This window comes from Pseudomonas sp. Q1-7 (assembly GCF_028010285.1).
Lineage (GTDB): Bacteria > Pseudomonadota > Gammaproteobacteria > Pseudomonadales > Pseudomonadaceae > Metapseudomonas.
The window spans coordinates 1,384,146-1,440,980 of sequence record NZ_CP116304.1; the positions used below are offsets into that span (position 1 = coordinate 1,384,146).

Consider the following 56,835-nt stretch of genomic DNA (forward strand, 5'->3'; position numbering starts at 1 on the left):
CCGAGCAACGCCGGATGGAACTGGGCGGCGGCCTGCCGATCATCGCGAGCGGCCACCTGACCACCGTGGGCGCCAGCGCCAGCGAATCGGTGCGGGAAATCTACGTTGGCGCCCTGGAGGCTTTTCCCACCACGGCCTTCCCGGCGGCGGACTACATCGCCCTCGGACATATCCACAGGCCGCAGAAGGTCGGCGGCCTGGAGCACATCCGCTACAGCGGCTCGCCCATCCCGCTGTCCTTCGACGAGGCGCGGCAACAGAAGGAAGTGCTGCTGGTGGAGCTGGACAGCATCGGCCTGCACAAGGTCGAGGCCCTGCCGGTGCCACGCTTCCAGCCCTTGCATTCGCTGCGCGGCAGCCTGGCGGAACTGCCGGGACTGCTGGCCGAGGTGGCGCGCGACGGCACCCCGGAGCAACCGGTGTGGGTGGAAGTGCAGATCAGTACGGACGATTACCTCAGCGACCTGCAGGCACGTCTGGCGAGCCTCTGCGAAGGGCTGCCGGTGGAGGTGTTGCGCATCCGTCGCGAGCGCGGCACGACCCAGGCCGGCCTGCAGCGCGAAGCACGGGAAACCCTCGATGAGCTGAACCCGGAGGAGGTCTTCGACAAACGCCTGGAGAGCGAGGAACTGGACGACCCGCTACGCGCCCATCTGCTGGGGCTGCACCGCGAGGTGCTGGCCGAACTGCGGGAGGAGTCGGCATGAAGATCCTCAGCCTGCGTCTGAAGAACCTCAACTCGCTGAAGGGCGAGTGGAAGATCGATTTCACCGGCGAGCCCTTCGCCGGCAACGGCCTGTTCGCCATCACCGGCCCCACCGGCGCCGGCAAGACCACCCTGCTGGACGCCATCTGCCTGGCGCTCTACCACCGCACCCCGCGCATGGGCACGGTGTCGGCCGGCGTCAACGAGCTGATGACCCGGCACACGGCGGACTGCCTGGCGGAGGTGGAGTTCGAAGTGAAAGGCGTGGCCTACCGCGCCTTCTGGAGCCAGCGCCGTGCCCGTGACAAGGCCGACGGCGGCCTGCAGCCGCCGAAGGTGGAGCTGGCGCGGGCGGCGGATGGGGAAATCCTCAGCGACAAGATCAACGACAAGCTCAAACTCACCGAAGGCCTGACCGGTCTGGATTTCGAACGCTTCACCAAGTCCATGCTGCTGGCCCAGGGCGGTTTCGCCGCCTTTCTCGAAGCCAGCGCCAACCAGCGCGCGGAGCTTTTGGAAGAACTGACCGGCACTGAGATTTACGGGCGCATTTCCCAGCGGGTGTTCGAGCGTACCCGCGAGGTGAAAGCCGGGCTGGACCAGTTGCGGGCCCGTGCCGAGGGGGTGGAGCTGCTCGGCGATGAGGCCCGCGCCGCCTTGCAGCAGGAGGCTGCAACCCTGGCCGGCGAAGCGCAGCAATTGCAGGTGCACCAGGCGGACCTGCAGCGCCAGCGGCAATGGCGCGACGAACTGGACAAGGCCCTGGCCCGCCAGCAGGCCGCCGAGACGCAAGGCCGGGCAGCGCGCGATGCGTTGCAACAGGCACGGCCACAACTGGCGCGCCTGTCTGCCGGCGAACCAGCAGGCGCACTGCTGCCCCTGCACCGCGATTGGCAGCGGGCGCAGCAGGTGTTGAGCCAGAGCGAAAGCGAACTGCGGGTGACCCGCCATGACATGCAGGCCCTGGCCGAGCGCATCCTCGACCAGCTCTGGCAGGGCGCCCAGCTCGGCGAGCAGTGGCTGCGGACCCGGCAGAGCGTCCTCGACAGCCTGCAGAACGAGCGGGAAGCCCTGCGCCAGCGCATGGCCGAGCAACCCCAGCGGGAGCACCTGGGTGAGCACCTGGGGGCCTGGCGGGCGGAGTTCGCCGCCCTGGCCCGGGGTCAGGCGGAACTCACCGAACTGCAAGGTGCCCAGGCCGGACTGAAGCGCCATGGCGAGGAACTGGACAGGCGTTCCGCTGCGGCGCGTGTCGCCCTGGAACAGGCCAAGGCCGGACAGCACGACGCTCAGCAGGCCGAGACCGAGGCGCAGGCCCGGCTCGACGAGCTGCTGGATGGGCAGGACGATGCGGCCCTGCGCCTGCAATGGCAGCAGTCGCTGGAACGCGGTCGCCAACTGGAACGCCTGGAACAGCTGTCCCAGCAGCGTCGACAACTGGCGGAACGGCAGGCGCACGCGCAGGCGCAGTTGCAACCGCTGCGGGACGAGCAGGGCGCCCTTGTCCAGCAGCGCGATGGCCTGCGCCGTCGCTTCGCCGAGCTCAAGCAACAGATCGCCGACAAGGAAAAGCTCCTCGAACAGGAACAACGTATCCAGCAACTGGAGGCCTACCGAGCCGCCCTGCAGCCGGGCGAAGCCTGCCCGTTGTGCGGCTCCCATGAGCATCCGGCCATCGCCGAATACCAGGCCCTCAATCTCTCCGCGACCCAGCAGGGACTGCAGGACTGCAAGGCGGCCCAGGACGAGGTGCGCCAGCAAGGTGAAACCCTGAGCAACCGCCTGGCCGCCCTGGAGACGCAAATCGCCCAGCTCGAAGAGACCTTGCGCGGTGCCGAGGCGGAGCAGCGCGACTATGTGGAGCGCTGGCGCGAACTGTGTCAGGCCCTGGCGCTGCAGTTGCCGGACCTGGCGGCCCTGCAGGCCGAGCAGCACGAGCATGCCCGGCAACTGGAGGCGTTGCAGTCGCGCCTGGCGCGGCTGGACCAGCTCAAGGCCGTCCTCGCGGCGGCGCGCGACGTGCGCCTGCAGCGCGACAAGGTCCTGCACGACTGCGGCAGCCAGCTCGCCTTGCTGGAAAAGGATCAGCTCGGTCTGCGCCAGCAGGAACAGGCCAACGGCCAGCGGCTGGAGCACCTGCAGCGCCAGCAGCAGGCGGCTCGCGAGCAACTGGCTGCCAGCCTGGCGCGCCTGGGCCACGGCCTGCCGGAGCGGGGCGATGCCTGGCTGGCCGAGCGCGAGGCCGAATGGCAGCAGTGGCAACAGGACCAGAGCGCCAGCCAGCAACTGGAGAGCCGTCTACGCGACCAGCAGCACGCGCTGGAGTCCGCCCGCGAACAGGCTCGCCTGTGGCAGGGCCGCTGGCAGGCGTCCGCGCAGGCCGAGCAGACGCCCCTGGCGCCGGTGGACGATCCCCAGGCCGCACTGGCGGCGGTGCAGAGCGAGCTGGACGTTGCGCAGCAGCGGCTCAATCAGCTCAAGGGCAGTGAACGCAGCCAGGACCAGCGCGTGCAGGAAGCCCGGCACCAGTTGCTGCTGCACGCGGACGCCTGGCACCAGGGGCTGGCGGCCAGCCCCTTCGCGGACGAGGCCGCCTTCCTCGCGGCCCTGCTGGGCGACGACGAACGCAACGCCTTGCAGGAATTGCAGCAGCGGCTGACGCGCGAGCTGGGCGATGCCGAGGCACTGGCGGCCGACGCCCGCGGCCAGGTCGGGCGCCTCCAGGCCGAGCCCGGGAGCGAACTGGACCCCGAGCGGCTGGAGGCCGAATGGCAGGCGTTGGGCGAACGCATGCGCGAGCTGAGCCAGCGCCAGGGTGAAGTGCGCGCCCAGCTCAGCGGCGACGAGCAGCGTCGGCAGGGGCAACAGGCGCTGTTCGCCGAAATCGCCCGTCAGGAAGCCGCCTACGACCTCTGGCAGCGCTTCAACGGCCTCGTGGGGTCGGCCGATGGCGCCAAATACCGCAAGTTCGCCCAGGGGCTGACCCTGGATCACCTGGTGTACCTGGCCAACCTGCAACTGCAGCGGCTCCACGGGCGTTATCAACTGGCCCGGCGCCAGGGCGGCGAGCTGGAACTGGAAGTCGTGGATACCTGGCAGGCCGACGTGGTCCGCGATTGCAAGACCCTGTCCGGCGGCGAGAGCTTCCTGGTCAGCCTGGCATTGGCCCTGGCGCTGTCCGACCTGGTCAGCCACAAGACCAGCATCGATTCGCTGTTCCTCGACGAGGGCTTCGGCACCCTCGACGGCGAAACCCTGGAAGTGGCCCTGGATGCCCTGGATGCGCTGAATGCCAGCGGCAAGATGATCGGCGTGATCAGCCATGTGGAAGCGCTGAAGGAGCGCATCCCGGTGCAGCTCAAGGTGCACAAGGGCGTGGGCATGGGTTACAGCCGGCTGGATGCCTGCTTCGCGGTGGGGACCTAGGCGAAGATCACTGTGGGAGCGAATTCATTGGCGATTGAATTCGCGCCTACAGGGGCTGTCATGTCCAGTGGGACTGCCGCCAGGCGTCGCGCTGCGCCGCGTCGAGGAAGGTCCAGGCGACGAAGCGGCTCTGCTTCTGGCCCTGGGCCATTTCCACGATCTGCATGTCCACCGCGCCGCTGCGCCGCAGGCGCGCCTCCATGCCGGGCAGGTTGCCGCCCTTGGACACCAGGCTGCTGAACCAGAGCACCTGCTCCCGGAACTGCTGGCTCTCGTCCACCAGGCGTTGCAGGAAGCCTGCCTCGCCGCCCTCGCACCAGAGCTCGGCGCCCTGGCCGCCGAAGTTCAGCACCGGCAGCTTGCGCCTGGGGTCGAGCTTGCCGAGGTTCTTCCACTTGCGCTGGCTGCCACGGGTGGCTTCCTCCAGCGAGCTGTGGAAGGGCGGGTTGCACAGGGTAAGGTCGAAGTGTTCGCCGGGGGCGATCAGGCCCTTGAAGATGTGCTTCGGTTCGGTCTGCCGGCGCAACTCGATGGCGCTGTCGAGCCGGTTGGACTGGACGATGGCGCGGGCCGAACCCAGCGCTGTGGCGTCGATGTCGGCACCGGTGAAGTGCCAGCCGTATTCGCTGTGGCCGATCAGCGGGTAGATGCAGTTGGCGCCGACGCCGATGTCCAGGGCCTGAATGCCCTTGCCCCGGGGTATCTGCCCGTTGTTGCCCGCCGCCAGCAGGTCGGCCAGGCCATGCAGGTAATCGGCGCGGCCGGGGATGGGCGGGCAGAGATAACCGGCGGGAATGTCCCAGTGGCGGATGCCGTAGAACTGCCGCAGCAGGGCGCGGTTGAACACCTTCACGGCCTCCGGGTCGGCGAAGTCGATGCTTTCCTTGCCGTAGGGGTTGGTGATGACGAAGCGCGCCAGTTCCGGGCTGCCCTGGATCAGCTTGGGAAAGTCGTAGCGCCCCTGGTGACGGTTGCGCGGGTGCAACTGGCCCTTGGCGGGGGTGGTGGGCAGCTGGGCGGAAGGGGAGCGGGGGCGCTTGGGCGGTTGCGGCATGGCGTCGGCGTCGGCAGGGAAAACGCGGCATTTTCCCACAGCCGACGCCATCGGTGCGCGCCGATCAGAGCGGGAACACCAGCGGCACCAGGCACACGCTGACGATCATCACCAGGACGGTGAAGGGCACGCCCACCTTCACGAAGTCGCCGAAACTGTACTGGCCCGGCCCCAGCACCAGGGTATTCACCGGCGAGGAAATGGGGGTCATGAAGGCGGCCGAGGCAGCCAGGGCGACGATCATTGCGAAAGGGTAGGGCGACATACCCAGTTGCTGTGCCGTGGCGATGGCCACCGGGGCCATGAGCACGGCGGTCGCGGTGTTGGAAATGAACAGGCCGATCAGCGCGGTGACGATGAACAGGCTGGCGAGCATGGCATAGGGGCCGGCATTGCCCAGCAGCGCCACCAGCCCCTTCACCGCCAGGTCGATGCCGCCAGTCTGTTGCAGGGCCTGGGCGAAAGGCAGCATGCCGACGATGAGGATCAGCGTGGGCCAGTGGATGGCGCGGTAGGCGCTGTCCAGGTCGATGCAGCGGAAGGCGCCCATCAGCAGGCAGCCGATCAGCGCGGCCATCACGTTCGGCACCAGGCCGCTGACCATCAGCACGATCATCACCGCCAGGCTGAGCAGGGCGTAGGGCGCCTTGCGTGCGGTGGGCGCCACTTCGTCTACTTCGGCGGGCAGGCTCAGCACCAGGAAATCGCGGCTCTGGCCCTGCAACTGGTGGATGCACTTCCATTCCCCGGCCACCAGCAGGGTGTCGGAGGCCCGGAGTCTTTCGTCCACCAGCACCCCTTCCAGGGCCTGGCCGTGGCGGCGCAGCCCCACGACGTTGAGCTTGTGCCGGGAGCGGAAGCCCAGTTCCTGGATGGTCTTGCCGGGTAGCTTGGATTCCGGGGGCAGAGCCACCTCGGCCAGGCCCAACTGATGGGCGTGCAGGCTGTAGTAGGACGCCTGCAGCGGCAGGGGTTCCAGGCCCAGCGTCTGGTAGGCGCCGAGCAGGCCGATGGCCGGGCTGGCCAGGTCCACCAGCAGCACGTCGCCGGGTTCCAGCAGGGTGTTGCCGGTGGCCATCAGCAACAGGGTGCGGAAGCGCCGCTGGCGCTCCACGGCGATCACGTTGATGCCGTACTGGCTGCGCAGCTCCAGTTCGTTGAGGGCCTGGCGCGCCAGGGGCGAGTCCTCGCGCACCTTCAGGCGTCGTTCCCGCGCGTCGAGCGCATAGGCATTCGCCAGGTCGGCCAGGGTCAGGCGCGGAATGCTGGCGGCTTCGTCCGTGCCGCGGGGCGTCAGCCAGTGGCGGGTGAGCAGCATGTAGACGATGCCCAGGGCGAGTACGGCTAGGCCCACCGGGGTCAGGCTGAAAAAGCCGAAACCCTCCAGGCCGGCGCGGCGCAGTTCGCTGTGCACCACCAGGTTGGGCGCGGTGGCCACCAGGGTGAGCATGCCGCTGATGAGTCCGGCGAAGGCCAGCGGCATCATCAGTCGCGCCGGGGCGATCTTCAGCCGCGCGGCCACCCCCAGGGCCACCGGGATGAAGATGGCGACCACCCCCGTGGAACTCATCACCGAGCCAAGGCCGGCGGCGGCCAGCATCAGCAGCACCAGCAGGCGGGTCTCGCTGCTGCCGGCGCGGGCCACCAGCCAGTCGCCCAGGCGATAAGCGATGCCGGTACGCACCAGGCCGTCGCCGATGACGAAGAGGGCGGCGATCAGCACCACGCTGGGGTCGCTGAATCCCGCCAGGGTGTGCTGGATGTCGAGGACACCGGTCAGCGGCAGCGCGACCACCACCAGCAGGGCGACCACATCCATCCGTGGCTTGCTGAGGACGAACAGGGTGATGGCGGCCATGAGCAGGCCCAGCACCATCAGCAGATCGAAGTTCAAACGCGACTCCCGAGGGTTCCTGACGGGGGCGGCAGTCTGTCAGGGATAACCCAATACGGCCTTGATCTGCTGCAGGTTAGCGGCGATCCAGCGCTTGTCGATGGCGCCCCAGTCGCGGATCAGGTAGTGACCGGCATTGTTACGCTCGCCGGCGCTCTGTTCGAACTGGCAGTCGATATCCAGTTCGCCCAGCGCCAGCAGCGTGTCCTGGGCGGTACGCCGGGGCATGCCGGTGGCCTCCATGATGGCCGGCACGCTGGTGGCGGCGCCGCTGTCGATCAGCCAGGCGACGTAGAGGCGCCGGTAGAAGCTGGTTTTGGTCTTGCTGGTTTCCATGGCAGGCCCTGGCGCTGGATAACACAAGGCCCGCATCGGCGGGCCTTGTCTGGGGGTTACAGGCTGGCGATGCGCCCGCGCTGTTCGGTCAGGTTGGCCAGGGCCTGTTCGGCCTCGGCCAGCTTGGCGCGCTCCTTCTCGATCACCTCCGCCGGGGCCTTGGCAACGAAACCTTCGTTGGCGAGCTTGCCGCCGACGCGCTTCACTTCGCCGTCCAGACGCTGGATTTCCTTGTCCAGGCGGGCCAGTTCGGCGTCCTTGTCGATCAGGCCGGCCATGGGCACCAGCACCTGCAGGTCGCCCACCAGGGCGGTGGCGGACATGGGCGCTTCTTCGCCGGCAGCCAGCACGCGGATGGATTCCAGCTTGGCCAGCTTCTTCAGCAGCGGTTCGTTGTCGGCCAGGCGGCGGCGGTCTTCGTCGTTGGCGTTGGCCAGCAGCAGGTCGATGCGCTTGGCCATGGAAATGTTCATCTCGCCGCGGATCTGCCGTACGCCGAGCATCAGCGCCTTGACCCACTCGATGTCGCCTTCGGCGGCGGCGTCGATGCGCGCTTCATTGGCCACCGGCCAGGGTTGCAGCATCAGGGTGTCGCCGTTCTTGCCGGCCTGGCCCTTGATGCGCTGCCAGATTTCTTCGGTGATGAAGGGCATGAAGGGATGCGCCAGGCGCAGGGCCACTTCCAGCACGCGGATCAGGGTGCGGCGGGTGCCGCGTTGGCGCTCGATGGGGGCGTTCTCGTCCCACAGCACCGGCTTGACCAGCTCCAGGTACCAGGCGCAGTACTGGTCCCAGATGAACTCGTAGAGGGTCTGGGCGGCCAGGTCGAAGCGGAAGGCGTCCAGGTGGCGGGCGACCTCGGCTTCGGTGCGCTGCAGGGCGGAGATGATCCAACGGTCCACGGAGGACAGTTCCACGGGCTCGTCGTTGATGCCGGTGTCCTGGCCATCGGTGTTCTCGATGACGAAGTTGGCGGCGTTCCACAGCTTGTTGCAGAAGTTGCGGTAGCCCTCGACGCGGCCCATGTCGAACTTCACGTCGCGGCCGGTGGAGGCCAGCGAGAGGAAGGTGAAGCGCAGGGCGTCGGTGCCGTAGCTGTTGATGCCCTCGGGGAATTCCGCCTTGGTCTGCTTGGCGATCTTCTCCGCCAGCTTGGGCTGCATCATGCCGCTGGTGCGTTTTTCCAGCAGGGTGTCGAGGTCGATGCCGTCGACGATGTCCAGCGGGTCCAGGACGTTGCCCTTGGACTTGGACATCTTGTGGCCCTGGGAGTCGCGCACCAGACCGTGGACGTAGACGGTCTTGAACGGAACCTGAGGGGTGCCGTCTTCATTCTTCACCAGGTGCATGGTCAGCATGATCATGCGGGCGACCCAGAAGAAGATGATGTCGAAACCGGTGACCAGCACGTCGGTGGGATGGAAGGTCTTGAGGAAGTCGGTCTGTTCCGGCCAGCCCAGTGTGGAGAAGGTCCACAGGCCCGAGCTGAACCAGGTGTCCAGCACGTCCTCGTCCTGGGTCAGCGGCAGGTCGCCCAGGTTGTGCCTGGCACGCACTTCGGCTTCATTGCGGCCGACATAGACGTTGCCTTCTTCGTCGTACCAGGCCGGAATGCGGTGGCCCCACCAGAGCTGGCGGCTGATGCACCAGTCCTGGATATCGCGCATCCAGGAGAAGTACATGTTCTCGTACTGTTTGGGCACGAACTGGATGCGGCCATCTTCCACGGCGGCAATGGCCGGCTCAGCCAGGGGCTTGGTGGAGACGTACCACTGGTCGGTCAGCCAGGGCTCGATGACGGTGCCGGAGCGGTCGCCCTTGGGCACTTTCAGCGCGTGGTCTTCGATTTTCTCCAGCAGGCCGAGCTGTTCGAAGGCGGCGACGATCTGCTTGCGTGCCTCGAAGCGGTCGAGGCCGGCGAACTGGGCCGGCAGGCTGCCGTCGAGTTCGTGGTTGACGTTGCCGTCCAGGTTGAAGACCTGGGCGTGGGCCAGCACGGCGGCGTTCTTGTCGAAGATGTTGATCAGCGGCAGGTTGTGGCGCTTGCCGACTTCGTAGTCGTTGAAGTCGTGGGCCGGGGTGATTTTCACGCAGCCGGTGCCGAACTCGGGGTCGCAGTAGTCGTCGGCGACGATGGGAATGCGGCGGCCCACCAGGGGCAGCTCGACGAAAGTGCCGATCAGGGCCTTGTAGCGCTCGTCCTCCGGATGCACGGCGACGGCGCTGTCACCCAGCATGGTTTCGGGGCGGGTGGTGGCGACGATCAGGTAGTCCTTGCCGTCTGCGGTCTTGTGGCCGTCGGCCAAGGGGTAGCGCAGGTTCCACAGGCTGCCTTTCTCGTCATGGTTTTCCACTTCGAGGTCGGAGATGGCGGTGTGGAACTTGGTGTCCCAGTTGACCAGGCGTTTGCCACGGTAGATCAGGCCGTCTTCATGCAGGCGCACGAAGGCTTCCTTGACGGCCTCGGACAGCCCTTCGTCCATGGTGAAGCGCTCGCGCGACCAGTCCACGGAGGAACCGAGGCGGCGGATCTGGCGGGTGATGGTACCGCCGGACTGTTCCTTCCATTCCCAGACCTTGTCGAGGAACTTCTCGCGGCCGAGGTCGTGGCGGCTGACCCCCTGGGCGGCCAGCTGGCGCTCAACCACCATCTGGGTGGCGATGCCGGCGTGGTCAGTGCCCGGTTGCCACAGGGTATTGCGGCCCTGCATGCGGCGGAAGCGGATCAGGGCGTCCATGATGGCGTTGTTGAAGCCATGACCCATGTGCAGGCTGCCGGTCACGTTCGGCGGCGGGATCATGATGGTGTAGGGCTCGCCGGAACCTTGCGGGGCGAAGTAGTGGTTCTTCTCCCAGGTCTGGTACCAGGAAGTTTCGATGGCGTGGGGCTGGTAGGTCTTGTCCATGGTTCGGCGGGGACCCTAGAGGCAACTGAACGGGAAAACGGGAGAGTATAGCGGCAACGGGGCGGCGAAAGAATTGGCGCGCGTTGCGCCGGGTGCCCGGACGGGCACCCGCGATCATTGCCGGCGTGGCGGTAGCAAAGGGGTCAGGCGGGCTTCGAGGCGCCGCTTGAGTTCGGCCTCTATCTGCGGCACGAAATCGTCGATCACGTCCTGCAGGATCAACTGCGCGGCGGCACGCAGTTCAGCGTCAAGCCGCGCCAGCTCCGGGTTTCCGGCGGGCGTCATGCGCTGGCGGATGGCGTCGGCCAGGGACGCCGGGGCTGGAATCGGCGTGGGATCGGCGCTGGCCACTGGCGCCGGTGTGCCGGGCGCAGCCTGGAACAGGGGTAGCGGCGCGGGGGCGGGCGCGACGATCTCCGATAGCAGTGGAATGCCGTCGACCGCCAGGGTGTCGGTGAGCAGGGGCGGCTCGGCGCTGCCAGCTTCTTCTTCGAGCAGGGCGCGAATGGATTCGAGGTCATCCAGCAGATGCGCCGGTTTGGGGGGGAGCTTGGGGGTGTCCATGGGGCAGTGCCGTGGGGCTAGAGTTCGACTCGTTTCGGATCATAGCCCCGCTGCCGGTAGGCGCGGAAATTCTCCCGGCAGGCGGCGAGCAGGTCGGGTTCCTGGTTGACGATCTCGATGACTCGACTGAAACGGTCGACGTGGGGGGAAATGGTCGAGGCGAGATTGATCAGCAGGCCTTGCTGGGTGCCCGGCTCTTCATCCAGGGCGAGCACCACCGGGGCGCTTGCATCGTCGCCGACGAGGTCGTGGGGGATGAAGCTTTCTCCACGGAAGCGCCAGAGCAACTGATCCAGCTCGTCGCGCTGGGCGGCATCGGCGCAACGCAGCAGGACCGGCAGCCCATGCCGCCAGCCCTTGGCGGCCAACTGGCAGGCCGCGCGCAGGCGGTCCGCCGGGTTGGCCGAGGAGAGCACGTAGAACTCTACCCTCACTTGACGCGATCCAGCAGGAACTGGGTGAGCAGCGGCACCGGGCGGCCAGTGGCGCCTTTGTCCTTGCCGCCGCTGACCCAGGCGGTGCCGGCGATATCCAGGTGCGCCCAGTGGAACTTCTTGGCGAACCGCGACAGGAAGCAGCCGGCGGTGATGGTGCCGGCCTTCGGGCCGCCGATGTTGGCGATGTCGGCGAAGGGGCTGTCCAGTTGCTCCTGGTACTCGTCGAACAGCGGCAGTTGCCAGGCGCGGTCGTCAGCATATTCACCGGCCTTGAGGATCTGCTTCACCAGCGCGTCGTTGTTGCCCATCAGGCCCGAGGTGTTGCTGCCAAGGGCCACGATGCAGGCGCCGGTGAGGGTGGCGATGTCGATCACCGCCTGGGGCTTGAAGCGCTCGGCGTAGGTGAGGGTATCGCACAGCACCAGGCGGCCTTCGGCGTCGGTGTTGAGGATTTCCACGGTCTGGCCGCTCATGGTCGTGACGATATCGCCCGGACGGGTGGCGCGGCCACTGGGCATGTTCTCGGCGCAGGCCAGCAGACCCACCAGGTTGATCGGCAGCTGCAGCTCCAGCACGGCGCGGAAGGTACCGAGCACGCTGGCGGCGCCGCACATGTCGTACTTCATTTCGTCCATGCCGGCAGCGGGTTTGATGCTGATGCCGCCGGTGTCGAAGGTGATGCCCTTGCCCACCAGTGCGAAGGGTTTGTCTTCCTTCTTGCCGCCCTGGTAGTTGAGCACGATCATCCGCGGCGGCTGCTCGCTGCCCTGGGCCACGGCGAGGAAGGCGCCAGCACCCAGTTCCTTGAGCTTCTTCTCGTCCAGCACTTCGACCTTGAGGTTCTTGTGTGCCTTGGCCAGGGACTTGGCTTCCTCGGCGAGAAAGCTCGGATGGCAGAGGTTCGGCGGCAGGTTGCCGAGGTCGCGGGTGAAGGCCATGCCGCTGGCGATGGCCTGGGCGTGCAGGCTGCCGCGCTCGGCCTCGGCCTGATCGCTCTTGTCGACCAGCAGGGTGAGCTTCTTCAGGGACTGGGGGGCGGCCTTCTGGCTCTTGAAACGGTCGAAGACGTACGCGCCGTCGGCGAGGGTTTCCACCAGCAGGCGGCTCTTGCCGTAGGCGTCGCGGCCTTTCACCGCCAGCTCGCCGAGGGCGAGGATGGCGTCGGTGCCGCCGAGGCCTTTCAGCACGCCGTTCACGGCGGCGATCATTTTGCGGAACTGGCGGTCAGAGAGCTCGCGCTCCTTGCCACTGCCCACCAGCAGTACGCGCTCGGCCTTGAGGTTGGGCAGGCTGTGCAGGAGCAGGGTCTGGCCGACTTTGCCGGCCAGGTCGCCGCGCTTGAGCAGGGCGCTGATGGCACCGCCGGCTGCGGTATCGAGGGTCTTGGCGGCTTCGCCGAGCTTGCGTCCTTCGCCGACAGCGACGACCAGGGTGGCGGTTTTCAGGGTTTCCAGACGGGCGCTTTTGACGAGGAATTCCATGGTGTGTCCCCAAGACAAAGAGCCGGTATTAACGGATAATGCCGGCTATTTTTTCAGTGGCCCGTCAGATCGGCGGGCTGGCCATAAAGCGGCTAGTTTGAGCGTAGCCGCCTGAGCCTGACAACCCTGGAGTGTCTGGTTTGATTGTCTTCCGTTATCTCTCCCGCGAGGTCCTGGTCACCCTGAGCGCGGTCAGCGCCGTGCTGCTGGTGATCATCATGAGCGGCCGTTTCATCAAATACCTGGCACAGGCCGCGCAAGGCGCCCTCGACCCGGGCGTGTTGTTCTTGATCATGGGTTTCCGGATTCCCGGTTTCCTCCAGCTTATCCTGCCCTTGGGGCTGTTCCTCGGTTTCCTGCTGGCCTATGGCCGGCTCTACCTCGAAAGCGAAATGGCCGTGCTCAGCGCCACCGGCATGAGCCAGCAGCGCCTGATGGCCTACAGCCTGGCGCCGGCGCTGCTGGTGGCGCTGGTCGTGGCCTGGCTGAGCCTGGGCCTGGCGCCCCAGGGCGTGAGCCAGGTGGCGCGCATCCTCAACGAGCAGGACGCCCTGACCGAGCTTGATACCCTGGTGCCCGGACGCTTCCAGGCGCTCAAGGGCGGCGGCCGGGTGACCTACACCGAGACCCTGTCCGCTGACCGGGGCGAGCTGGGCAGTGTATTCATCTCCGAGAAGCGTGTTTCGCGTCAGGATGGCAAGGATCGGGGTATCGGTGTGCTGGTGGCGGAGAAGGGCCATCAGGAAATCCAGCCGGACGGTAGCCGCTACCTGATCCTGAAGAATGGCTACCGCTACGACGGCAACCCCGGCAAGGCCGACTACCGCATCATCCAGTACGAAACCTACGGCGTGCTGCTGCCCAAGCCGGAAATCAGCGCCGAAATCGGCGAGCGCGAGGCGGTACCCACCGCCGAACTGATCGGTAGCGACAATCCGCGCTACCAGGCCGAGTTGCAGTGGCGCCTTTCCATCCCGCTGCTGGTATTCGTGGTCACGTTGCTGGCGGTGCCGCTGTCGAAGGTCAATCCGCGCCAGGGCCGTTTCCTCAAACTGCTCCCGGCGATCCTGCTGTATATGGCGTACCTGTCCCTGCTGATTGCCGCACGTGGCCAACTGGACAAGGGGCGTATTCCTATGGCCCTCGGCCTCTGGTGGGTGCATGGGCTGTTCATCGCGATCGGCCTGCTGTTGTTGTACTGGGAGCCTCTGCGCCTGAAGTGGGCGGCTCGTCGTGATGCCCGTGAGGTGGCCCATGGTTAGGTTGGATCGTTATATCGGCACCAGTGTGTTCTTCGGGATCGTCGCGGTGCTGGGGGTTATCGTCAGCCTTGCGGCGCTGTTCGCCTTCATCGACGAACTGGGTGACGTGGGCGGCGACTACGGTGTGCTCGCCGCGGCCTGGTACGTCTTCCTCACGCTGCCGCGACGGGTCTACGACATGCTGCCGATGGCGGCGCTGATCGGCAGTCTGATCGGCCTTGGCGCCCTGGCCAGCAGCAGCGAGCTGACGGTGATGCGCGCGGCCGGCGTGTCCATCGGCCGGATCGTCTGGGCGGTGATGAAGCCCATGCTGGTGCTGATGCTGGCGGGTGTGTTGATCGGCGAATACGTGGCGCCCTGGAGCGAGAACCTGGCCCAGGCCAATCGCTCCCTGGCCCAGGGTGGTGGCGAGGCGCAGAGTTCCAAGCGCGGCCTCTGGCATCGCCAGGGCGAAGAGTTCGTGCACATCAACGCCGTGCAGCCCAATGGTGTGCTCTACGGTGTTACCCGCTATCGCTTCGATGGTGAGCGGCACATGCAGTCGGCGAGTTTCGCCAGGCGTGCGCTGTACCAGGGTGACTACTGGCAACTGGAAGATGTGTCCACCACCCATTTCCGTGGCGACCACACCGAAGTGGTGAACAGCGTTACCGAACGCTGGGACGTCGAGCTCAAGCCAGAGTTGCTCGGCACCGTGGTGATGGAGCCTGAGGCGCTGTCCATCACCGGCCTGTGGCGCTACACCCATTACTTGGCCGAGCAGGGCTTGAATAACGGTCGCTACTGGCTGGCGTTCTGGATCAAGGTGCTGCAGCCGCTGGTTACCGCAGCCCTGGTGCTGATGGCGATTTCCTTCATCTTTGGTCCGCTGCGCTCGGTGACCCTGGGGCAGCGGGTATTCACCGGCGTGGTGATCGGTTTCGTGGTGCGCATCAGCCAGGATCTGCTCGGACCGTCGAGTCTGGTGTTCGGCTTCTCGCCGCTGTTCGCGGTGCTGGTGCCGGCGGGTGTTTGTGCCCTGGCCGGCCTGTTGCTGCTACGGCGCGCGGGCTGATCCAGCTTCGCAGCATGAAAAAGCCGGCATTCGCCGGCTTTTTCATGGGTCATTTCTTGTGCGCGCCCTTCGGCAGGCGGACCACCTGGGTTTCGGAATAGATATCGTGCCAGGTGCGCTTGTCCTTGTCCCAGAGGCTCCAGAGGAAGCCCAGTCCCAGCGCCAGCCAGGATCCGGTGGCGATCACGAAGCGCAGCAGTGCCTGCCACAGGCTGATGGCCGAACCGTCCCGGTTCTGCACGCGGATGCCCCAGACCTGCATGCCGAGGGTCTGGCCTGCGTGGGTCCAGAACTTGGCGAAGAAGCCAAACAGGGCGAATACCAGCAGGGTGGAGAGCAGTGGATCGCCGGCCAGCAGGCCCTGGTCCGCCAACTGGCGCAGGCGCTCGCCGCCATATATCAGGCGCAGCACGACTTGCTGGTAGATCAGCGTGACCACCATCAGCAGGGCGACGCAGAGCAGGAAGTCGTAGAAGATCGCGGCGAAGCGGCGAACCAGCCCGGCGGCGGGGAAATCGCCCTGGGGGCGCAGCTGATGTTTCGGCATTGCGGGCTCTTGGCGTATTGAGGGCGCGCCATTCTAGCAGCCGATCGGCGGGCACAAAAAAGCCCCTGATGTTTCCATCAGGGGCTTTCGGCGAAGCTCGGGGAGTTAGTTAACTACCTGAACCTTGTCTGCCTGCATGCCTTTCTGGCCTTGTACGGCTTCGAAGGTGACCTTCTGGCCTTCTTTCAGGCTGCGGAAGCCGGAGCCTTCGATAGCGCGGAAGTGAACGAACAGATCCGGGCCGCTTTCCGGGGTGATGAAACCAAAACCTTTCTCGTCGTTGAACCACTTGACGGTGCCGGTTTGACGATTCGACATATCTTTTTCCTTGAAACTGAAGTTGATGACAGCCTGCTGTTCACTCACGCGCCAGAAGGGCTGGAAACTGGTTGCAAAGAGGTAAGAGAAGTCGAGCGGGATGTAGCGGATCTGGTGATCTACCGCATCAGGTCACGATTCAACAGCGACCCATGCAAACACAGTTGGCCAACTCTACGCTAAGTTTTGCGCAAATGCCAAGCCCTGAACGGCCAATCTTTACAGCGTAGTCAGAGGGCTCTGACGGGCGGACCGGGAGGGGGGAAAGAATATCGTGGTGCCCCGGGAGAGACTCGAACTCTCACTCTGTCGCCAGAAACGGATTTTGAATCCGCCGCGTCTACCATTCCGCCACCGAGGCACGATGGCGGCGGAGTATAGGGAGACGCTCTGAGGCGGTCAATCCGTCTCCGTGGTCAGAAACAGGCATTTCCTGTACTATCTGCGCCCCTGCGACACGACCCCCCACCATGCGCGTAGCCGACTTCCATTTCGAGCTCCCCGAAGCTCTGATCGCCCGTCATCCCCTGGCCCAGCGCCGTGCAAGCCGCCTCCTCGTACTGGAGGGCGAAACCGGTGCCCTGAGCCATCGCCACTTTGTCGACCTGCTGGAATACCTGCGTCCCGGCGATCTGATGGTGTTCAACAACACCCGCGTGATTCCCGCACGCCTGTTCGGCCAGAAGGCCTCGGGCGGCAAGCTGGAAATCCTCGTCGAGCGCGTGCTCGACAGCCATCGCGTATTGGCCCATGTGCGCTCCAGCAAATCGCCCAAGCCGGGGGCGACGCTGCTCATCGAGGGTGGCGGCGAAGCCGAGATGGTTGCCCGCCACGATGCATTGTTCGAGCTGCGCTTCGCCGAGGAAGTCCTGCCGCTGCTGGATCGCGTCGGCCACATGCCGCTGCCCCCCTATATCGACCGCCCGGACGAGGATGCCGACCGCGAGCGTTACCAGACCGTCTACGCCCGCCATGCCGGCGCCGTCGCCGCGCCCACCGCCGGGCTGCATTTCGACCAGGCGTTGCTGGAGGCGATCGCCGCCAAGGGCGTGGACAGCGCATTCGTCACGCTGCATGTGGGTGCCGGCACCTTCCAGCCGGTGCGAGTGGAGCGTATCGAAGACCATCACATGCACCACGAGTGGCTCGAAGTCGGCCAGGACCTGGTGGACGCCGTGGCCGCCTGCCGCGCTCGTGGCGGCAGGGTGATCGCCGTCGGCACTACCAGCGTGCGTTCCCTGGAAAGCGCGGCGCGGGACGGCCAACTGAAAGCCTTCAGCGGCGATACCGACATCTTTCTGTATCCGGGCCGGCCCTTTCATGTGGTCGATGCCCTGGTCACCAACTTCCACCTGCCCGAATCCACCCTGCTGATGCTGGTATCGGCCTTCGCCGGCTATCCGGAAACCATGGCCGCCTACGCCGCCGCGGTGGAGCAGGGCTACCGCTTCTTCAGTTACGGTGATGCCATGTTCATCACCCGCAATCCCGCTCCGCGCGGGCCCGAGGACCAAGCATGACGCGCACCTGCCGGATGAACTTCGAGTTGCTGGCCACCGACGGCAAGGCCCGTCGCGGCCGCCTGACCTTCCCCCGGGGCGTGGTTGAGACACCGGCCTTCATGCCTGTAGGAACTTACGGCACGGTAAAGGGGATGTTGCCGCGCGACATCGAAGGCATTGGTGCTCAGATCATCCTCGGCAATACCTTCCACCTGTGGCTGCGGCCGGGCATGGAGGTGATCAAGCGCCACGGCGACCTGCATGATTTCATGCAGTGGCAGGGGCCGATCCTCACCGATTCCGGCGGCTTCCAGGTATTCAGTCTGGGGGCCATGCGCAAGATCAAGGAGGAAGGCGTGACCTTCGCCTCGCCGGTGGACGGCGCCAAGGTGTTCATGGGGCCCGAGGAGTCCATGCAGGTCCAGCGCGACCTGGGTTCCGACATCGTGATGATCTTCGACGAGTGCACGCCCTATCCGGCGGACTTCGACACGGCCAAGCGCTCCATGGAGCTGTCCCTGCGCTGGGCCAAGCGTTCCAAGGTGGCCCATGGCGAGAGCAGCGCCGCGCTGTTCGGTATCGTCCAGGGCGGCATGCACGAGGAGCTGCGCCAGCGCTCCCTCGAGGGCCTGAGCGAGATAGGTTTCGACGGCCTGGCCATCGGCGGCCTGTCGGTGGGCGAGCCGAAGGACGAAATGATCCGTGTGCTGGACTACCTTCCCGGGCAGATGCCGGTGGACAAGCCGCGCTACCTGATGGGTGTCGGCAAGCCGGAGGATCTGGTGGAGGGCGTGCGTCGTGGCGTCGACATGTTCGACTGCGTGATGCCGACCCGCAATGCGCGAAACGGTCACCTGTTCATCGACACCGGCGTGCTGAAAATCCGCAACTCGGTGCACAAGCATGACGAGTCGCCACTGGACCCGAGCTGCGATTGTTACACCTGCAAACACTTCTCCCGCGCCTATCTGCACCATCTGGACAAATGCGGCGAAATGCTCGGCAGCATGTTGAATACAATCCACAACTTGCGGCATTACCAGCGTCTGATGGCTGGTTTGCGCGAGGCAATTCAACAGGGTAAATTGGCCGCTTTCGTCGATGCCTTCTATGCCAAGCGCGGACTACCGACTCCGCCCCTGGACTGATAAAGCCGCATATTTCCAGAGCCAATACTTTTCAAATTTCCTTAACAGGAGTGCTAAATGAGCTTTCTGATTCCCGCCGCCTATGCCGACGCTGCTGCCCCGGCCGCCGCAGGCCCCGCCGGTACCGGTTTCGAGTGGGTTTTCCTGATCGGTTTTCTGGTCATCTTCTACCTGATGATCTGGCGTCCCCAGGCCAAGCGCGCGAAGGAGCACAAGAGCCTGCTCGCCGGCCTGCAGAAGGGCGACGAAGTGGTCACCTCCGGCGGCATCGCCGGCAAGGTCACCAAGGTGAGCGATGACTTCGTGGTTATCGAAGTGTCTGACAGCGTCGAGCTGAAATTCCAGAAGGCGGCTATCGCGGCGACCCTGCCGAAGGGCACCCTGAAAGCCATCTGAGGATCCATGGATCAACACCGACGGGGCGCCAACTGGCGCCCCGCGTCATAACGGGCGGAGTCATGCTCAACAAGTACCCTCTGTGGAAATATCTGCTGATCCTAGCGGTGCTGGCGATCGGTCTGGTGTATTCCGCACCCAATCTCTATCCGGATGATCCGGCAATCCAGATCAGCGGCACCAGCACTGCGCTGAAGATCCAGCAGAGCGATCTGGACAAGGCGAGCGACGCCCTGAAGCAAGCCGGTATCGAACTCAAGTCCGCCAGTGTCGGTGAGCGTGGCGGTCTGCTGCGGCTGACCTCGCTGGGTGACCAACTGCCGGCCAAGGACATCGTGCGCAAGGCGCTTGGCGACGACTATGTGGTTGCGCTGAACCTGGCCCCGACCACTCCCGACTGGTTGCGCAACCTCGGTGCGGCGCCGATGAAGCTCGGCCTGGACCTTTCCGGTGGTGTGCACTTCCTGCTGGAAGTGGATATGGAGAAGGCGGTCGATGCGCGCCTGAAAATCTACGAAGGGGAGGTCCGCACCCTGCTGCGCAAGGAGCGTATTCGCTACCGCAGCCTGCCGGCGCAGGAAAACGGCTTCCAGCTCGGCTTCGCCGACAGCGAGTCCCTGGGCAAGGCCCAGGCACTGATCCGCAAGAGTTTCACCGACTTCGATATGGTCGCCACCGAACGTGGCGATCAGCAGGTGCTGCAGCTGGCGCTGACCCAGGCCAAGCTGGCGGAGATTCGCGAATACTCCATCAAGCAGAACCTGACCACCGTCCGCAACCGTGTGAACGAGCTGGGCGTTGCCGAACCGATCGTCCAGCGCCAGGGCGCCAACCGTATCGTGGTCGAGCTGCCGGGCGTGCAGGACACTGCCGAGGCCAAGCGTATCCTCGGCAAGACCGCCAACCTCGAGTTCCGCCTGGCAGCAGAGCCGACCGCGAGCAAGGCCTCCACCGAATCCTTCGAGTTCCGTGAGCCCGGTCGTCCGCCGGTGCCGCTGGAGCGCGGCCTGATCATCACGGGTGACCAGGTGACCGACGCCCAGGCCAGCTACGACGAAAACGGCCGTCCGCAGGTGAACATTCGCCTCGATGGCCACGGCGGCGAACTGATGAATCGCGCCACCCGCAACAACGTCGGTCGCAGCATGGCGGTGATCTTCATCGAGCAGCGTCCGGTGACCCGCTACGTGATCCAGGATGTCGACGGCGTTCAGAAGGAAGTCGCCGTACAGAGCTTCAAGGAAGAGAAGAAGATCATCAGTCTGGCGACCATCCAGTCTCCGCTGGGCAGTCAGTTCCGCATCACCGGTTTGACCGGCCAGGGCGAGTCCTCCGAGCTGGCCCTGCTGCTGCGTGCCGGCGGCCTCGCCGCACCGATGTACTTCGCCGAGGAGCGCACCATCGGTCCGAGCCTGGGCGCCGAGAACATCGTCAAGGGTATCGAGTCCACCGAATGGGCGATGATCTTCGTGTCGTTGTTCATCATCGCCATCTACCGCTTCTTTGGCTTCCTGGCCACCATCGCACTGGCATTCAACCTGGTGCTGCTGGTGGGCCTGATGTCGGTCATCGGTGCCACCCTGACCCTGCCGGGTATCGCGGGAATCGTGCTGACCCTGGGCATGGCCGTGGATGCCAACGTGCTGATTTACTCGCGTATTCGCGAGGAGCTGGGCAACGGGTTGTCGGTGCAGCGCGCCATTCATGAAGGCTTCGACCGTGCCTACACCGCAATCGTCGACAGTAACCTCACCACCCTGTTGGTGGGCGGCATCCTGTTCGCCCTCGGGACCGGTCCGATCAAGGGCTTCGCCGTGACCATGTCGCTGGGCATCATGACTTCGATGTTCACCGCCATCATGTTCACCCGCGGCCTGGTCAACCTGATCTTCGGTGGCCGCAACTTCAAGAAACTGTGGATTTGAGGCCTGTCATGATCAAGTCAACCATCCGTTTCATGGCGATACGCAACGTTGCGTTCGCCATTACCGTGATCATCAGCCTGATCGGTATCGGCAGCCTGTTCGCCAAGGGGCTGAACTTCGGCCTGGATTTCACTGGCGGTACCCTGATCGAGCTGACCTACGAGAAGCCGGCCGATCTGGAGAAGATCAAGCGCGAGCTGGCTCAGGTGGGGTACGAGGATGCCGTGGTGCAGAGCTTCGGCGCCTCCACCGATGTCCTGGTTCGTATGGCTGGCGAGGACCCGCAGCTCGGCAACCAGGTCGCCGATGCCCTGCGCAAGGTCGATGCCGAGAGCAGGTTCGAGCTCAAGCGCGTGGAGTTCGTGGGTCCTCAGGTCGGTGAAGAGCTGCGCGACCAGGGCGGCCTGGCCATGCTGCTGGCCCTGGGCGGGATCCTGCTGTACCTGGCCTTCCGCTTCCAGTGGAAGTTCGGTGTCGGCGCGGTGGCTTCCCTGGTTCACGACGTGGTGGTCACCCTGGGCATCCTGGCGTTCTTCCAGGTTCCCTTCGACCTCACCGTGCTCGCCGCGGTACTGGCGATGATCGGCTACTCGCTGAACGACACCATCATCATCTTCGACCGTATCCGCGAGAACTTCCGCGTGCTGCGCCGTGCGGACCTGATCGAAAACATCGACGTGTCCTGCACCCAGACCTTGCTGCGGACCATCGCCACTTCGATGTCCACCGCCCTGGCCCTCATCGCCCTGTTGGTCTTCGGTGGCGACAGTCTGCATGGCTTCGCCCTGTCGCTGCTGGTCGGCGTGGTAGTGGGTACCTACTCCTCCATCTACATCAGTGCCCCGGTGCTGATCTGGCTGAAACTATCCTCCGAAGATCTGATTCCACCGGCGAACACCGCCGAGGCGGATGACCGTCCCTGAGGTGTCAGGTGTTACGCACGAGGCCCGGCAAATGCCGGGCCTCGTTGTTTCTGATGTATGAGACATCCATCCCATTTGTCGGGTTCTTCCGATGCGATTGGGAACTTGGTCTTTGCCCCTCTATCCAACCGGTGGAATGAGGCATGAACGCCCATGAAAGGAAGAGTCAGGAGGTTCAAGTGAACAAGTCGATGCTCGTCGGTACTGTTTTGGGTGCGGTTGGCGTGACTGCCGGCGGCGCTGTGGCCACCTACAGCCTGGTAGGTAATAACGGCCCGGAGTATGCCGAAGTGCTCGCTGTCCAACCGATCAATGAAACCGTGAAGACGCCGCGTGAAGTCTGCAATGACGTGGCGGTGACTCGTCAGAAGCCTGTGAAGGACCAGCATCAGATCGCCGGCACCGTAATTGGCGCGGTGGCGGGCGGCCTGCTGGGCAACCAGGTCGGTGGTGGTACCGGCAAGAAGATCGCCACGGTTGCCGGAGCCGTGGGGGGTGGTTACGCGGGCAACAAGGTGCAGGAGCATATGCAGGCCAATGACACCTACACGACCACTGAAACCCGCTGCAAGACCGTCACCGACACCAGCGAGCGGCTGGTGGGCTATGACGTGAAATACCAGTTGGACGGCAAGGTCGGTCAGGTCCGCATGGATCACGACCCGGGCCGGCAGATCCCCGTCACCAAGGACGGCCAATTGATCCTCAGCCAGCAGGGGGTTGGTAACACCCTGTCCCAGGGCGGTGGTGCGGGCGTCCAGCAATAAGCGGATCGATTCCAACAAAAAACCCGGCCTAGGCCGGGTTTTTCGTGTCCGAGACGCGCGATCAGCGCTTCATCGACGGTGGCAGGTGCGGCTGGATGGCAGTCAGCACGGCCTTGAAGCACTTGGTATTGCCCGCGACCACGTGGCCCTTCTCAAGGAAGTCATGGCCGCCGGTGAAATCGCTCACCAGGCCGCCGGCTTCCTGCACCAGCAGGGCGCCCGCCGCCATGTCCCACTCGGACAGGCCGAACTCCCAGAAGGCATCGAAGCGGCCGGCTGCGACGTAGGCCAGGTCCAGGCTGGCGGAGCCGGCGCGGCGGATGCCGGCGGTCTGGCCCACCAGGCTGCGGAACATGCCCAGATAGCTGTCCATGTTATCCAACTGGTTTTCGCGGAAGGGGAAACCGGTGCCGAGCAGTGCGCCTTCCAGGCTCTTGCGCGGGCTGACGCGCAGACGGCGGCCATTGAGGGCGGCACCGCGGCCGCGGCTGGCGGTGAACTCTTCCTGGCGGACCGGGTCCAGGACCACGGCATGTTCCAGGCGACCCTTGTACTTGCAGGCGATGCTGACGGCGAAGTGCGGAACACCGCGGATAAAGTTGGTGGTGCCGTCCAGCGGATCGATGATCCACAGGTAGTCGGCGCCTTCACCCTTGCCCTCCAGTAGGCCGCCTTCCTCGCCGAGGATGCCGTGGTTCGGGTAGGCCTTGCGCAGGGCCTGCACGATGGACAGTTCGGCAGCGCGATCGACCTCGGTGACGTAGTCCTTGGCGTCTTTCTCGTTGACGGAGATAACGTCCAGGCGCTCGATCGAGCGGAAAATCAGTTCACCGGCGCTGCGAGCGGCGCGCAGGGCGATATTCAGCATGGGCTGCATGGGGAGTTCACCTGGGTCGTTAAAGAAGAAAGCCGCACATGGTAGCAGAAAAAGCTCAGGGCAGGCAGGGCGGGGCGCGCGATTCGTGGCGTTGCGTCGGGGTGTCCGGTAAGATTTCGCTCCCCTGACGTTTCTCTGAGAGACCACAGCGTTGCTGCAGAACATTCGCGTGGTGCTGGTCAATACCAGTCATCCCGGCAATATCGGTGGTGCTGCCCGCGCCATGAAGAACATGGGCTTGTCGAAGCTGGTGCTGGTGGATCCCGAGGATTTCCCCAGCCCCGAGGCGCGTGCCCGCGCCTCCGGTGCCGATGACATACTGGACGGCGCTGAAGTGGTTGCCACACTGGAGGAGGCGCTGGTGGGCTGCAGTCTGGTGGTGGGTACCAGTGCCCGTGATCGTCGCATCCCCTGGCCCCTGCTCGATCCGCGCGAGTGTGGCCAGACCGCCGTGGCGCAAGTGCGCGATGGCGGCGAGGTGGCGCTGGTATTCGGTCGCGAATATGCGGGTCTGACCAATGAAGAGTTGCAGCGCTGCCAATACCATGTGCATATCCCGTCGAATCCCGACTTTTCCTCGCTGAACCTGGCGGCCGCCGTACAGGTGCTGGTCTACGAGGTGCGCATGGCCTGGTTGGCGCAGGAGGGGTTGCCGAGCAAGGTGGAGAAGGTTGAAACCACCGCCATGCTCAATGCCCAGCCGGTGACCGTCGATGAGCTGGAGCGCTATTACGAACACCTGGAAAGCACCCTGGTGGAGATCGGTTTCCTCGATCCGGAGAAGCCTCGGCACCTGATGTCGCGCCTGCGTCGTCTCTTTGGTCGCAGCAACATCAGCAAGCTGGAGATGAACATCCTGCGCGGCATCCTGACGGAAACCCAGAAGGCTGTGCGGGGCGAAGCAAGCAAACGGAGTGACAAGTGATGTTCGACCGCATTCGAGAAGACATTCAAAGCGTATTCCACCGTGATCCGGCTGCGCGCAATGCCTTCGAGGTGCTTACCTGTTATCCGGGGCTGCATGCCACCTGGCTGCATCGCATAGCTCACGCGCTGTGGATTGCCGGCTGGAAATGGCTGGCGCGCCTGGTGTCGAACTTCAGTCGCTGGATGACCGGTATCGAGATCCACCCGGGGGCGAAGATCGGTCGTCGATTCTTCATCGACCACGGCATGGGCATCGTCATCGGCGAGACCGCCGAGATCGGCAACGACGTCACGCTTTACCAGGGCGTGACCCTGGGCGGTACAAGCTGGAACCAGGGTAAGCGTCACCCAACCCTGGAGGACGGCGTGGTGGTGGGGGCGGGTGCCAAGGTGCTCGGGCCCTTCACCGTTGGTGCCGGTGCCAAGATCGGCTCCAATGCCGTGGTGACCAAGGCGGTGCCGGCCGGGGCGACTGCGGTCGGCATTCCCGGTAGGGTCATCGTCAAGGTCGACCCTGAGCAGGAGGCGAAGCGGCAGGCCATTGCCGAGCGTTTCGGCTTCGATGCCTATGGTCTCGGTCAGGACATGCCGGACCCCGTGGCGCGCGCCATCGGGCAACTGCTGGATCATGTGCAGGCCGTGGACGAGCGTCTGGACGGTATGTGCAAGGCGCTCACCGCGCTGGGCAGCGACTACTGCGCCAAGGCCCTGCCGGAGTTGCGCGACGAGGATTTCGCCGACATCAAGGATGATGAGCGCAAGCCGGTCGCCTGATGGGGCGTCCAGTTGTGGTCCATTGGAGGCGCCGGATTATTAGGGTGCTAATGGGATGCGCCTCTGCTACCATGCAGACCCTGCAAAGTGCAATCCCGACTATTTTGATCAGGCTTATAGTTGACTTAAATAGTCGGGAATCGCATACTCGCTGCACTCCAGCGATCCCGTGGTACTCACCATGCGACTGACCACCAAAGGCCGTTACGCCGTCACCGCCATGCTCGACCTGGCGCTGCATGCGCAGCAGGGGCCGGTGTCTCTGGCCGATATTTCCGAGCGGCAGGGCATCTCCCTGTCCTATCTCGAACAGCTTTTCGCCAAGCTTCGCCGCGGCAACCTGGTCAGCAGTGTGCGCGGCCCCGGCGGTGGCTACCAGCTTTCCCGCGACATGCATGGCATTCATGTCGCCCAGGTGATCGATGCGGTCAACGAGTCGGTGGATGCCACTCGTTGCCAGGGCCTGGGCGATTGCCATTCGGGCGATACCTGCCTAACTCATCACCTCTGGTGCGATCTGAGTCTGCAGATCCATGAGTTCCTCAGCGGCATCAGCCTGGCCGACCTGGTCAACCGTCGCGAGGTCCAGGAGGTCGCGCAGCGGCAGGATCAACGCCGCTGCGGAAGCAATGGCAGGATGCCCCACCTCGATAAAATTGAAGCGTCCGCCATCGATTGAGCAGGGCGCCGGCCTGTGATTGGCCCCGATACCTGATAGGAGAGCCCAGATGAAATTGCCGATTTACCTCGACTACTCCGCCACTACGCCGGTGGACCCGCGCGTCGCTCAGAAGATGAGCGAGTGCCTGCTGGTGGACGGCAACTTCGGCAATCCGGCCTCGCGTTCCCACGTGTTCGGCTGGAAGGCTGAGGAGTCGGTGGAAAATGCCCGTCGTCAGGTGGCCGAGCTGGTCAACGCCGACCCGCGTGAAATCGTCTGGACATCCGGTGCGACCGAATCCGACAACCTGGCCATCAAGGGCGTAGCGCACTTCTACAGTGGCAAGGGCAAGCACATCATTACCTCGAAGATCGAGCACAAGGCGGTGCTGGACACCACCCGCCAGCTGGAGCGCGAAGGCTTCGAAGTCACCTACCTCGAACCCGGCGAAGACGGCCTGATCACGCCGGCCGCCGTCGAGGCAGCCCTGCGTGACGACACCATCCTGGTTTCGGTCATGCACGTGAACAATGAAATCGGCACCATCAACGACATCGCGGCGATTGGCGAGCTGACCCGTGCCCGCGGCATCCTCTTCCATGTCGACGCCGCGCAGTCGACCGGCAAGGTGGAAATCGACCTGGAAAAGCTGAAGGTCGACCTGATGTCCTTCTCCGCCCACAAGACCTACGGCCCGAAAGGCATCGGCGCACTCTATGTTCGCCGCAAGCCGCGCGTGCGCCTGGAAGCCATGATGCACGGCGGTGGTCATGAGCGCGGCATGCGTTCCGGTACCCTGGCCACCCACCAGATCGTCGGCATGGGCGAGGCCTTCCACATCGCCAAGCAGGAAATGGCCAGCGAGCGCGTGCGTATCCAGGCCCTGGCGGATCGCTTCTGGGCCCAGATCGACGGCATGGAAGAGCTTTACCTGAACGGCAGCGCCACCGCTCGCGTGCCGCACAACCTGAACGTCAGCTTCAACTACGTCGAAGGCGAGTCGCTGATCATGGCGCTCAAGGACCTCGCGGTGTCGTCCGGTTCCGCCTGTACTTCGGCGTCCCTGGAGCCGTCCTACGTGCTGCGTGCCCTGGGCCGCAACGACGAGCTGGCGCACAGCTCCATCCGCTTCACCTTTGGCCGGTTCACGACTGAAGAAGAAGTGGACTACGCCGCCGCCAAGGTGCGCGAAGCGGTCAGCAAGCTCCGTGAACTGTCCCCCCTGTGGGATATGTATAAAGAGGGCGTCGACCTGTCCCAGGTCGAATGGCAGGCGCACTGACGCCACCCTGATGAGTGAGGAATAGTTACCATGGCATATAGCGACAAGGTCATCGACCACTACGAAAACCCGCGTAACGTTGGCAAGCTCGACGCCCAGGACCCCAACGTGGGCACTGGCATGGTCGGCGCGCCGGCCTGCGGCGATGTGATGCGCCTGCAGATCAAGGTCAACGAGCAAGGCGTGATCGAAGACGCCAAGTTCAAGACCTACGGCTGCGGTTCCGCCATTGCATCCAGCTCCCTCGCCACCGAGTGGATGAAGGGCAAGACGCTGGATGAGGCGGCTGCCATCAAGAACACCACTATCGCCGAAGAACTGGCCCTGCCGCCGGTGAAGATCCACTGCTCGGTGCTGGCTGAGGACGCCATCAAGGCGGCCGTCAACGACTACAAGCAGAAGAAGGGTCTGCTTTAAGCGCTCGGACGAGTAAGGAGTTGCAATGGCCATCAGCATGACCGAATCCGCCGCCCGTCACGTGCAGCGCTCTATCGAGGGGCGCGGCAAGGGTGAAGGCATTCGTCTGGGGGTGCGTACGACTGGCTGCTCCGGTCTTGCCTATGTGCTGGAGTTCGTCGACGAATTGACTGCGGATGACCTGGTCTTCGAGAGTTATGGCGTCAAGGTGATCATCGATCCCAAGAGCCTGACCTACCTCGACGGCACTGAGCTGGACTTCGTTCGCGAAGGGCTCAATGAGGGCTTCAAGTTCAACAACCCGAACGTGCGTGGCGAATGCGGCTGCGGCGAGAGCTTCAACGTCTGAGGCATGTGTGGGAACTCCCTGTCATTTCGCCCTGTTCGACCTGAGGCCGGGTCATCGACTGGACCTTGACCAGCTCGCGGCGCGTTACCGTGAGTTGGCGCGTGCCGTCCATCCCGACCGTTTCGCCGATGCTTCCGAGCGTGAGCAGCGTCTGGCGCTGGAGCGCGCGGCTCAACTCAACGACGCCTACCAGACGCTGAAGAGCGCGCCGCGCCGCGCCTTGTACCTATTGGCCCTGAAGGGGCGCGAGCTACCGCTCGAGGTTACGGTGCAGGACCCGCAGTTCCTGCTGCAGCAGATGCAGTGGCGAGAGGAGCTGGAAGAGCTGCAGGACAGCGCCGACCTGGACGGCGTCGATGTCTTCAAGCGTCGGCTCAAGGCTGCGCAGGCCGAGCTGGATGGCGATTTCGCCGAGTGCTGGGACGACCCCGAGCGCCGCGAAGACGCCGAGCGTCTGGTACGTCGCATGCAGTTCCTCGACAAGCTGACCCACGAAGTGCGCCAACTGGAAGAGCGCCTCGACGATTAACCCGCGATGCCGTCTTGGTTGCCGGTACGCCTGATAAATAGATAAGCATGGCCTTACTGCAGATCGCTGAACCCGGGCAGAGCCCCCAGCCACACCAGCGCCGACTGGCGGTGGGAATCGACCTGGGTACCACCAATTCGCTGGTCGCTGCCGTGCGCAGCGGCATCGCAGAGCCCCTGCCGGATGCCGATGGGCAGGTCATCCTGCCTTCCGCCGTTCGCTATCACGCCGATCGCGTCGAAGTCGGTCGCGACGCCAAGCGGGCGGCATCCAGCGACCCGCTGAATACCATCCTCTCCGTCAAGCGCTTCATGGGGCGCGGCCTAGAAGACGTCAAGCAATTGGGCGAGCAACTGCCCTATCGCTTCGTCGGTGGCGAATCCCACATGCCGTTCATCCAGACCGTACAGGGTGCCAAGAGTCCGGTCGAGGTGTCCGCCGACATTCTCAAAACCCTGCGTCAGCGCGCAGAGCAGAGCCTGGGCGGGGAGCTGGTGGGGGCCGTCATCACCGTGCCAGCCTATTTCGACGAGGCTCAGCGCCAGGCCACCAAGGATGCTGCGCGTCTCGCCGGTCTCAATGTTTTGCGGCTGCTCAACGAGCCCACGGCAGCTGCCGTGGCCTATGGGCTGGACAAGCAGGCCGAGGGTGTCATCGCGATTTACGACCTGGGTGGCGGTACTTTCGATATCTCCATCCTTCGTCTGACCCGCGGTGTTTTCGAGGTCATGGCCACCGGTGGCGACAGCGCCCTGGGGGGGGACGATTTCGATCATGCCATCGCCGGCTGGATGGTCCAGCAGGCTGGCCTGTCCGCCGACCTCGATCCGGGGGCGCAGCGCAGCCTGCTGCGTGCGGCCTGTGAGGCGAAGGAAGCCCTGACCAATGCCGCCAGTGTCGAGCTCGTCCATGGCGACTGGCACGGCATACTGACCCGCGAGCAATTCGATGCCCTGATCGAGCCCATGGTCGCCCGCAGCCTCAAGGCCTGCCGTCGTGCCGTGCGTGACGCCGGCATCGAGCTGGAGGAGGTCGAGGCCGTTGTCATGGTCGGCGGTTCCACCCGTGTGCCGCGCGTGCGTGAGGCTGTGGCGGAGATGTTCGGTCGCCAACCGCTCACCGATATCGATCCTGACCAGGTGGTGGCCATCGGTGCCGCCGTGCAGGCCGATACCCTGGCCGGCAACAAACGCGGCGAAGAATTGCTGCTGTTGGACGTGATTCCTCTGTCGCTCGGTCTGGAAACCATGGGCGGGCTGATGGAGAGGGTGATACCGCGCAACACCACCATTCCGGTGGCGCGTGCGCAGGACTTCACCACCTACAAGGATGGCCAGACGGCCATGATGATCCATGTGCTCCAGGGCGAGCGCGAATTGATCAAGGATTGCCGCTCCCTGGCGCGCTTCGAGTTGCGCGGCATTCCGCCCATGGTGGCGGGCGCCGCAAAGATCCGCGTGACCTTCCAGGTGGATGCCGACGGCCTGCTGGGCGTGACCGCCCGTGAGCTGGCCTCCGGCGTCGAAGCCAGCATCCAGGTCAAGCCGTCCTACGGTCTGACCGATGGCGAGATTTCGCGGATGCTGCAGGATTCCTTCCAGTTCGCTGGCGAGGACAAGCATGCCCGCGCTCTGCGAGAGCAGCAGGTCGAGGCCGAGCGTCTGCTGGAGGCGGTTCAGGCCGCGCTGGCAGCCGATGGCGAGCGCCTGCTGGATGAAACCGAGCGAGACGCCATTCTGGACAGCATGCAAACCCTGCGCGAATTGTCGATCGGCAGCGACGTTGCGGCCATCGAAGCGCAAATCAAGCGCCTCTCCCAGGTGACCGATGCGTTCGCCGCGCGTCGTATGGATGCCGCCGTCAAGGCCGCCTTGTCCGGCCGCCGACTCAATGAAATCGAGGATTGACCCAGAAATGCCGCAGATCATCTTCCTGCCCCACGCCGAGCATTGCCCCGAGGGTGCCGTGATCGAGGCTCAGCCGGGCGAAAGCATCCTGGATGCCGCGCTGCGCAGTGGCATCGACATCGAGCATGCCTGCGAGAAGTCCTGTGCCTGCACCACCTGCCACGTGGTGGTGCGCGAAGGTTTCAACTCCCTGGACGCTTCCGACGAACTGGAAGACGACATGCTCGACAAGGCCTGGGGTCTTGAGCCTCAGTCCCGCCTTTCCTGCCAGGCTGTAGTCGCTGACCAGGATCTGGTGGTGGAAATTCCGAAATACACCATCAATCAGGTCTCCGAGGGGCACTGAAAATGAGCTTGAAATGGACCGACGTGCTGGAGATCGCCATTCAACTGGCTGAAACCAGACCGGACGTCGACCCGCGCTACGTCAACTTCGTCGACCTGCACAACTGGGTCCTGGCGCTGCCGGACTTCGCCGACGATCCGCAGCGGGGCGGTGAAAAGGTTCTGGAAGCCATCCAGGCGGCCTGGATCGAAGAAGCCGACTGACCGGCTGCCGTCCCGGGCTTCGGCCCTACGCATTTCCCCCTAACCCGCGTATAATTCGCGGGTTTAATTTTTCGCTTTAATCCTTGTTTCTGGAGTTTTTCCATGGCTGTCGAACGTACTCTCTCCATCATCAAGCCGGACGCCGTTGCCAAGAACGTCGTGGGCGAGATCATCACCCGCTTCGAGAAGGCCGGCCTGCGCGTCGTGGCCGCCAAGATGGTTCAGCTCTCCGAGCGCGAAGCCGGTGGCTTCTACGCCGAGCACAAAGAGCGTGGCTTCTTCAAGGACCTGGTTTCCTTCATGACCTCCGGCCCGGTTGTGGTTCAGGTCCTGGAAGGCGAGAACGCCATCGCCAAGAACCGTGAGCTGATGGGCGCCACCGATCCGAAGAAAGCCGATGCTGGCACCATCCGCGCCGATTACGCCGTCTCCATCGACGAGAACGCCGTTCACGGTTCCGACTCCGAGGCTTCCGCTGCCCGCGAAATCGCCTACTTCTTCGCCGCCACCGAGGTGTGCGCTCGCATCCGCTGATCGCGGATGAGAGAGGGTGAAGCCATGACTGAATCGACCGGTAAAGTGAACCTGCTGGGTCTGACCCAGCCGCAACTGGAAAGCTTCTTCGAGTCCATCGGGGAGAAACGCTTCCGCGCCGGCCAGGTGATGAAGTGGATTCACCACTTCGGCGTCGATGATTTCGACGCCATGAGCAATATCGGCAAGGCCTTGCGCGACAAGCTCAAGGCCTCTGCCGAGATTCGCGGCCCGGAAGTCGTCAGCCAGGACATCTCCAGCGATGGCACCCGCAAGTGGGTGGTCCGTGTGGCCTCCGGCAGCTGCGTTGAAACCGTGTACATCCCGCAAGGCGGTCGTGGCACCCTCTGCGTGTCGTCCCAGGCCGGTTGCGCCCTGGATTGCAGCTTCTGCTCCACCGGCAAGCAAGGTTTCAACAGCGACCTCACCGCCGCCGAGGTGATCGGCCAGGTGTGGATCGCCAACAAGTCCTTCGGGACCATTCCCGCGAAGATCGACCGTGCCATTACCAACGTGGTGATGATGGGCATGGGCGAGCCGCTACTGAATTTCGACAACGTGGTCGCCGCCATGAACATCATGATGGACGACCTCGGCTACGGCATTTCCAAGCGCAAGGTGACCCTCTCCACCTCGGGGGTGGCGCCGATGATCGACAAGCTGGGCGAGGTGATCGACGTTTCCCTCGCGCTGTCGCTGCATGCGCCGAACGACCCGCTGCGCAACCAGTTGGTGCCGATCAACAAGAAATACCCCCTGTCCGTGGTGCTCGACGCCTGCCGCCGCTACATCTCCCGCCTGGGCGAAAAGCGCGTGCTGACCATCGAGTACACCCTGCTCAAGGACGTCAACGACCAGCCCGAACACGCCGCGCAGATGATCGAGTTGCTCAAGGACTTCCCCTGCAAGATCAACCTGATTCCGTTCAATCCCTTCCCGCACTCGGGCTACGAGCGGCCGAGCAACAATGCGATCCGCCGCTTCCAGGACCTGTTGCACAAGGCTGGGCACAATGTCACCGTCCGCACCACTCGCGGCGATGACATCGATGCCGCCTGCGGCCAACTGGTCGGCCAGGTCATGGACCGCACCCGCCGTAGCGAGCGCTACATTGCCGTGCGCCAACTGAGCGCCGAGGCGGAGACGTCCCGCGACGCCGCGAACCGGAACTAGAGAAGGACATCCCATGACCCTGCGCGCTGCGCTGCTCCTCGTTTCCACCGCATTGCTCGCGGCTTGCGTTTCCACCGGTCAGGTCGATCCGATGAAGACCGACAAAGGCCGTGAAGCCGCGCGTGACGCCTATATCGAACTGGGCATCGGTTACCTGAAACAGGGCGCCACCGAGCGTGCCAAGGTGCCGCTGAAGAAAGCCCTCGAGCTCGATCCGTCCAATGCCGACGCCAATGCCGCCCTGGCCCTGGTGTTCCAGACCGAAATAGAACCGGAGCTGGCGGACCAGCACTATCGCAAGGCGCTGTCTTCCCGTAACGATTCGCGCATCCTCAACAACTACGGCACCTTCCTCTACGAACAGGGGCGCTACAAGGACGCCTACGAGCGTTTCCAGCAGGCGGCCGACGACAACCTCTATCCCGAACGTTCGCGGGTGTTCGAGAACCTGGGGCTGACCTCGCTGAAGATGAACGACCCGGCGCTGGCCAAGCAGCATTTCGACAAGGCCCTGCGTCTGAATCGCCAGCAACCCCTGGCGCTGCTGGAGATGGCCCAGCTGTCCTTTGACGAGAAGCAGTACGTGCCGGCTCGTGACTATTACCAGCGCTACTCCCAGATCGCCCCGCAGTCTGCCCGCAGCCTGCTGCTCGGCTCGCGCCTGGCGACCATATTCGAAGACCGCGACCAGGCTGCCAGCCTCGGTCTGCAACTCAAGCGACTTTATCCCGGCACGCCGGAATATCAGCAATACCTGTCGGAGCAATGATGAAAGCGTCGCATCCCGAAGCTGTAGCGGCGGCCCGCGCCAACCCGGGTGAAACCCTGCGTCAGGCCCGTGAGAACAAGAACCTCACTCTGGGCGAGGTCGCCCGACACCTGAACCTGACCGAACAGGCCCTTCGCCAGCTCGAGGCCGGTGACTTCGAGCAACTGCCGGGACACACCTTCGCCCGCGGCTATGTGCGCGCCTATGCCAAGCTGCTGGACATGGACCAGGGCGCCCTGGTGGCCGAGTTCGACCACTACACCGGGACCGACGCCAAAGGCAGCAACGTGCATAGCCTGGGGCGTATCGAAGAGCCCGTGCGTCTCTCCCAGAGCGTGTTGCGCATCGTCAGTTTCGTCATCCTGGTTGCCCTTGGCGCGGTGGGTTTCTTCTGGTGGCAGGAGCATTCGAGCCGCAATGAGGAAGCCTCCAGCGTGAACATCGAGCACGTGGAAGTGGAAAGTGCCGATGGCACCACGCAGATCCACCCCCTCGATGAGCCGGAAGACCAGGCCGTGGCCGAGGCCGAAGATGGCCAGGCGCCAGTGCCCGCCCAGGTGTCGCCGGAAGTGGCCGCCCAGCCCGAGCAACAGCCCGCCGAGGTTGCCCCGGCGGCCCCGGCTGGCGAAGCCGCGCCGGTAGCCCCGGACGCTCCGGACCAGGCGCCTGCCGTTGCCGCCGCTCCGACCGTTCCGAACGCAACGACCGAGCAATCTTCTGCGCCGACCGCCACTGCGGCGGCCCCGGCTGCTTCTCCGGCACCCGCCGCCGAGGCGCCGGCTCCCGTGGTGGCCCAGCAGGGCCAGGGCGTGGTGCGCATTCAGTTCACCGCCAATTGCTGGACCCAGGTCACCGATGCCGACGGTAAAGTGCTGGTCAGCGCTCTCAAGCGCACCGGCGAAAGCATCGAGTTGGCCGGCAAGGCGCCGCTGGAGGTGCGTCTGGGCTTCGCCCGTGGTGCACAGCTCAGCTACAACGGCCAGTCTATCGACGTGTCGCCTTATGTCCGTGGCGAGACTGCTCGCCTGAAGCTGGGGCAATAAGCCATGCATTGCGAATCCCCGATCAAACGCCGCGTCTCGCGGAAAATCTGGGTCGGTTCCGTACCGGTGGGCGGTGATGCGCCCATCGCGGTGCAGAGCATGACCAATACCGATACCTGCGACGTCGCTGCCACTGTGGGCCAGATCCAGCGTCTGGTGGATGCCGGCGTCGATATCGTGCGTGTCTCCGTCCCGGACATGGATGCGGCCGAAGCCTTCGGTCGCATCAAGCAGCAGGTCCAGGTGCCGCTGGTGGCGGATATCCACTTCGACTACAAGATCGCTCTGCGCGTCGCCGAACTGGGTGTCGACTGCCTGCGCATCAACCCGGGCAACATCGGCCGCGAAGACCGCGTCAGGGCGGTGGTGGATGCCGCGCGCGACAAGGGCATCCCGATCCGCATCGGCGTGAACGCCGGCTCCCTGGAAAAGGACCTGCAGAAGAAGTACGGCGAGCCGACACCCCAGGCTCTGGTGGAATCGGCCCTGCGCCATGTCGAACACCTCGACAAGCTGGACTTCCAGGACTTCAAGGTCAGTGTGAAGGCCTCCGATGTGTTCATGGCCGTGGAAGCCTATCGCCTGCTCGCCAAGCAGATCGTCCAGCCGCTGCACCTGGGCATCACCGAAGCCGGCGGCCTGCGCTCCGGCACCGTGAAGTCCGCCGTGGGCCTGGGGATGCTGCTGGCCGAAGGCATCGGCGACACCATCCGCATCTCCCTGGCCGCGGACCCGGTGGAGGAGGTGAAGGTTGGTTTCGACATCCTCAAGTCCCTGCACCTGCGCTCCCGTGGCATCAATTTCATCGCCTGCCCGAGCTGCTCGCGACAGAACTTCGACGTGGTCAAGACCATGAACGAACTGGAAGGCCGGCTCGAAGACTTGCTGGTGCCGATGGACGTGGCCGTGATCGGCTGCGTGGTGAACGGCCCGGGTGAAGCCAAGGAGGCCCATATCGGCCTGACTGGCGGCACGCCGAACAACCTGATCTATATCGACGGCAAGCCGGCGCAGAAGCTGACCAATGACAACCTGGTGGACGAGCTGGAACGGCTCATCCGCGAAAAGGCGGCCGCCAAGGCCGAAGCTGACGCGGCGCTGATCGCCCGTAGCTGAAATTAAGGAATTCTCGTGAGCAAGACCCTGCAAGCCATCCGTGGCATGAACGACATCCTGCCGGAGCAGACGCCCGCCTGGCGTTATCTGGAAAACACCGTTGCCGCGCTGCTGGATGGTTACGGCTACAAGGAAATCCGCCTGCCGATCCTGGAGTTCACCGAGCTGTTCGCCCGCGGCATCGGCGAAGGCACCGATGTGGTCGACAAGGAGATGTACACCTTCCTCGACCGCAACGAAGAGTCGCTGACCCTGCGTCCCGAGGGCACCGCGGGCTGCGTGCGCGCCGTGCTGGAACATGGCCTCAGCGGTGGCGGCCAGGTACAGAAGCTCTGGTATGCCGGCCCCATGTTCCGCTACGAGAAGCCGCAGAAGGGTCGCTACCGCCAGTTCCACCAGATGGGTGTGGAAGTCTTCAACCTGCCCGGTCCGGACATCGACGCCGAGCTGATCGTGCTCACCTGGCGCCTGTGGCAGAAGCTCGGCCTGGGCGACTCGGTGACCCTGCAGCTGAACAGCCTGGGGTCCAGCGAAGCCCGCGCCCGTTACCGCGACGCCCTGGTGGCCTACCTGCAGGAGCGTTACGACCTGCTGGACGAGGATAGCCAGCGCCGTCTGACCACCAACCCGCTGCGCATCCTCGACAGCAAGGACGGCGGCACCCAGGCCCTGCTGGTGGACGCGCCGACCCTGCATGAATACCTGGATGACGAGTCCCTCGCCCATTTCGAAGGCCTCAAGGCGCGCCTGGATGCCGTGGGTATCCGCTACGAGATCAACCAGAAGCTGGTGCGTGGCCTGGACTACTACAGCCGCACCGTTTTCGAGTGGGTGACCGACAAGCTCGGTTCCCAGGGCACGGTCTGTGCCGGTGGCCGTTACGACGGCCTGGTCAGCCAGTTCGGCGGCAAGCCGACTCCGGGCGTGGGCTACGCCATGGGGGTCGAGCGCCTGGTGCTGCTACTGGAAACCCTCGGCCTGGTGCCGGAGGAGCTGAACAGTCCCGCCGACCTTTACCTGTGCGCCTTCGGCGAGCCCGCCGAACTGGCCGCCCTGGGCCTGGCCGAGAGGTTGCGCGATGCCCTGCCGGGCGTGCGCCTGCTGGTCAATGCCGGTGGCGGCAGCTTCAAGAGCCAGTTCAAGAAAGCCGACAAGAGCGGTGCCCGCTATGCGTTGATCCTGGGGGACGACGAACTGGCCAAGCGCGTGGTAGGTTGCAAGCCGCTGCGCGACGACAGCGAACAACACAGCATTGCCTGGGATGCTCTGGCCGAGCATCTCACTGCCTGCCTGAAGCAGGCTTGAGCATCCAAAGATCAGGAGTACGGGGTTAAGCATGCAAACCGAAGAAGAACAGATTGCGCAGTTCAAGGACTGGTGGCAGCGCAACGGCAAGCCCATGCTCACTGGCGGCGCCCTGGCGCTGGCGGTGGTCTTCGGGTGGCAGGCCTGGCAGAAGTACGAAACCAACCAGGCCCAGAGCGCGTCCATCGTCTACCAGCAACTGCTGGAAACCGCGCTGAACCCCAACGGCACGCCGGACTCCGCGAAGGTTGCCGAGCTGGCCGGCCGGTTGAAAAGCGATTTCGGCGGTACTCACTACGCCCAGTACGGCAGCCTGTTCGTGGCCAAGGTTGCGGTGGAGGCCGGCAAGCTGGATGACGCCGCCGCCGAACTCAAGGGCGTGCTCGACAAGCCCGCCGACGCCACCCTGGGTGAGCTGGCCCGCCAGCGCCTGGCCCGCGTCCTGGCTGCCCAGGGCAAGGTCGAGGAGGCCCTCAAGCTGCTGGATGGCGACGCCGACAAGGCTTTCCTCGCCAGCCGCGAAGAACTCAAGGGCGACCTGCTGGTTCAGCTGGGTCGCATCGACGACGCGCATGCTGCCTACCTGAAGGCCAAGGCCGCATTGCCTGAAGACGCCGCCGTGGGCGGTCTGCAGATGAAGCTCGACGACCTGGCAAAAGGGGACGCGTGACGTGATGCACTGGAAGAATGCCGCAGTGCTGGCCCTGGCCGTCCTGGCCGTAGGCTGCAGCAGCAATAGCAAGAAGGAACTGCCGCCGGCCGAGCTGCCCGATATCACTGAAGAAGTGAGTCTGGACAAGGGCTGGAGCCGCTCCATCGGTGATGGCCAGGGCGAAACCTACAACCTGCTGGTGCCCGCAGTCGATGGCGATACCATTTATGCCTCGGACGTCAACGGCGAGGTGATGGCGATCAACCGCTTCAGTGGCGACGTGATCTGGAAGCAGGACCTCGAGCTACCGGTGTCCGGCGCCGTGGGCGTTGGGTACGGCCTGGTGATGCTCGGCACCCTGAAGGGCGAGATTGTCGCGCTGGACGCCACCAACGGCGAAGAGCGGTGGCGTGCCCGTGTCAACGGCGAAGTGCTCGCCCCGCCGGCCAACAACGGCGACGTTGTGGTGGTGCAGACCCAGAACGACACGCTGTTCGGCTTCGATGCCGCCACCGGCAACCAACGCTGGATCTACGAGAACACCCCGGCCGTGCTGACCCTGCGGGGCACCGGCTCGCCCGTCGTGACCAACAACCTGGCCGTGGCCGGGCTCTCCACCGGCAAGGTGCTCGCGTTGGACATCCGGCGCGGCATCCCGGTGTGGGAACAGCGCGTGGCCGTGCCCCAGGGCCGTTCCGAACTGGACCGCGTGGTGGACATCGACGGCGGTCTGCTGCTGTCCGGCGGCACGCTGTACGTCGCCACCTACCAGGGCCGCGTCGCCGCCCTGGACCTGGAAAGCGGCCGCGTGCTCTGGCAGCGCGAGGCGTCCAGCTATGCCGGTGTCGCCCAGGGTTTCGGCAACGTCTACGTGAGCCTGGCCAACGGTACCGTCGAAGGCGTGGACGAGCGTTCCGCCTCTGCCCTGTGGAGCAACGACGCCCTGGCCCGCCGCCAGCTGTCGGCCCCGGAAGTCTTCTCCAGCTACGTCGCCGTGGGTGACTTCGAAGGTTACCTGCACCTGCTGAGCCAGGTGGATGGTCACTTCGTCGGCCGCGTGAAGATCGACGGTGATGGCCTGCGCGCGCGCCCGCTGGTGGTCGGCGAGTGGATGTATGCCTATGGCAACGGCGGCAAGCTGGTCGGCCTGACCATCCGCTAAGCTGATGCCTGATATCCGGCCGCTGTCGTCAAACGGCAGCGGCCTTTGTGTTTTCTGAAATAACGAGTGGAGAGCCTCATGGTTCCCGTAATTGCCCTGGTGGGTCGGCCCAACGTCGGCAAGTCCACCCTGTTCAACCGCCTGACCAAGACCCGCAACGCGATTGTCGCGGAATACGCCGGTCTGACCCGTGACCGCCAGTACGGCGAGGCGAAGTGGCAGGGTCGCACCTATATCGTCATCGATACCGGAGGTATCTCCGGTGATGAGGAAGGCATCGATGCAAAGATGGCCGAGCAATCCCTGCAGGCCATCGAGGAAGCCGATGCGGTGCTGTTCATGGTCGATTCCCGTGCCGGGATGACCGCTGGCGACCAGATGATCGCCGAGCACCTGCGCAAGCGGAACAAGCGCAGTTTCCTGGTGGCCAACAAGGTCGATACCGTCGATCCGGACATCGCCCGCGCCGAATTCAGCCCGCTGGGCCTGGGTGATGCCCTGCCGATCGCCGCCGCCCACGGCCGTGGTATCGGCCAGATGCTGCAGGCCGCCCTGGGGGAATTCCCTCGCGATGACGGCGCCGATGAAGTGGAGGCCGCCGAAGCCGAGGAAGTTGCCGAAGGTGAAGAAGCCAAGCGCATTCCCGGTCCGAGCGAGAAGGACGGTATCAAGATCGCCATCATCGGTCGTCCCAACGTCGGCAAGTCGACCCTGGTGAACCGCATGCTCGGGGAAGAGCGGGTGATCGTCTACGATCAGGCCGGTACCACCCGCGATAGCATCTACATCCCCTTCGAGCGCAACGAAGAGAAGTACACCCTGATCGACACCGCCGGCGTGCGCCGCCGCGGCAAGATCTTCGAGGCAGTGGAAAAGTTCTCGGTGGTGAAGACCCTGCAGGCCATCCAGGACGCCAACGTGGTCATCTTCGTGATGGACGCCCGTGAAGGCGTGGTCGAGCACGACCTCAATCTGCTCGGCTTCGTACTGGAAACCGGCCGCGCCCTGGTCATCGCCCTGAACAAGTGGGACGGCATGGAGCCGTCCGAGCGCGATTATGTGAAGACCGAACTGGAGCGCCGGCTGTTCTTCGTCGACTTCGCCGATATCCACTTTATTTCCGCGCTGCATGGCACTGGCGTCGGCCACCTGTACAAGTCCGTGCAGGAGTCCTTCCGCTCCGCGATCACCCGCTGGCCGACCAGCCGCCTGACCCAGATCCTCGAAGACGCGGTACAGGAGCACCAGCCGCCGCTGGTCAACGGCCGCCGCATCAAGCTGCGCTATGCCCACCTCGGTGGCGCCAACCCGCCACTGATCGTGATCCACGGCAATCAGGTGGAGTCGGTGCCCAAGTCCTACTCGCGCTATCTGGAGAACACCTACCGGCGCGTGCTCAAGCTGGTCGGCACGCCGATCCGCATCGAGTACAAGGGCGGCGAAAACCCCTACGAGGGCAAGAAGAATGTCCTCACCGAGCGCCAGGTGAACAAGAAGCGCCGGCTCATGTCGCACCACAAGAAGGCCGAGAAGAAGCGCCGCGACAAGAAGCGCTGATATTTTTCGCCGCACTGGAAGAGGGCGCCCACGGGCGCCCTTTTTCATGCCCCGGGCGTATCGCTGACCTAGATCGGACCGAGGCACGAAGCCCAACGGAACTCCGGCGGGAATCACGTCGGTGGGCCTCGCTGCGCTTGGCGCCAAGCTACGGAAGGTCTGCAACGTGCGTTAAGCTATGGGCCTTTTCCCAGTCGCCAACAGCCGGATTGCAATGATCACCAGCAAGCTGCCCAACGTCGGCACCACCATCTTCACGCGCATGTCCCAGCTCGCCGCCGAAGTCGGCGCCATCAACCTGTCCCAGGGCTTCCCGGACTTTTCCGCGCCCGCCGCCCTCTGCGATGCGGTTGGCCGGCATATCGCCGCCGGGCACAACCAGTACGCGCCCATGACCGGCCTGCCGGCCCTGCGCGAGCAGGTGGCGGCGAAGGTCGCGGCTTTCTACAGCCGCCAGGTCAGCGCCGATAACGAGGTCACCATCACGCCCGGTGCCACGGAAGCGATCTTCTGTGCCATCCAGGCCGTGGTGCGTGCCGGCGACGAAGTCATCGTTCTCGACCCCTGCTACGACAGCTACGAACCTTCGGTGGAGCTGGCCGGCGGTCGCTGCGTGCATGTACCCCTGGCGCAGCCGGACTTCTCCATCGATTGGCAGCGGATGAAGGATGCCCTCAGCCCGCGCACCCGCATGATCATCCTCAACAGCCCGCACAACCCCAGTGGCGCGTTGATCTCCCGCGCCGAGCTGGACCAGTTGGCGGAATTGATCCGTGGCCGCGATATCTACCTGGTGTCGGACGAGGTCTATGAACATCTGGTGTTCGATGGGGTTGGCCATGTCAGCGTGCTGGCCCACGACGAACTTTACGCCCGCGCCTTCGTCGTCAGTTCCTTCGGCAAGACCTACCACGTCACTGGCTGGAAGACCGGCTACGTGGTGGCGCCGCCGGCCCTTTCCGCCGAGTTGCGCAAGGTCCACCAGTACGTGAACTTCTGCGGCGTCACCCCGCTGCAGTGGGCGTTGGCCGACTTCATGGCCGGCCATCCGGAACACCTGGCCGAGCTGCCGGCCTTCTACCAGGCCAAGCGCGACCTGTTCTGCGACCTGCTGGCCGGTTCCCGCTTCAATTTCCGCCGTGCCGCCGGTACCTATTTCCAACTGGTGGACTACAGCGCCATCCGTCCTGACCTGGACGATGTCGCCATGTCCGAATGGCTGACCCGCGAACACGGCGTTGCCGCCATCCCGGTCTCGGTGTTTTACCAGCAGGCACCCAGGGACTTGCGCCTGGTGCGCTTCTGCTTTGCCAAACGTGAGGAGACGCTGCGCGAGGCGGCGGAAAAACTATGCGCGATCTGACCAGCTTGCCCGATCTCAGACTGGCCCTGGTGCAGACCACCCTGGCCTGGCACGACCGCGCCGCCAACCTGGCCCATTTCGAAGCCCTGCTGGAGCAGGCCAGGGGCGCCGACCTGATCGTCCTGCCGGAGATGTTCACCACTGGTTTTTCCATGGACTCCGCCGGCCTGGCCGAGCCCGAGCAGGGCCCGACCCATGCCTGGCTGCGCGAACAGGCGAAACGGCTGGACGCGGTGATCACCGGTAGCCTGATCATCCGGGCCGCCGACGGCAGCCACCGCAACCGCCTGCTCTGGGCACGGCCGGATGGCGAGGTGCTGCACTACGACAAGCGTCATCTGTTCCGCATGGCCGGTGAGCACAAGCACTACACCCCCGGCGAGACCCAGGCGCTGTTCGAACTCAAGGGGTGGCGGGTGCGTCCGCTGATCTGCTACGACCTGCGCTTCCCGGTGTGGAGCCGCGACCCGCATGACACCGACCTGCTGCTCTACACCGCCAACTGGCCGGCAGCCCGCCGCCATCACTGGAATCGCCTGCTGCCGGCGCGCGCCATCGAGAACCTCTGCTACGTGGCGGCGGTGAACCGGGTGGGTGAGGACGGCAAGGGCCATGCCTACAGCGGCGACAGCCAGGTCCTGGATTTCCAGGGCGAAAGCCTGCTGGACGCCGCGGCTGCCGATGGCGTGTTCGTCGCCAACCTGTCCGCCGCGTCCCTGGCCAGCTACCGCGAGCGCTTCCCGGCGATGCGCGACGCCGACGGCTTCGACCTGCACCTGTAATCCCCTTAGTCGGCCCCATCCGGGGCCGACTTCCTTCCCACTCGTGGCGGGCGCGTAGCCCGGCGACCCGCGGGGTTGGGACAAGTCCGAAAAAAGCGGCCTTGCGTTTACAGGCCTTGCGTCCGCTCCCTACCATCGCGCCGCCGGCAACACCTATTCCGATTCTTTCCCTCATTCCCGCACGGGGCCGCTTGGCTGCGCTTCACGCCAAGGACGGGCCGTGCCTGTTATCCAAGGAATTAGTCATGCCGAATTTCAGGCTTCACGAGCTCTCCCGCGGTACGCGGCTCTGGCTGGCCACATTGGGCGTCAGCGTGCTGCTGCCCCAGGCCGGGAGCGCCATCGCCCACGTCCCCGTCGCCACTGCCGAACCGAACCCGCAGCAAACCACCCTGAGCGGGCATTTCATCGACCTGGCGGCGCTTGCATCGCCCCGCGCGCGTGGGTTCGAGACCCCCGGCAGCGAGCGACTGATGCGCGAGGCCGGTGTCAGTGTCCGCAGCCTCGCCAGCGTCGCACAGGAGGGCTACAAGGGCATCCGGGTGATGACCGGCAAACTGGACAGCCGTACCGGTCAGGCCACCGGTGACATCGTCATGGCGCTGCGCGAGGATGGCAGCTTCGTCGCCCTGATGCCGGAGCGCAACGGCATGATTCGCGGCAATGCCCAGGGCGAGCAGTTCCTCACCCTGTTTCCCGAGGACGCCGGGTACTCCCAGGAACGGCCCGACGCCGTCGACGACCCGGGTGAGGAGCTGTCCGGGCTGATCCAGTCGCGCAGCGGCGCGCTGCACCAGCAGGCGGACCGCAATGCCGAGGGCGAGTTGCTGATCGACATCCTGGCCGGTTTCTCCGAGCAATCGGCCAAGGACATCGAGGACCACGAGGCCTACGCCCTGGCGCAGGTCGCCTCGGTCAACCAGGCCTTGAAGAACTCGCAGATCGAAGGCGTCCGCCTGCGCCTGGTCGGCACCCAGGTCATCGCCGACGATTACGTGATCGACACCACCACCCTGGGCAACCTGAAGAACCTGTTCGCCGAAGGCATGCGCCAGTACAGCCCGGACCTGGTCACCGCGTTCTTCGTGGGCAAGGGCAGCCAGGACACGGCCGTGGGTTGGGCCTATACGAATGGGCGCTACTCGCTGAACGCCCTGCGCTCCGTCACGGCGTTCCGCCATGAACTCGGGCACAACATCGGTGGTAGCCATTGCCCGACTGGCAAGGGCTACAACTTCGGCTTCAACAACGGGCGTGTCGCCACCATCATGTGTGGCAACAGCTTCGGCTACTACTCCAATCCGGAGCTGACGGATAACCAGGGCATCCCCATCGGCGACGCGGAAAAGGCCAACATGGCCCGGGTCTGGCGCAACAACGCGGCGAAGATTTCCGCCTACAGTCCGTCCGTCGTTCCCATCGACGATGAACAGGTTTCGCCGCTCATCCACGAGCGCTTCGACCTGACCCGGCAGACCGACGGCTGGCGCCACTTCACCCTGGATCTGCCCGAGGGCATGCAGCGCCTGGCGTTCTCGGTGACCGCCGGACCGCGCCACGAGCAAACCGGCAAGCTGGCGATCTACCTCAAGCGCGACGGCCAGCCCGACGACGAGAATTTCGACTACCGCTCGCGCGAAGGCTGGCTCACCTCACTGGGCGTCAGCGAGCCGGTGAGCGGCCGCTGGCATTTGTCGGTCAAGGCGTCGAAGAACGCCGAGATCGCCGACCTGGTGCTGGAAGGCCTGGGTTTCGCGGTGCCGACCGACAGTGTCACGGCCCGTTACCTGCGGGTGGTTGCCGAGTCGGAGGCGAGTGGGGGTGAGACGGCCAGCGCGGCTGAAATCCAACTGGCCGATTCCCGCAGCCGCCCGTTGGATACCGCCAGTTGGCGGATCCACTCGGTCAGCAGCGCCGAGGAGGGCGCCAAGGGCGCGGCGACCAACGCCATCGATGGCGACTCCAAGACCTTCTGGTCCACGGTCAAGGGGGTGGGCTACCCCCATGAAATGGTGATCGACCTCGGCAACGACAGCCGCTTCTCACAGTTGCGCTACCTGCCGCGCCAGGACAGCGGCGAGGTCGGCAATATCAGGGATTACAAGGTCTACGCCAGCGACAATCCCTACGACGGCTGGACATTGGTGGCTGACGGCGCCTTCTCGCCGGACAACCAGGTCAAGGTCGAGCTGCTCAAGCCGGTCGAGTCCGTCCTGCCGCCGGTGGCGGAAATCACCGGCAAGACCGAAGCGGAGGCTGGCGAGACCGTCGTCCTCGATGCCTCTGCGTCCTCCGATCCGAACGGTGCGGCCCTCAGCTTCGCCTGGGAGGCGTCGCCCGAGGTGGCGTTCGACATGGAGGGCGCGCAGTTGCAGTTCGTCGCGCCCAGCCTGGCGCAGGACACGCCGGTACGCTTTACCCTGACCCTCGATAACGGCAAGCAGCAGGTGAGCAAGGACCACATCGTGCTGGTCAAGGCGGCGGTAGGGGCCTCCTGTGTTCCCGAATGGAGCGCACAGAAGGCCTACGTCGGTGGCGACAAGGTGCAGCGCAAGGGGCGTCAGTACTTCGCCCGCTGGTGGACCCAGGGCGACGAGCCGGGCAACCCGTCCTTCACCGGCGACGAAGGCAGCGGCAAGGTCTGGCGTGACGAAGGGCCCTGCCAGGCAGGCGAGGTCCAGCCGCCCCAGGTCGAGATCAGCGGCAAGACCGACGTGGCGGCCGGTGAACGGGTCATGCTGGACGCTTCCGCCTCGTCCGATCCCAATGGCCTGGAACTGAGCTACCACTGGCAGGTGAGCCCGGCGCTGGCGTTCGACGCCAAAGGACCGCAGTTGAGTTTCGTGGCGCCCACGGCTGCCCAGGACAGCCGCTATACCTTCAGCCTGACCCTGGACAACGGCCAGCTCACCAGTACCCGCGAGCATGTGGTGAGGGTGGCGGCGGACCCATCGGGCTCGGCGTGCGAGCTGGAATGGAACCGCCAACAGGCCTACGTCGGCGGCAACAAGGTGCACTGGAAGGGGCGCACCTACGAGGCGCGTTGGTGGACCCAGGGCAACGAGCCCGGCGACCCGGCTTTCACCGGCGAGGAAGGCAGCGGCAAGGTCTGGCGTGACGCTGGCAGCTGCCGTTGATCCGGCGTATGGGGGCGCGCCCGGATGATCCGGGCCGCTTCCTGCTTGGCAGTCCCCTTGGCCAGGCCTTACGATCCCGCACGCCAAGCATTGCGGGGAACTATCGATGGGCGAACACAAAAGCCTTCCCGCCAGCAGCCTGCTGGTGGCGGGTGAGAAGGTCTACAACACGCCGGTGGACGTCACCCTGGCGGTGATCGGCGGCAAGTGGAAGTCCCTGCTGGTCTACCACCTGATACCGGAGGCGCGGCGTTTTTCCGAGCTCAAGCGGCTGGTGCCGGGCATCACCGAGAAGATGCTGGCGCAGCAACTGCGCGAACTGGAGCGCGACGGCATCGTCTCGCGCACCGTCTATGCCGAGGTGCCGCCACGGGTGGAGTACCGCCTGACCGAGCACGGCATGAGCCTGAAGCCCGTGCTGGACTCCATGTGCGCCTGGGGCAAGTGCCACTGGCAACAGCAGGGGTAGGGTACGGCGCTGTAGATGGGTTGGTGCTGAGCGTGCGCAGCCCAACGAGTGACCGGCCTGGAATGACGGAGCGTTGGGCCTCTCTTCGCTCGGTGCCCACCCACGGGATCGAGCCTCCACAAAAGAAAACCCCGCCGGATGGCGGGGTTTTTCATTGCGGTATCAGCGTCAGGCCGCTTCGGCCTCGGCCTGGCTCAGGGCGCGGTTGAGGGCGCTGAACAGGGCGCGGAAGCTCGCGGTGGTGAGGTTCTCGTCGATGCCGATGCCGTGCAGGGCGCGGCCGCCGTTGACGCGGAGTTCGAGGTAGGCCGCAGCCTTGGCGTTGGTGCCGGCGCCGATGGCGTGCTCGGAGTAATCCATGATCTCCACCTTCACCGGCAGGCTGGCCACCAGGGCCTCCAGCGGGCCCTTGCCCATGCCGCGCAGGTGCTGGGTCTCGCCGTTGACCAGGACTTCGATGTCGACGGCACTGGTGCCGTTTTCTTCCTGCAGGCGATGGCTCTTCAGGGTATAGGGCGTGGTGGCCTGCAGGTACTCGGCGTCCAGCAGCGCATGGATCTGCTCGGCGGTCATTTCCAGGCCGAGGCGGTCGGTTTCTTTCTGCACCACCTGGCTGAATTCGATCTGCATGCGGCGCGGCAGGCTGATGCCGTACTCCTGCTCCAGGAGGAAGGTGATGCCGCCCTTGCCGGACTGGCTGTTCACCCGGATCACCGCCTCGTAGCTGCGGCCGATGTCGGCCGGGTCGATCGGCAGGTAGGGCACTTCCCAGGGGGCATCGTCCTTCTGCTGGGCGAAGCCCTTGCGGATGGCATCCTGGTGGGAGCCGGAGAAGGCGGTGTGCACCAGATCGCCCACGTAGGGGTGGCGAGGGTGGACCGGCAGCTGGTTGCACTCTTCCACCACCTTGCGCACGGCGTCGATGTCGGAGAAGTCCAGCTGCGGGTGCAGGCCCTGCGTGTACATGTTCAGCGCCAGGGTCACCAGGTCGACGTTGCCGGTGCGCTCGCCGTTGCCGAACAGGCAGCCTTCCACGCGGTCGGCGCCGGCCATCAGGCCCAGTTCAGTGGCGGCCACGCCGGTGCCACGGTCGTTGTGGGTGTGCAGGCTGATGATCACCGAGTCGCGGCGGCTGATGTGGCGGCCGAACCACTCGATCTGGTCGGCGTACACGTTCGGCGTGGCGCATTCAACGGTCGCCGGCAGGTTGAGGATGATCTTCTTCGCGGGGGTCGGCTGCCAGACGTCGATCACGGCGTCGCAGACTTCCACGGCGAAATCCAGCTCGGTGGAGCTGAAGATTTCCGGCGAATACTGGAAGGTCCAGTCGGTTCCTGGCTGCTTGGCGGCCAGGTCCTTGATCAGCCGGGCGGCATTGGCGGCAATCTCGACGACGCCGGCTTTGTCCTGGTTGAAGACGATGCGGCGGAAGGACGGCGCGGTGGCGTTGTAGACGTGGACGATGGCTTTCTTCGCGCCCTTCAGGGATTCGAAGGTACGGGTGATCAGGTCTTCGCGGGCCTGGGTCAGCACTTGAATGGTCACGTCATCGGGAATGTGGCCGCCTTCGATCAGCTCGCGAACGAAGTTGAAGTCGGTGTCCGAGGCGGAAGGGAAGGCCACCTCGATCTCCTTCAGGCCCACCTGCACGAGGGTCTTGAAGAAGCGCATTTTCTTCTGCGCGTCCATCGGCTCGATCAGCGACTGGTTGCCGTCGCGCAGGTCGGAGCTGCACCAGATTGGCACTTCGGTGATGGTCTTCGACGGCCAGGTGCGGTCCGGCAGATTGATGGCCGGGAAAGCGCGGTATTTGCGGGACGGGTCTTTCAGCATGCTCATGGGGCAAATCCTTTTTACTGCGGGCCGTACGGTCGGCGGCCAGGCATTGGAAATCGGCGGGTGCGGCGGAGATGGGTTCAGCCACGCAGTCGGGGGCTGACCAGGCGCAGGCAGGCGTGTTGACGCAGCAGGATGAGGGTGTGTGCGGTTTTCATAGGGGCTAACCGTATTCGTCACGGGGGAATATGGCAAGCATCGTTAAAAAAATGGTGAAAAAGAGCGTGAGATCGGGTTGCGGGAAAAAATATTGCGCGACTTTGTGGGGTTTATTGATTTTATTGCGATGAGGTTTTGTGCCTGGAGCAGCTTGCCTGCGAAATGCTCTCGGAAGGGCAATCCGCAGGCAGGCCAAGAATGCCGTTACCGCTCTTCAGGCAGGCGCAATGCGCGCATGTCCGCACCGCTGGGGTGCTGGAACACCCGCAGGCCGAACTCCGGTAGGATCGCCAGCAGGTGGTCGAAGATGTCCGACTGGATGGCTTCGTAGCGGCCCCAGGCGGTGGTGTTGGTGAAGCAGTAGAGCTCCAGCGGCAGGCCGTCGGCGGCAGGGGACAGCTGGCGCACCAGCAGGGTCATGTCCTGGCGAATGTCCGGGCTTTCCCGCAGGTAGTGCTCCACGTAGGCGCGGAAGGTGCCGAGGTTGGTCAGTTGGCGGCTGTTGACGGGCCGGCGGCAGGCTTCTTCCAGCCGGCTGTTCCAGGTCAGCAGCTCGCTTTGCTTGGCTTTCAGGTAGCCGTCCAGCAGGCGGATGCCGTGCAGGCGGGCGATGTCGTCCTGGCTGAGGAAGCGCACGCTGTTCTGGTCCAGGTAGAGGCAACGCTTGATCCGCCGGCCGCCGGATTCCTGCATGCCGCGCCAGTTCTTGAACGCGTCGGTGATGAAGCGCTTGGTGGGAATGGTGGTGATGGTCTTGTCCCAGTTTTGCACCTTCACCGTGTGCAGGGCGATGTCGATCACATCGCCGTCGGCGTTGAGCTGAGGCATCTCCACCCAGTCGCCGACGCGGATGATGTCGCTGGAGGTGATCTGCACACTGGCCACCAGCGACAGCAGGGTATCCTGGAAAATCAGCATCAGCACCGCGGCCATGGCGCCCAGGCCCGAGAGCAGGATCAGCGGCGACCGGTCGATCAGGCTGGCGATCATCAGGATGGTGGCGATGGCGAAGACGGCGATCTTCAGTACCTGCAGATAACCCTTGATGGGGCGCAGGTGGGCGTCTGCGCGGCGCTGGTAGAGGGTATTGACGATGTCCAGCGCGGCGCTCAGCGCGAGGGCAACGGTGAGGATGATGAAGGCGGCGCAGACGTTGCTCACCACTTCCACGAGCTCGCCGGGCAGGTTTGGCACGACCTTGACGCCGTAGGCGAGCACCATGGCGGGCACCACGTTGGCCAGGCGCTTGATCAGGCCGTGGTCCTGGAGCTGCGCCGGGCCGCCCTGGACGATGGTGCCGACGGCGTGGAACAGGCCGCGCAGGAGAATGCGCCGGACTATCCAGTTGGACAGCCAGGCCAGGGCGAAGAGAAGGGTGGTGGCGACTATGGTGTGCAGTTCGTCGTGCTGCCGCAGCCATTCCAGCCAGTGGGTGATTTCAGCGTGCATCGGGCGGCTCCCTGTATCAATCCGGTGGTGGGGGGCGGGCCCCGGAAGCGCCGGACCATAGCAAATGGGCGCCCGCTATCCCAATGCGCAGATCGATCGGGGTTGTAGGATCAGGGCTTGTAGGCGCCGATGAAGATAGCCGGGTCCACGCGCACGTCGTTGAGGCTGACGTTCCAGTGCATGTGCGGGCCGGTGGCGCGGCCGGTGGCGCCGACGCGGCCCACCACGCCACCACGGGGCAACGGCTGGCCGAGCTTCACGTCTACCTTCGACAGGTGACAGAACATGCTGATCAGGCCCTGGCCATGGTCGACGAACACTGTTTTGCCGTTGAAGAAGTAGTCGCCGATGAGAATCACCTTGCCCGCTGCCGGCGCTTTGACCGGGGTGCCGGCACCCACGGCGAAGTCCAGGCCGGAGTGCGGATTGCGTTCCTCGCCATTGAAGAACCGGCGCAGGCCGAAGGGGCTGGAGAGCGGCCCATTCACGGGCTTGTCGAACAGCAGGTTGCTGGGCGTGCCAGGGCTGAAAATTCGGTAGGCGCGGGTCTGCTCGGCCAGTTCGCGGTCAATGCGCTTGAGGTCCTCCGGCAACGGGTTCACCTGGCGGGTGTTGGCCAGCGTGATGTGCTGCTCGCGGTAGGTTCGCGGGCCAACGCTGAAGGCCAGCGTGCGGCCGTCGTTCACCTCGATCCGCTGTCGCCCGGACGGGGTGCCCAGGGGAATGCCGACAATGGCGATCCAGTCGCGGCCTTCTTCCTTGATCACCAGTACCGGCTTGCCCTGGTAGCGTGCCGTGGGCGCCTGGGCGGCGTTGCCCAGCTGAACCACCGCCACCCCGCCGGGCACCGGTTTGTTCAGCAGACGGGTGATGAAGCCTTCCGCCTGGGCGGGGAGGGCGAGGCAGAAGAGCAGGGCGGCAAGCAGGCGCATGGTCAGTCCAGCAGAGAGAGGTTCACGGGGGTGAGGTGGTTGTCTTCGACGCGGACCTCCAGTTCGCCTTCGCCCAGTCGGGCCTTGAGGCGCTGGCCCGGGCGGGTCTGGCTGGCGGCGCGGATGGCGTTGCCGCGCTCGTCGAGCAGGATGCTGTAGCCGCGCCCGAGGGTTGCCAGGGGGCTGACCACGTGCAGGGTCTGGGCCAGGGCGTCGAGGCGTTGACGGCGGTCCTTGAGGGTTTCGCGGGTGGCGCGGGGCAGGCGCGCGGCGAGGCTGTCGAGTTTCTGCCGCAGCAGCGCCAGGGTACGGCCCGGATGCTGGGCGGCAAGGCGGGTGTCCAGGCGCGCCAGACGCTCGTGGCGCACCTGCTGCTGGCGTTCGAAGGCACGGCGCAGGCGCATGTCCAGGTCGTCCAGGCGCTGGGCCTGCTGGCGCAGTCGCTCGCCGGGATGGCGCAGGCGTCGGAACAGGCCGTCCAGGCGCAGGCGTTCGCGCATCAGGCGGTCCCGCAGGCGCAGGACCAGGCGCCGGTGCAGGCTGTCCAGGCGCTGCTGTAGCTCGCTGGCGTCCGGCGCCAGCAACTCGGCGGCGGCCGAAGGCGTCGGCGCGCGCACGTCGGCGACGAAATCGCTGATGGACACGTCCGTCTCATGGCCCACGGCGCTGACGATCGGTGTCCGGCAGGCGGCCACGGCGCGGGCCACCGCCTCCTCGTTGAAGCACCAGAGGTCTTCCAGGGAACCGCCGCCACGGGCCAGGATCAGCGCATCGAAGCCCTGGTCATCGGCCAGGGCCAGGGCCCGGACAATCTGCGCGGTGGCCTCGCGGCCCTGAACGGCGGTGGGGATCAGCGTCAGTTCCACCTGGGGCGCGCGGCGGCGGAACACGCTGATGATGTCGCGGATCACCGCGCCGGTGGGCGAGCTGACAATGCCGATGCGGCGTGGATGGGGCGGCAGGGGGCGCTTGCGTTCGGCGGCGAACAGGCCTTCGGCGGCGAGCTTCTCCTTCAACGCTTCGAAGGCCAGGCGCAGGGCGCCATCGCCGGCCGGTTCGACGGTGTCGGCGATCAGTTGGTAATCGCCACGGCCTTCGAACAGCGAGACCTTGCCGCGCACCCGCACCGCCAGGCCATCGCGCAGGGCCTGGCGCACGCGCTGGGCGTTCTGCCGGAACAGGGCGCAGCGCACCTGGGCCTGGGCGTCCTTGAGGGTGAAATAGAGGTGGCCGGATGCGGGGCGGGCGAGGTTGGAAATCTCGCCCTCCACCCAGACCTGCGGGAACACGTCCTCCAACAAGTGGCGGGCGCGCTGGTTGAGCTGGCTGACGGTCAGTACCTCGCGGTCGAGGCCAAGCCGTTGGAAGGGGTCTTTGAGCATGGGCGGAAATGATAATGGCTTTGCCGCGATGCGCCATAGTTGACGGGTAAGGAGTGGCGGTTAAGCTGCGCGCCCTTTGCAACGCTGCGGGAGGCCAGAGATGGAACCGAGTCAGTTGATCATCGTGCCGCAGATTTCCAGCGTGCCCGGCCATCAGGCGCTGGCCGGGCGCATGCTGCGCTGGATGGCCCAGCGCGGCGTGGTCGAAGCGCTGCCGAGCACCTGCGGGATGCGCGGCAATCGCATGGCCTACGCCATCGCCGCCGGCGCGCGGCAGGTGGTGGAGCATCCGCAGCGGCTGCCCTTCGGCCAGCCGGTGAACGGCCTGGAGCTGGTGGACAAGCGCTGCATCTATACGCCGACGCGCAACTTCCTCGGCGAGGCGGGCTGCCCGGAATGCCGCCAGGAGGTTGGCGAGCCGCTGTTCGAGAGCCTGGAGGAGTGGGGGCCGGGGCAGACGGACAATTTCATCTGCCCGGAGTGCGGCCACGAGGACGACATCAACGGCTTCCTCTTCCTGCAACCCTGCGGCTTTTCCAACCTCGGCTTCATCTTCAATGGCTGGGGCGAGACGGCTTTTACCCAGGCCTTCCTCGATGCCTTCGGCGAGCGGTTGGGCTTCGCTGTGCGTCAGGTGCGGACGGACGGCTGACGGACCGCAGAAAAACCTGCCATGCAGCCCATCGGCTGCGTTGAGCAGAACCCGTGGCCTCGTTATAATGGCGCGCTTCCAATTTTCCCGCCTGGGAGCCCCCGCCATGCTGCGCATCAGCCAAGAAGCCCTGACCTTCGACGACGTTCTCCTGATCCCGGGTTATTCCGAGATTCTGCCGAAGGATGTCAGCCTCAAGACCCGCCTGACCCGCGGCATCGAACTGAACATCCCGCTGGTGTCCGCCGCGATGGATACCGTGACCGAAGCCCGCCTGGCCATCGCCATGGCTCAGGAAGGCGGCATCGGCATCATCCACAAGAACATGACCATCGAGCAGCAGGCTGCCGAGGTGCGCAAGGTCAAGCGTCACGAAACCGCCATCGTTCGCGATCCGGTGACCGTCACCCCCTCCACCAAGATCATCGAGCTGCTGCAGATTGCCCGCGAATATGGCTTCTCCGGCTTCCCGGTCGTGGAAGAAGGTGAGCTGGTAGGCATCGTCACGGGCCGCGACCTGCGCTTCCGTCCGAACGTCGGTGACTCCGTCGCCGCGATCATGACGCCCAAGGACAAACTGGTCACCGCCCGCGAGGGCACCCCGCTGGAAGACATGAAGGCCAAGCTCTACGAGAACCGCATCGAGAAGATGCTGGTGGTCGACGAGAACTTCTACCTGCGTGGCCTGGTGACCTTCCGCGACATCGAGAAGGCCAAGACTTACCCGCTGGCCTCCAAGGATGACCAGGGCCGCCTGCGCGTTGGCGCGGCGGTGGGCACCGGTGCCGACACCGGTGAGCGTGTTGCCGCACTGGTCGCCGCCGGCGTTGACGTGGTGGTGGTGGACACCGCCCACGGCCACTCCAAGGGTGTGATCGAGCGCGTTCGCTGGGTCAAGGACACTTACCCGCACGTTCAGGTCATCGGCGGCAACATCGCCACTGGCGAGGCCGCCAAGGCCCTGGCCGAGGCGGGCGCCGACGCGGTCAAGGTCGGTATCGGCCCGGGCTCCATCTGCACCACCCGTATCGTCGCTGGCGTCGGCGTACCGCAGATTTCCGCCATCGCCAACGTCGCCGCCGCACTCGCCGGTTCCGGCATCCCGCTGATCGCCGACGGCGGCATCCGCTTCTCCGGCGACCTGTCCAAGGCCATCGTGGCCGGCGCTTCCTGCGTGATGATGGGTTCCATGTTCGCCGGTACCGAAGAGGCGCCGGGCGAGGTCGAGCTGTTCCAGGGCCGTTCCTACAAGGCTTATCGCGGCATGGGCTCGCTGGGCGCCATGGCGCAGTCCCAGGGTTCCTCCGACCGCTACTTCCAGGACTCCTCGGCTGGCGCCGAGAAGCTGGTGCCGGAAGGCATTGAAGGCCGCGTTCCCTACAAGGGCACCCTGACCGCCATCGTCCACCAGCTGATGGGCGGCCTGCGCGCCTCCATGGGCTACACCGGCTGCGCCACCGTCGAAGAGATGCGCACCAAGCCTCAGTTCGTGCGCATCACCGGCGCCGGCATGGCCGAATCCCACGTCCACGACGTGCAGATCACCAAGGAAGCCCCGAACTACCGTGTAGGTTGAGGCTGACTGAAAACTGATGCGTCACGGGGCTGTTCGAATCAGCCCCGTGTCGTTTGTGAATACCGTAACGAGAGATGGCCATGTCCCAAGACATTCACGCCCACCGGATACTGATCCTCGACTTCGGCTCCCAGTACACCCAGCTGATCGCCCGCCGCGTGCGCGAGATCGGTGTGTACTGCGAGATCCACCCGTTCGACATGAGCAATGAGGCGATCCTTGCCTTCGCCCCGCGCGGCGTCATCCTCGCCGGTGGCCCGGAGTCAGTGCACGAAGCCGACAGCCCGCGCGCGCCGCAGGCGGTATTCGATCTCAACGTACCGCTGTTCGGCATCTGCTACGGCATGCAGACCATGGCCGAGCAACTGGGTGGCAAGGTGCAGGGCTCCGACCTGCGCGAATTCGGCTACGCCCGTGTCGACGTGGTGGGCAAGGCCCGCCTGCTGGACGGCATCGAAGACCATATCGACGATGACGGCGTCCTCGGTCTCGACGTGTGGATGAGCCACGGCGACAAGGTCACCGACATGCCGGCCGGCTTCCACATCCTGGCCAGCACCCCGAGCTGCCCGATCGCCGCCATGGCCGACGATCACCGCGCCTATTACGGCGTGCAGTTCCACCCGGAAGTGACCCACACCAAGCAGGGCCTGCGCATCCTGTCGCGCTTCGTCCTGGACATCTGCGGCTGCGCCGCGCTCTGGACGCCGTCCAACATCGTCGAAGACGCCATCGCCACCGTGCGTGCCCAGGTGGGCTCCTCCAAGGTGCTGCTGGGCCTGTCCGGCGGCGTGGACTCCTCGGTGGTCGCGGCCCTGCTGCACAAGGCCATCGGCGACCAACTGACCTGCGTCTTCGTCGACAACGGCCTGCTGCGCCTGCACGAGGGCGACCACGTGATGGCCATGTTCGCCGAGAACATGGGCGTCAAGGTGATCCGCGCCGACGCCGAGGACAAGTTCCTTTCCCGTCTGGCCGGCGTTGCCGACCCGGAAGAGAAGCGCAAGATCATCGGTCGCACCTTCATCGAGGTGTTCGACGAGGAAGCCACCAAGCTGCAGGGCATCAAGTTCCTCGCCCAGGGCACCATCTACCCCGACGTGATCGAGTCGGCCGGCGCCAAGACCGGCAAGGCCCATGTGATCAAGTCCCACCACAACGTCGGCGGTCTGCCGGAAGACATGCAGTTCGAACTGGTGGAGCCGCTGCGCGAACTGTTCAAGGACGAAGTGCGCAAGATCGGCCTGGAACTGGGGCTGCCTTACAGCATGGTCTACCGCCACCCGTTCCCCGGTCCGGGCCTGGGCGTGCGCATCCTCGGCGAGGTGAAGAAGGAATACGCTGACCTGCTGCGCCGTGCCGACCACATCTTCATCGAAGAGCTGCACAAGGCCGACTGGTACCACAAGACCAGCCAGGCCTTCGTGGTGTTCCAGCCGGTGAAATCCGTTGGCGTGGTCGGTGACGGCCGCCGTTACGCCTGGGTTGTCGCGCTGCGCGCGGTGGAAACCATCGACTTCATGACCGCGCGCTGGGCGCATCTGCCCTACGAGCTGCTGGAGACCGTTTCCAACCGCATCATCAACGAGATCGAAGGCATCTCCCGCGTCACCTACGACGTGTCGAGCAAACCGCCGGCGACCATCGAGTGGGAGTGATGTCGGGTCCTTCTGGACTCATTGAGATGTATCGATAGCCAATTTCAACGTGTTGATTTAAAAGAAAATTCGTTGCAATGGTTATCGAGGCCTATCGCCGATTAGCAGAACTGATTGGCGGTAGCGGTGACGGTAGTAAACAGCGGTCGGATTGAGGCCGTTCTGTTTACTATCCGGTCAAAACCGGTCTTTGACGGTAAATCGCTCGTTGGGAAAGCTTGCCCCGTGCGGCTTTCCCGGCATCAACAGGTTTCCTGACCCTTGACGGTAAAAGCCGTCATGAACAGGAGTAAAAACCTCGATGCTTACCGACACCGCACTGCGCAATCTCAAGCCCAAGGCCAAGCCCTACAAGGCTTCCGACCACGATGGGATGTACGTGACGGTATCACCCGGCGGTACCGTCACCTTTCGCTGCGATTACCGTCTCAATGGCCGACGCGAAACGCTGACCATAGGGCGGTATGGGCCAGCGGGAATTTCGCTGGCCATGGCTCGCGAGAAGCTTCTGGATGCCAAGCGAATGGTCGCCCAGGGCATATCCCCTTCCCTAGAAAAACAGCGAGCCAAGCGGCGTCTGACAGCCGCCAAATCGTTTGGTGACATGCTGAAGAGCTGGCTGGCCGATGCGCGCATGGCCGACAGCACGCGGTCCATGCGCAGCTATCAACATCCGCTAGCTTGGCAGCGAAGTCTCGGGCTTCGAGGTAAAGCGGACTACAACCACTCGATGAGCTCCTTCCGCCTCACCTCTTCCTTGAGCAGTTCGATCATCCGTAGACATACCGGCGAGAGATAACCCTGCACCCGAGTGATGATTCCCAGGCGTCGGTCCAGATCGAGTTCCCCCTCCTGCAGCTTTACCTGGGCCAGCCCCGTGGACAGGAACATCTGTCCGTATTTCGACAGCGTCAGCAACTGGCTGCCGTGAATCAGCTGATACAGCACCGGGCTGCTGAAGTCCGCCTCGATCTTGAGCCGCGGCCGGGCTAGTCCGCGCGAGACGAATGCCTGCTCGATCATGTGCCTGACCGGCAGGCTGGCCTCGGGCAGTAGCCACTCCTCGCCTTGTAGCTCCGCGAGCCGGACGCCCTCCTTCCCGACCAGCGGGTGCGCCGCGTCGGCGACGATGATCAGTTGGTCGTGGAACAGGGTGTCCACATGCAACTCGTGGTCCTCCGCGGGGGCGGGCACCAGGGCGATGTCCAGCT

At 64.9% G+C, this 56,835-nt stretch carries 51 protein-coding genes, 1 tRNA gene and 1 pseudogene (2 of these 53 running past the window's edge); 37 read left to right on the forward strand and 16 right to left on the reverse strand.

The features are described from left to right. Both sbcD and PJW05_RS06470 read left to right on the forward strand, forming a co-directional pair. A protein-coding gene (gene sbcD, locus PJW05_RS06465; RefSeq protein WP_271410896.1) for an exonuclease subunit SbcD crosses the window boundary here: on the forward strand, positions 1 to 707 show its 3' portion. It extends 514 nt beyond the left edge of the window; 707 of the gene's 1,221 nt are visible here — the last part of the coding sequence; the start codon falls outside the window, past its left edge; it ends in the stop codon at positions 705 to 707. Next, positions 704 to 4,132 carry an AAA family ATPase gene (locus tag PJW05_RS06470; protein WP_271410897.1) on the forward strand — a complete coding sequence of 1,143 codons (3,429 nt, stop codon included), beginning with the start codon at positions 704 to 706 and terminating at the stop codon, positions 4,130 to 4,132. The genes sbcD and PJW05_RS06470 overlap by 4 nt, the downstream gene beginning before the upstream one ends. A 58-nt stretch (positions 4,133 to 4,190) precedes the next feature. On the opposite strand, the gene rlmF is transcribed toward PJW05_RS06470, so the two are convergent. The 7 genes from rlmF to PJW05_RS06505 all read right to left on the reverse strand — a co-directional run bounded on the left by rlmF (position 4,191) and on the right by PJW05_RS06505 (position 12,804). Continuing rightward, positions 4,191 to 5,186 carry a 23S rRNA (adenine(1618)-N(6))-methyltransferase RlmF gene (rlmF, locus tag PJW05_RS06475; protein WP_271410898.1) on the reverse strand — a complete coding sequence of 332 codons (996 nt, stop codon included), beginning with the start codon at positions 5,184 to 5,186 and terminating at the stop codon, positions 4,191 to 4,193. Positions 5,187 to 5,250: 64 nt separating this feature from the next. Next, positions 5,251 to 7,080, reverse strand: coding sequence for an SLC13 family permease (locus PJW05_RS06480; protein ID WP_271410899.1), 1,830 nt, complete (start codon positions 7,078 to 7,080; stop codon positions 5,251 to 5,253). Between the two features lie 39 nt (positions 7,081 to 7,119). Then, the gene (locus PJW05_RS06485) at positions 7,120 to 7,416 is read right to left on the reverse strand and encodes a winged helix-turn-helix domain-containing protein (protein ID WP_271410900.1); all 297 of its coding nucleotides are present in this window, start codon (positions 7,414 to 7,416) and stop codon (positions 7,120 to 7,122) included. Between the two features lie 56 nt (positions 7,417 to 7,472). Next, positions 7,473 to 10,322 carry a valine--tRNA ligase gene (locus PJW05_RS06490; protein ID WP_271410901.1) on the reverse strand — a complete coding sequence of 950 codons (2,850 nt, stop codon included), beginning with the start codon at positions 10,320 to 10,322 and terminating at the stop codon, positions 7,473 to 7,475. A gap of 114 nt (positions 10,323 to 10,436) precedes the next feature. Then, positions 10,437 to 10,886 (reverse strand): DNA polymerase III subunit chi, encoded by a 450-nt coding sequence (locus tag PJW05_RS06495; protein WP_271410902.1) that lies wholly within the window; start codon positions 10,884 to 10,886, stop codon positions 10,437 to 10,439. Between the two features lie 17 nt (positions 10,887 to 10,903). Beyond that, positions 10,904 to 11,320: a DNA polymerase III subunit chi gene (locus PJW05_RS06500; protein ID WP_271410903.1), complete on the reverse strand. Its 417-nt coding sequence runs from the start codon at positions 11,318 to 11,320 to the stop codon at positions 10,904 to 10,906. After that, positions 11,317 to 12,804 (reverse strand): leucyl aminopeptidase, encoded by a 1,488-nt coding sequence (locus PJW05_RS06505; protein WP_271410904.1) that lies wholly within the window; start codon positions 12,802 to 12,804, stop codon positions 11,317 to 11,319. Before PJW05_RS06505 ends, PJW05_RS06500 begins: the two co-directional genes overlap by 4 nt. A 140-nt stretch (positions 12,805 to 12,944) precedes the next feature. Between PJW05_RS06505 and lptF the strand changes: the two genes are divergently transcribed. After that, positions 12,945 to 14,066: an LPS export ABC transporter permease LptF gene (gene lptF, locus PJW05_RS06510; RefSeq protein WP_271410905.1), complete on the forward strand. Its 1,122-nt coding sequence runs from the start codon at positions 12,945 to 12,947 to the stop codon at positions 14,064 to 14,066. Next, positions 14,059 to 15,120 carry an LPS export ABC transporter permease LptG gene (gene lptG, locus PJW05_RS06515; protein WP_271410906.1) on the forward strand — a complete coding sequence of 354 codons (1,062 nt, stop codon included), beginning with the start codon at positions 14,059 to 14,061 and terminating at the stop codon, positions 15,118 to 15,120. The genes lptF and lptG overlap by 8 nt, the downstream gene beginning before the upstream one ends. Before the next feature lie 49 nt (positions 15,121 to 15,169). Here the strand turns inward: lptG and PJW05_RS06520 are convergent, their stop codons facing one another. The 3 genes from PJW05_RS06520 to PJW05_RS06530 form a co-directional block, all read right to left on the reverse strand. Continuing rightward, entirely contained in the window at positions 15,170 to 15,667 is a 498-nt protein-coding gene (locus PJW05_RS06520; RefSeq protein WP_271410907.1) for an RDD family protein, read from the reverse strand. Between the two features lie 105 nt (positions 15,668 to 15,772). Continuing rightward, positions 15,773 to 15,985, reverse strand: a complete 213-nt coding sequence (locus PJW05_RS06525) for a cold-shock protein (RefSeq protein WP_016491057.1) — start codon at positions 15,983 to 15,985, stop codon at positions 15,773 to 15,775. A 275-nt stretch (positions 15,986 to 16,260) separates the two neighbouring features. Further along, a tRNA-Leu gene (locus tag PJW05_RS06530) sits at positions 16,261 to 16,346 on the reverse strand. 109 nt (positions 16,347 to 16,455) lie between these two features. On the opposite strand from PJW05_RS06530, the gene queA reads away from it, so the two are divergent. The 6 genes from queA to PJW05_RS06560 all read left to right on the forward strand — a co-directional run bounded on the left by queA (position 16,456) and on the right by PJW05_RS06560 (position 22,646). After that, complete coding sequence (queA, locus tag PJW05_RS06535; protein WP_271410908.1) at positions 16,456 to 17,505, forward strand: tRNA preQ1(34) S-adenosylmethionine ribosyltransferase-isomerase QueA; 1,050 nt, start codon at positions 16,456 to 16,458, stop codon at positions 17,503 to 17,505. A 14-nt stretch (positions 17,506 to 17,519) separates the two neighbouring features. Next, a complete protein-coding gene (gene tgt, locus PJW05_RS06540) occupies positions 17,520 to 18,635 on the forward strand; it encodes a tRNA guanosine(34) transglycosylase Tgt (protein WP_271412181.1) in 1,116 nt (371 codons plus the stop codon). A gap of 57 nt (positions 18,636 to 18,692) precedes the next feature. After that, positions 18,693 to 19,031: a preprotein translocase subunit YajC gene (yajC, locus tag PJW05_RS06545; RefSeq protein WP_271410909.1), complete on the forward strand. Its 339-nt coding sequence runs from the start codon at positions 18,693 to 18,695 to the stop codon at positions 19,029 to 19,031. Between the two features lie 62 nt (positions 19,032 to 19,093). Further along, positions 19,094 to 20,956: a protein translocase subunit SecD gene (secD, locus tag PJW05_RS06550; RefSeq protein ID WP_271410910.1), complete on the forward strand. Its 1,863-nt coding sequence runs from the start codon at positions 19,094 to 19,096 to the stop codon at positions 20,954 to 20,956. Positions 20,957 to 20,964: 8 nt separating this feature from the next. Then, positions 20,965 to 21,879, forward strand: a complete 915-nt coding sequence (secF, locus tag PJW05_RS06555) for a protein translocase subunit SecF (protein ID WP_271410911.1) — start codon at positions 20,965 to 20,967, stop codon at positions 21,877 to 21,879. A gap of 179 nt (positions 21,880 to 22,058) precedes the next feature. After that, positions 22,059 to 22,646 (forward strand): glycine zipper 2TM domain-containing protein, encoded by a 588-nt coding sequence (locus tag PJW05_RS06560; RefSeq protein ID WP_271412182.1) that lies wholly within the window; start codon positions 22,059 to 22,061, stop codon positions 22,644 to 22,646. Between the two features lie 61 nt (positions 22,647 to 22,707). Here PJW05_RS06560 and suhB read toward each other — a convergent pair whose 3' ends face one another. Beyond that, positions 22,708 to 23,523: a type III secretion system regulator SuhB gene (gene suhB / locus PJW05_RS06565; RefSeq protein WP_271410912.1), complete on the reverse strand. Its 816-nt coding sequence runs from the start codon at positions 23,521 to 23,523 to the stop codon at positions 22,708 to 22,710. Positions 23,524 to 23,674: 151 nt separating this feature from the next. Between suhB and trmJ the strand changes: the two genes are divergently transcribed. The 23 genes from trmJ to PJW05_RS06680 all read left to right on the forward strand — a co-directional run bounded on the left by trmJ (position 23,675) and on the right by PJW05_RS06680 (position 45,980). Then, complete coding sequence (gene trmJ, locus PJW05_RS06570; protein WP_271410913.1) at positions 23,675 to 24,448, forward strand: tRNA (cytosine(32)/uridine(32)-2'-O)-methyltransferase TrmJ; 774 nt, start codon at positions 23,675 to 23,677, stop codon at positions 24,446 to 24,448. Then, positions 24,448 to 25,224, forward strand: coding sequence for a serine O-acetyltransferase (gene cysE, locus PJW05_RS06575; RefSeq protein ID WP_271410914.1), 777 nt, complete (start codon positions 24,448 to 24,450; stop codon positions 25,222 to 25,224). The genes trmJ and cysE overlap by 1 nt, the downstream gene beginning before the upstream one ends. Positions 25,225 to 25,405: 181 nt before the next feature. Continuing rightward, positions 25,406 to 25,903, forward strand: a complete 498-nt coding sequence (gene iscR / locus PJW05_RS06580) for a Fe-S cluster assembly transcriptional regulator IscR (RefSeq protein ID WP_069086425.1) — start codon at positions 25,406 to 25,408, stop codon at positions 25,901 to 25,903. A gap of 49 nt (positions 25,904 to 25,952) precedes the next feature. Further along, positions 25,953 to 27,167, forward strand: coding sequence for an IscS subfamily cysteine desulfurase (locus PJW05_RS06585; protein WP_271410915.1), 1,215 nt, complete (start codon positions 25,953 to 25,955; stop codon positions 27,165 to 27,167). A gap of 30 nt (positions 27,168 to 27,197) precedes the next feature. After that, entirely contained in the window at positions 27,198 to 27,584 is a 387-nt protein-coding gene (gene iscU, locus PJW05_RS06590) for a Fe-S cluster assembly scaffold IscU (protein WP_271410916.1), read from the forward strand. 25 nt (positions 27,585 to 27,609) lie between these two features. Continuing rightward, a complete protein-coding gene (gene iscA, locus PJW05_RS06595) occupies positions 27,610 to 27,933 on the forward strand; it encodes an iron-sulfur cluster assembly protein IscA (RefSeq protein WP_271410917.1) in 324 nt (107 codons plus the stop codon). A gap of 7 nt (positions 27,934 to 27,940) precedes the next feature. Then, on the forward strand, positions 27,941 to 28,462 hold the full coding sequence (hscB, locus tag PJW05_RS06600; RefSeq protein ID WP_271410918.1) for a co-chaperone HscB: 522 nt from the start codon (positions 27,941 to 27,943) through the stop codon (positions 28,460 to 28,462). Between the two features lie 47 nt (positions 28,463 to 28,509). Then, positions 28,510 to 30,369 carry a Fe-S protein assembly chaperone HscA gene (gene hscA, locus PJW05_RS06605; protein WP_271410919.1) on the forward strand — a complete coding sequence of 620 codons (1,860 nt, stop codon included), beginning with the start codon at positions 28,510 to 28,512 and terminating at the stop codon, positions 30,367 to 30,369. A 7-nt stretch (positions 30,370 to 30,376) separates the two neighbouring features. After that, positions 30,377 to 30,715 (forward strand): ISC system 2Fe-2S type ferredoxin, encoded by a 339-nt coding sequence (gene fdx, locus PJW05_RS06610; RefSeq protein ID WP_271410920.1) that lies wholly within the window; start codon positions 30,377 to 30,379, stop codon positions 30,713 to 30,715. A 2-nt stretch (positions 30,716 to 30,717) separates the two neighbouring features. Continuing rightward, positions 30,718 to 30,918 carry a Fe-S cluster assembly protein IscX gene (gene iscX, locus PJW05_RS06615; RefSeq protein ID WP_271410921.1) on the forward strand — a complete coding sequence of 67 codons (201 nt, stop codon included), beginning with the start codon at positions 30,718 to 30,720 and terminating at the stop codon, positions 30,916 to 30,918. A 102-nt stretch (positions 30,919 to 31,020) separates the two neighbouring features. Then, positions 31,021 to 31,452, forward strand: coding sequence for a nucleoside-diphosphate kinase (gene ndk / locus PJW05_RS06620; RefSeq protein WP_271410922.1), 432 nt, complete (start codon positions 31,021 to 31,023; stop codon positions 31,450 to 31,452). Between the two features lie 24 nt (positions 31,453 to 31,476). Continuing rightward, positions 31,477 to 32,625, forward strand: a complete 1,149-nt coding sequence (rlmN, locus tag PJW05_RS06625; RefSeq protein WP_271410923.1) for a 23S rRNA (adenine(2503)-C(2))-methyltransferase RlmN — start codon at positions 31,477 to 31,479, stop codon at positions 32,623 to 32,625. Positions 32,626 to 32,638: 13 nt separating this feature from the next. Next, complete coding sequence (gene pilW / locus PJW05_RS06630; protein ID WP_271410924.1) at positions 32,639 to 33,394, forward strand: type IV pilus biogenesis/stability protein PilW; 756 nt, start codon at positions 32,639 to 32,641, stop codon at positions 33,392 to 33,394. Further along, positions 33,391 to 34,437: a RodZ domain-containing protein gene (locus PJW05_RS06635; protein ID WP_271410925.1), complete on the forward strand. Its 1,047-nt coding sequence runs from the start codon at positions 33,391 to 33,393 to the stop codon at positions 34,435 to 34,437. The genes pilW and PJW05_RS06635 overlap by 4 nt, the downstream gene beginning before the upstream one ends. Positions 34,438 to 34,440: 3 nt before the next feature. Next, on the forward strand, positions 34,441 to 35,553 hold the full coding sequence (gene ispG, locus PJW05_RS06640) for a flavodoxin-dependent (E)-4-hydroxy-3-methylbut-2-enyl-diphosphate synthase (RefSeq protein ID WP_271410926.1): 1,113 nt from the start codon (positions 34,441 to 34,443) through the stop codon (positions 35,551 to 35,553). Between the two features lie 15 nt (positions 35,554 to 35,568). Then, complete coding sequence (gene hisS, locus PJW05_RS06645; protein WP_271410927.1) at positions 35,569 to 36,858, forward strand: histidine--tRNA ligase; 1,290 nt, start codon at positions 35,569 to 35,571, stop codon at positions 36,856 to 36,858. Between the two features lie 31 nt (positions 36,859 to 36,889). After that, the gene (locus PJW05_RS06650; protein WP_271410928.1) at positions 36,890 to 37,528 is read left to right on the forward strand and encodes a YfgM family protein; all 639 of its coding nucleotides are present in this window, start codon (positions 36,890 to 36,892) and stop codon (positions 37,526 to 37,528) included. A gap of 1 nt (position 37,529) precedes the next feature. Then, positions 37,530 to 38,672, forward strand: coding sequence for an outer membrane protein assembly factor BamB (bamB, locus tag PJW05_RS06655; RefSeq protein WP_271410929.1), 1,143 nt, complete (start codon positions 37,530 to 37,532; stop codon positions 38,670 to 38,672). Between the two features lie 78 nt (positions 38,673 to 38,750). Next, positions 38,751 to 40,229, forward strand: coding sequence for a ribosome biogenesis GTPase Der (gene der / locus PJW05_RS06660; protein WP_271410930.1), 1,479 nt, complete (start codon positions 38,751 to 38,753; stop codon positions 40,227 to 40,229). 214 nt (positions 40,230 to 40,443) lie between these two features. After that, positions 40,444 to 41,592 (forward strand): pyridoxal phosphate-dependent aminotransferase, encoded by a 1,149-nt coding sequence (locus tag PJW05_RS06665; protein WP_271410931.1) that lies wholly within the window; start codon positions 40,444 to 40,446, stop codon positions 41,590 to 41,592. Beyond that, a complete protein-coding gene (locus PJW05_RS06670; RefSeq protein ID WP_271410932.1) occupies positions 41,580 to 42,374 on the forward strand; it encodes an amidohydrolase in 795 nt (264 codons plus the stop codon). The genes PJW05_RS06665 and PJW05_RS06670 overlap by 13 nt, the downstream gene beginning before the upstream one ends. A gap of 245 nt (positions 42,375 to 42,619) precedes the next feature. Next, positions 42,620 to 45,511 (forward strand): discoidin domain-containing protein, encoded by a 2,892-nt coding sequence (locus PJW05_RS06675; RefSeq protein ID WP_271410933.1) that lies wholly within the window; start codon positions 42,620 to 42,622, stop codon positions 45,509 to 45,511. Between the two features lie 106 nt (positions 45,512 to 45,617). Further along, positions 45,618 to 45,980, forward strand: coding sequence for a winged helix-turn-helix transcriptional regulator (locus PJW05_RS06680; protein ID WP_271410934.1), 363 nt, complete (start codon positions 45,618 to 45,620; stop codon positions 45,978 to 45,980). A 168-nt stretch (positions 45,981 to 46,148) separates the two neighbouring features. Here the strand turns inward: PJW05_RS06680 and leuA are convergent, their stop codons facing one another. The 4 genes from leuA to xseA all read right to left on the reverse strand — a co-directional run bounded on the left by leuA (position 46,149) and on the right by xseA (position 51,738). Then, entirely contained in the window at positions 46,149 to 47,819 is a 1,671-nt protein-coding gene (gene leuA, locus PJW05_RS06685) for a 2-isopropylmalate synthase (RefSeq protein WP_271410935.1), read from the reverse strand. Positions 47,820 to 48,179: 360 nt separating this feature from the next. Next, positions 48,180 to 49,424 (reverse strand): mechanosensitive ion channel family protein, encoded by a 1,245-nt coding sequence (locus PJW05_RS06690; RefSeq protein WP_271410936.1) that lies wholly within the window; start codon positions 49,422 to 49,424, stop codon positions 48,180 to 48,182. A gap of 110 nt (positions 49,425 to 49,534) precedes the next feature. Beyond that, on the reverse strand, positions 49,535 to 50,356 hold the full coding sequence (locus tag PJW05_RS06695) for a peptidoglycan DD-metalloendopeptidase family protein (protein WP_271410937.1): 822 nt from the start codon (positions 50,354 to 50,356) through the stop codon (positions 49,535 to 49,537). Positions 50,357 to 50,358: 2 nt separating this feature from the next. Further along, positions 50,359 to 51,738 (reverse strand): exodeoxyribonuclease VII large subunit, encoded by a 1,380-nt coding sequence (gene xseA, locus PJW05_RS06700; protein ID WP_271410938.1) that lies wholly within the window; start codon positions 51,736 to 51,738, stop codon positions 50,359 to 50,361. 100 nt (positions 51,739 to 51,838) lie between these two features. Between xseA and PJW05_RS06705 the strand changes: the two genes are divergently transcribed. The 4 genes and pseudogenes from PJW05_RS06705 to PJW05_RS06720 all read left to right on the forward strand — a co-directional run. Continuing rightward, a complete protein-coding gene (locus tag PJW05_RS06705; protein WP_271410939.1) occupies positions 51,839 to 52,390 on the forward strand; it encodes a sugar ABC transporter ATPase in 552 nt (183 codons plus the stop codon). Positions 52,391 to 52,496: 106 nt separating this feature from the next. After that, positions 52,497 to 53,966 (forward strand): IMP dehydrogenase, encoded by a 1,470-nt coding sequence (gene guaB, locus PJW05_RS06710; RefSeq protein ID WP_271410940.1) that lies wholly within the window; start codon positions 52,497 to 52,499, stop codon positions 53,964 to 53,966. Between the two features lie 80 nt (positions 53,967 to 54,046). Next, complete coding sequence (guaA, locus tag PJW05_RS06715) at positions 54,047 to 55,624, forward strand: glutamine-hydrolyzing GMP synthase (protein WP_271410941.1); 1,578 nt, start codon at positions 54,047 to 54,049, stop codon at positions 55,622 to 55,624. A 301-nt stretch (positions 55,625 to 55,925) separates the two neighbouring features. Further along, positions 55,926 to 56,285, forward strand: a pseudogene (locus tag PJW05_RS06720) (Arm DNA-binding domain-containing protein); the annotation flags it as partial. A gap of 56 nt (positions 56,286 to 56,341) precedes the next feature. Here the strand turns inward: PJW05_RS06720 and PJW05_RS06725 are convergent. Then, on the reverse strand, positions 56,342 to 56,835 hold the 3' portion of the coding sequence (locus PJW05_RS06725) for a LysR family transcriptional regulator (protein WP_271410943.1). The gene runs 418 nt beyond the window's last position; only the last 494 of its 912 coding nucleotides appear in the window; its start codon lies off the right edge, out of view; its stop codon occupies positions 56,342 to 56,344.

Coding starts and splice junctions, on each gene's coding strand:
- iscR (WP_069086425.1), top strand. CDS start 25,406: ATGCGACTGACCACCAAAGGCCGTTACGCCGTCACCGCCATGCTCGAC.
- PJW05_RS06525 (WP_016491057.1), bottom strand. CDS start 15,985: ATGTCGAATCGTCAAACCGGCACCGTCAAGTGGTTCAACGACGAGAAA.
- cysE (WP_271410914.1), top strand. CDS start 24,448: ATGTTCGACCGCATTCGAGAAGACATTCAAAGCGTATTCCACCGTGAT.
- xseA (WP_271410938.1), bottom strand. CDS start 51,738: ATGCTCAAAGACCCCTTCCAACGGCTTGGCCTCGACCGCGAGGTACTG.
- PJW05_RS06505 (WP_271410904.1), bottom strand. CDS start 12,804: ATGGAATTCCTCGTCAAAAGCGCCCGTCTGGAAACCCTGAAAACCGCC.
- PJW05_RS06490 (WP_271410901.1), bottom strand. CDS start 10,322: ATGGACAAGACCTACCAGCCCCACGCCATCGAAACTTCCTGGTACCAG.
- PJW05_RS06520 (WP_271410907.1), bottom strand. CDS start 15,667: ATGCCGAAACATCAGCTGCGCCCCCAGGGCGATTTCCCCGCCGCCGGG.
- iscU (WP_271410916.1), top strand. CDS start 27,198: ATGGCATATAGCGACAAGGTCATCGACCACTACGAAAACCCGCGTAAC.
- pilW (WP_271410924.1), top strand. CDS start 32,639: ATGACCCTGCGCGCTGCGCTGCTCCTCGTTTCCACCGCATTGCTCGCG.
- secF (WP_271410911.1), top strand. CDS start 20,965: ATGATCAAGTCAACCATCCGTTTCATGGCGATACGCAACGTTGCGTTC.
- PJW05_RS06680 (WP_271410934.1), top strand. CDS start 45,618: ATGGGCGAACACAAAAGCCTTCCCGCCAGCAGCCTGCTGGTGGCGGGT.
- tgt (WP_271412181.1), top strand. CDS start 17,520: ATGAACTTCGAGTTGCTGGCCACCGACGGCAAGGCCCGTCGCGGCCGC.
- iscX (WP_271410921.1), top strand. CDS start 30,718: ATGAGCTTGAAATGGACCGACGTGCTGGAGATCGCCATTCAACTGGCT.
- leuA (WP_271410935.1), bottom strand. CDS start 47,819: ATGAGCATGCTGAAAGACCCGTCCCGCAAATACCGCGCTTTCCCGGCC.
- PJW05_RS06650 (WP_271410928.1), top strand. CDS start 36,890: ATGCAAACCGAAGAAGAACAGATTGCGCAGTTCAAGGACTGGTGGCAG.
- rlmF (WP_271410898.1), bottom strand. CDS start 5,186: ATGCCGCAACCGCCCAAGCGCCCCCGCTCCCCTTCCGCCCAGCTGCCC.
- PJW05_RS06485 (WP_271410900.1), bottom strand. CDS start 7,416: ATGGAAACCAGCAAGACCAAAACCAGCTTCTACCGGCGCCTCTACGTC.
- secD (WP_271410910.1), top strand. CDS start 19,094: ATGCTCAACAAGTACCCTCTGTGGAAATATCTGCTGATCCTAGCGGTG.
- PJW05_RS06670 (WP_271410932.1), top strand. CDS start 41,580: ATGCGCGATCTGACCAGCTTGCCCGATCTCAGACTGGCCCTGGTGCAG.
- yajC (WP_271410909.1), top strand. CDS start 18,693: ATGAGCTTTCTGATTCCCGCCGCCTATGCCGACGCTGCTGCCCCGGCC.
- suhB (WP_271410912.1), bottom strand. CDS start 23,523: ATGCAGCCCATGCTGAATATCGCCCTGCGCGCCGCTCGCAGCGCCGGT.
- PJW05_RS06690 (WP_271410936.1), bottom strand. CDS start 49,424: ATGCACGCTGAAATCACCCACTGGCTGGAATGGCTGCGGCAGCACGAC.
- guaB (WP_271410940.1), top strand. CDS start 52,497: ATGCTGCGCATCAGCCAAGAAGCCCTGACCTTCGACGACGTTCTCCTG.
- PJW05_RS06675 (WP_271410933.1), top strand. CDS start 42,620: ATGCCGAATTTCAGGCTTCACGAGCTCTCCCGCGGTACGCGGCTCTGG.
- der (WP_271410930.1), top strand. CDS start 38,751: ATGGTTCCCGTAATTGCCCTGGTGGGTCGGCCCAACGTCGGCAAGTCC.
- ndk (WP_271410922.1), top strand. CDS start 31,021: ATGGCTGTCGAACGTACTCTCTCCATCATCAAGCCGGACGCCGTTGCC.
- PJW05_RS06585 (WP_271410915.1), top strand. CDS start 25,953: ATGAAATTGCCGATTTACCTCGACTACTCCGCCACTACGCCGGTGGAC.
- PJW05_RS06635 (WP_271410925.1), top strand. CDS start 33,391: ATGATGAAAGCGTCGCATCCCGAAGCTGTAGCGGCGGCCCGCGCCAAC.
- ispG (WP_271410926.1), top strand. CDS start 34,441: ATGCATTGCGAATCCCCGATCAAACGCCGCGTCTCGCGGAAAATCTGG.
- PJW05_RS06470 (WP_271410897.1), top strand. CDS start 704: ATGAAGATCCTCAGCCTGCGTCTGAAGAACCTCAACTCGCTGAAGGGC.
- PJW05_RS06665 (WP_271410931.1), top strand. CDS start 40,444: ATGATCACCAGCAAGCTGCCCAACGTCGGCACCACCATCTTCACGCGC.
- PJW05_RS06695 (WP_271410937.1), bottom strand. CDS start 50,356: ATGCGCCTGCTTGCCGCCCTGCTCTTCTGCCTCGCCCTCCCCGCCCAG.
- queA (WP_271410908.1), top strand. CDS start 16,456: ATGCGCGTAGCCGACTTCCATTTCGAGCTCCCCGAAGCTCTGATCGCC.
- fdx (WP_271410920.1), top strand. CDS start 30,377: ATGCCGCAGATCATCTTCCTGCCCCACGCCGAGCATTGCCCCGAGGGT.
- guaA (WP_271410941.1), top strand. CDS start 54,047: ATGTCCCAAGACATTCACGCCCACCGGATACTGATCCTCGACTTCGGC.
- hscA (WP_271410919.1), top strand. CDS start 28,510: ATGGCCTTACTGCAGATCGCTGAACCCGGGCAGAGCCCCCAGCCACAC.
- lptG (WP_271410906.1), top strand. CDS start 14,059: ATGGTTAGGTTGGATCGTTATATCGGCACCAGTGTGTTCTTCGGGATC.
- PJW05_RS06705 (WP_271410939.1), top strand. CDS start 51,839: ATGGAACCGAGTCAGTTGATCATCGTGCCGCAGATTTCCAGCGTGCCC.
- iscA (WP_271410917.1), top strand. CDS start 27,610: ATGGCCATCAGCATGACCGAATCCGCCGCCCGTCACGTGCAGCGCTCT.
- PJW05_RS06495 (WP_271410902.1), bottom strand. CDS start 10,886: ATGGACACCCCCAAGCTCCCCCCCAAACCGGCGCATCTGCTGGATGAC.
- rlmN (WP_271410923.1), top strand. CDS start 31,477: ATGACTGAATCGACCGGTAAAGTGAACCTGCTGGGTCTGACCCAGCCG.